Below are 54,952 nucleotides of genomic sequence, written 5' to 3' on the forward strand. Positions count from 1 at the left end.
TTTCAATTTCACTATATTCAATGGTAAATAAGCTTGCTCGTAATTTTTGATATAAATAATCCATATCTGCAAGCAAACGTTCCGAAATTGAATGGTTTCGTTTTCCTTGAATATCTACTCTAGCATCCATCAATTCCGCAAGCATTGTTCCACCAGGATCAATCGTTTTTAAAATATCCTTGATGGATTCAAACCATGCTGAATAATCTGATTCCTGTTCTTGTCTCCAACGGTCGAATTCTTCTTTTCTCGCATTCATCCAATCTGTAAAATCACCTTTATTTTCATTGATAAAAGCTGTCATATCAGCAATTAAATCTTCAATTGATTGCCAATAAGAACCCATTTCTCCTTCTGTTTTTGAAACAGCATTGATGACAAAATAAGAGAAGTCTTGAGTTGTTCCAATCAAGTCTTCTCCTTTAAATATAATGAAATTGGCTGTTTGTCGATGCAGACACTGCATGGAATAGTTATCAAAAATATAGTTGATTTTCCCTTTTTTAGCATCCACAATTTTTGTTTCTAATTGAACTGAATATTTTTTGCCAACAACTGATTCAAAATATACCTTACAGTCTGATAAATCATATGGAAGACCATTTTCTACAATTGTAGCTTCCATAACTTCAGTGTTCTTATTGCCTTGTCGAACTTGAATCATCCCCACATAATTATATGGTTCTGTTGTACTTAAAACGACATTCCATTTACTCATAGAATCACCACCTTAAAATTGGATATAATTTCTTGGATTCTCAAAATCAACAACTGGCTGTGGCCAATAATTTTTCATAATTTGAAAATGTAGATGTTCTCCTGTAGAAGGACCTGTTGTTCCCATCAAGCCAATTTGAGCGCCTTTCTGAACCTTTTGTCCAACAGAAACATCAATACGAGACAAATGAGCATAACCTGTCCACTTCCCATTATTATGTTTAATAACCACGTAATTACCATACCAGTCATAATAATTAGCACCAGCCTGAACAACTTCCCCATCTAATGCTGCAAAAATAGGTGTATTAGGATTTCCATTTACAAGATCAATTCCATTATGGAATTCTTGGCCACCATTTATTGGACTAGTTCTCCATCCACATTCTGAAGTAACTGTCACTGGTTTTTGAATTGGGCAAATGAAATTCCCTCCAGGTTCTGGACTAGTTAATCCATATAATTTGTTATACCAAGATTGGGCATAATTTTGGCGTTCTGGATGTGCAGAAGCTGGGCGTTCGAAGTTCATTTCAAAAGCATATGCTGCACTTTTGGCGTCATTGATCGATTTAAATCCTGATACTGTGGTTGGATTTACTTTTCCGAGCCATTGACCGTTTAACATACACCAATCTAATAATTTTACTTGGGCTTCAATGCTTCGATAATCTTCTTGAATCCCTGCGGTGTTCATCAAACGCTGAACATACTCTCGTCCGTTCCAAGTTGGTGATCCAACTAACGGATAAGCAGAACCATCCCATTGAACAATCCCATAAGCTGGACCACCAAGTTGTTCTGTATCAGGGTTCATGCTTGCTCCGACTTCACCCTGAATATTTCCTAGAATACCTGCGGATGCATATTCAGAATAACCACGAGCTTTCAGCATTGTCCAAATTTTCCATGCTCTTTTTTCAGCTTCCGTCGTCAATTGAGGAGGGATGGTTCCAGGATCACTTCCTCCACTATTGTTCCCTGTGATTTCTTTTCCTTTGACTGTGAGTTTTCCTTGTACATCTAAGTCTCCAAAATAAATTGCTTTCCCATTTCCCAATAAAACTAACCCTTTACCGACTTTAGGAGAAATCAAAATATATTTGCCGTCTCCATTTGTACGAATAACTAAAGAATTATCTTCAATAGGTGTGGGAGTAGAAGCTCCAGGAAAAGGATTACCAGCAGAATCAGTTGTTCCAATCGTTCCAATTGAACTATTAGAATTCCAAAACTCCATTCCTTTTTTAGTTAACTCCATTATTTTCTTTTTGTTATTCCAAATTTGAAGTAGTCCATTAACTAATTTCAATACATCTCCAGTTTTATTAAAAGAGTTTTGAAAGATATCTGCCTTTATTAATCCTGTTTGAATAAAATTAGCATTGAATATACTATCCAATGTCCAAGCAGAATTAAAAGGACCATTCCAACCATTTTTAGAAAAGGCAATTCCATTTTTGTTCATTCTTAATACTTCTTTTGCCTTGTTTAAATCAGGGCTATCCATTATAAAAATATTTGAAGGTTTTTCTTTTGGCCATAAAACTACATAACCGCCTGCATTTCCTTGACCTGCAATCATAGAGGACACATAATCATTAAAACTACTCATATAATTATTCGTAGCATAATCTTTTAATTTATCTTGAATAGTTACAGCTTGTTGTTGATAAAAAGCAACTTGAGTATCACCAGCTTCCAATTTCAAAACCTTTTCAGATAATGAATCATATTGAACACCGCTAACTTTCGATTCAAAATATAGTTTATATTTTCGATGATATATTTTAAACGTATCAAATAACCCATAATTTCTTATCTTAGCGAATTCTTTTCCTTCTTCTGTGTCCGTTAATTTATCGAACTCAACGGTAATAGAAATCTTCGGTTTATCACAGCCTGGATTAATTATTTTGAAATAATTCTTAGCTATTTTATTTAAACTATTAACATCTTTAACTCCCTGTTCTTCTGTGAATTGAACGTGTTCTGTATATACATCAGGATAATTATTAATATATTCGCTATCTACTGGCGAGCCATAAATTCGGCTAGTTGTACCTGTATCACTTTGAGGATCAGCATAAGGAATAATTCTTGTTTTCACGCCTGTCCAATCTAACTTAACTTTTAATCCAGATAAATCTTTTCCATATCGGATTGTTCCAATATTGTCACGGCCTCTTCGTTTTAATAAAGATAGCTTAAATGGCTCACGTTTAATTTCTCCGCCCCAATACTGCAGTAAAGATCCTTGTTCGCCAGCAATACAATTTAAAACATTTCTTGCTTCAAAAGTTGTGCTTGATACAGTTATAATATCAGAATATAAGCGTATATCTGATTTTTTATCCATATTGTTTTCAATAATTGCCATTGCTTCTCGACCAGTTTTAGAGTCCACTTCCGCAAGAGTGACTACCCGTCTTCCAAGTCGATTTGTACGACTCTGAGCATAAATAGTTACTGTATTTAAAAAAGTATCTATATCTTTATCATCAATAAAAAAGATATGATACTCTTCTTGATCGTTTGGCTTTGCTTTTATTTGATAGTCATTTTCAAAATATTCATCAAATCTAGTTCCTAAAGGATAATCCAACTCTAATTCATATTTTCCATTAGCTACTTCATATATTTCACATCTTGTACAATCCTTTAAAATTCCTAAGCCATTCGTTGAGAAATCTGTTTCAGTAGGACTATATATTCTTGGTTTCATACTTTTCTCCACCACCTAGGCATTATTTCAAATGAATGAATATTTTTCGTCCATTTAATTTCATTTTTTCCAGGATATAAAAATGGAAAATCTAAAAATAAGGTGACCTGATCCTGATGTTCTAAATTACCATCTAATTTTCGATAAGCCTCTTCTAATTTAGAATCTATAAATAATTCTCTGTCCAACGATTTCAAATCATATTTATCCTTATTAATATAAAAAGAAGCATCTCCAGAACCACTCAATTTAATAAGCGGTTTTGAAGAATACTTCTCTGGGTTATAAATTTCAAAAGTTTCTGTTTGTCGAATAGTAAATCTACCATTGTAATTTTCCTTAAATGGTCGAATACTCACTGTAAATTCAAAAGGGACAATATTTCCTGTTTTTCTTGTTCCTTTAAATTCAGGTCCTTCTATTACTACAGCTTGATAAATATATTGTTCATCATAGTAAAGAATAAAATCACTATAAGACGACATATCTAACCATTCAGTGATTCGATCTTCCCACTCCTGCACCATATCAATTGAAGGTGCTTTATAGTAACACTCAATCTTTCTAGTCACATTTTTGTAATAGCCTTTATCAATAATGATAGAATCATTTCCTTCTCGCTCTCTCAATTCAATTACTCGACTAGCTGAAACAGAAGCAGGCCTGTTTTGAATATACACATTAAATTCAGAAGAATAATGTTGATTAATAAAAAATTGTCCTCTCTTAAGTTGCATATAATGTTCCTCCTACTGCACCAGCATCTCGTTTCATTTGTCTTGTCAATTCTGTTTTAATTTTTGTAGTAATCTTTCGAACCATTGAATCAGGTAAATCTCCATAAACATTTAAATGTAAATGAATTTCTTTTGTTTCACTAGCAGATATATTTTGCTTTGTTTGTGTAATTGGTAGGTGACTTATTCCATTTACTACAGGTTGAACAGACGGTGTTTTTACTAAATTTGTCATGGTTTGATCTAACTTACTTTGCTCTTTATCAATACCAACGATAATACCTTGAACAATATTTTTACCAACCATATCACGCATCCATCTTGATGGAGAATGAATATCTAAAGCTCCTTTAATCCAATTTTTGATATTACCTGCAATACCTTTGATAGTATCTTTCAAAGCATTCCACTTTTCTTTTACACCATTTATAAGTCCATCAATGATGTTCTTGCCAATTTCAAATAAATTGACTTCCCTTAACGAATTAAAGATTTCTTTTACCCGATTAATAGCATTTGAAACACCATTTTTTAGATTTGTCCATGCATTTTCAGCAGAATTAACAATTCCAGTAACAATATTCCAGAAAGAGTCCTTAATGTTATTCCATGTATTAATCATGGTATTTTTTATAGAAATCCACGTATTGTATGCCGTATCTTTAATATTTTTCCAAGTATCTTTGAAAAACTGTTTAATATTATTCCAAGTAGTAATGGCATTATATTTTAAATCGATCCAAGTTTGAATAATAGAAAACTTCAATTCAATCCATTTCTGAATTGCAAAATATTTTATATCAATCCAAAGATTAATAAAAAAATACTTTATGTTTAACCAAATCGATTTAGCTTGATTTACCACTTCATTCCAAATATTTATCAATGTAAGCTTGAACCCTGTCCAAATATTGAGTGCAGCAAAATAAATATTTGTAAAATAACTTACAAATATATTCTTTATAGATTCCCAAATATTTATGGCACTTTCTTTAATATTATTCCAAACAGCAATCATATTATTTTTTGTTTCTTCCCATCCACCAGAAATCATGGAGGTAATAAACAAAACCGGCGCAAGTATAACATTTTTTAAAATCTCAAAGACGTTTTTACCAATCTCAACTAAATTATTCCATAAGGTCTCTAGATAAAAAGTAACATGTAAAAATGCATTCTTTATACCTGTAATCAATGGACCAGCAACTGACATAATAGAGTCTTTGATTCCATTCCATTTTTCTCTGGCTGAATCTTTTATACTTTGCCAAGTATCAGAAAACCATTTCTTCATATTAGACCATGCATTTTTTACACTATCGACTGCATTTCTTGAAGTCTCTACTGTTTTATCAAATAAACCTGTGGCCCCATCCTTAATACCTTTCCAGGTGTTAGAAAACCATTCCTTTGTTCCTGACCAAACATCTTTGACACCCTCAACTGCATTTGATGCCATTTCTTTAGCAGAATTCCAAGTATCAATTCCCCAGTCCTTTATATTTTTTAATACACCAATTACGGAATCTTTCACATCATTCCAAATAGATATAACCTTGTTTCTAAACTCTTCATTGGTTGCCATAAAGTAACCAAAAACAGCTATTGCACCAACGACTGCACCAATAATTAAAACAAATGGATTAGCAGCAGCTATTGCCCCCATAATCTTTAATGAATTTCCAACGCCAATTATGGCATTCTTAAAATTATTGAAGCTTTTTATTATTGCTGGTATACCTTTAAGTTGAAACATTAACGCTCCAAAAGCGGTAGCTGCAGGAACAAGAAAGGGCATCATGAATTTCAAAGCAGAACCAAATTTTTGAATTTCGTTAAATAAATTACTTAAAAATGATACTGCTGTAGGAATATTTGCAGCAATTACTTTTAAGAACGATTCCATTGAACTGCCCACTTTATCAATAATTCCCTTAAATCCACCTAAATCTGAATCTACTAATGCTTTATTTAATCCTTCTATTACTTCACCAACACCACGTGTAACGGCTGTTTTTGCATTTTGTATAGAGGTTTTAATTCCCTTAGTAGAATCTTTAGCGATTTGACTTAATGATTTAAGTCCTCCGCCACCTTTGGTATCCATTTCTATTAATTGATTTTGGAATTCTTCAACAGAAATCTTACCTTGAGATAAACCTTCTTTCAGATCTCCCATTGTAATTCCCATCTTTTTAGCAATGGCAGAAAGAGTAGGTCCAAGTTGAGCGTTGATCATTGAGTTCCAAGTTTGTGCGTCTACTTTTCCGTTTGAGAAACTTTGAGATAATTGAATAACAGCTTCATTAACTTGATCAGTTGAACCACCGAAACCAAGAATTCCATCATTTAAAGCTTTAAATATTTGAGTTGAACGAGTTAAATCACCTGTAGAAGAAGCAAGAAGTTGAACATGACTTATCGCATCATTCAAAGCAGTAGGAAGTCCTTGAATACCTTGAGATAAAAGCCCATTCTTTCCGATATTCTTCATAATTTCTGAATTACTAAATCCCATATTTTGGAAATTTCGTAGAGCGTTATTCATCGTATCTACTCGATCAACCGCTCCACTTATGGAACCCTTGATTAGATCAAAGCCAGCTCCTACGATTCTAGTTACTCCGCTAGCTAGAAAACTTCCAGCAAATATTTTCCAAATACTACCTAATGAACTGCCACTATTTCTACTTTTTCTTTCGATTGTTTCATCAAAAGAGTTCAACTTTTTGACAGCATTATTCATACCGGCAGTAAAACCAGATTCATCTAGTATCATCTTCAGAATTAGGTCATCGTTATTCAAAGTATCACCTCCTAAAATTGGGTGAAGTTATCGTAGTACTCAACATCCTCATGCTCTTTTACTGCATCTCGAAAAGCAAAAAGACGCATTAACTCGTCAAAGTCAGTACGTTCAATTTCTGGTAACGTCCAACCTGCTTCGAGTAATTGCGTCTTTAAATCTAATTCTCGATAAGTAATCGAATGTTTAAAAAAAGGATATTTGAGAGCTTCGCTTACTTTTTTTTCGTTTCTGTATAAGTTTCATCAAAGCCTGCAGTAACAGATTTTAATAACTTACCTGTCAACGAAGCAATTTCTCGAGCATCGATCCCTTGACGATAATCTTCACCAGTAAACTGTCCTTCAAACAAAGTATCTGCAATAAATGAATAAGCTCGACTTAATGCTTCTGATACTGATTTTCCATCTACAGCATTTTGCATTCCCTCCATTACTTCTGCTGCTTCTTCTACGACTGGGCCTGGTAGAAATTCAGCAGATTTAAATTGTACTTGCTCATATTTACCTTCTTCATCTTTTTTCGTTAATTTAATCGTTGTTTGATATTTTGACATTATTCTGTACCTCCTGAAAGTTCTGCTTCTTCAATTGGAATTGCTACTTTTGTAAACCAATTTTCGATCATTGCTTTATCCACGCCTTCATCATCTTCATCAACTGAATACATATATCCAAGTCCTGGTACATCTACAAATGAACCCTTCCAAGTTGGATGAGTAAAACTTACTTTACTTCCTTCAATCGTTGATGTTTCATCTGAATCTAGAGCAAACTGTCCTTTATAAAAGACCGTATAACGGTATTTCCCATTCGATTTTTTACGTCTATATGCAAACGCACCATCTTGCGCAATATCTTCTCCAGAACGCAAGGCACCACCTTTAACAATTTTCCCTCCAGTAATTGTAGATAAAACTTTATGAGTATATCCATTTGCTTCTAGTTCAACTTCTGCACCACCAAAAGCTGTAAATTGATCTTGAACCACTGAATCCCCATAATCTTGTGTTGTTTCATAATTAGCTGTTGGTTTGATACTTACTGCTGTTCCCATTGGCAACGCAGTATCATATACCGGAAAATTCCCTGTCTCATCTTTCAAAGGAAACCAAGTAGGTTTTTCGACAGAAATAATTCCGGTTTTACTTCTTTTTTCTCCCATTTATCTTTCACTCCATTCAATATATTGTGGAAATTCTAATGTAAAACGAATATGTTGAACACCATCTGTTTCATCAGGTAAATAGGCTTTTGGAAATAATATTTGCTCATCGATTGTAATCGTATTAAAAAAAGTCCCACAACGTGAGACTAATTCATTAATTAAATTTCTATTAGGTTTATTATCAATCAATGCAATATCAATTAAGAAAGAAACATTTTGAATATCAATTCCTACATTTTCAGTTCCAGATTCCATTACTGATAAAACGAAATAAAAATCTTTAGTTGACTGCATAACTGAATCAAGATATATTGTCCCATCAGGATAGATTTCTTTTAATTTTCTACTGATTGCAGCAATGATTTTATCTTTCATGTCATTTTCCTTTCTTAATAATCTTTATAGACATCTGCTTGAATCTTCTAGGAATATAAGTCATATTTGCTAAGTTCGTTGCACGAGTTAACATGAATTTCCCTTTAACAAAGCCACCATTTTTAGTCCTACGACCTTCTTCTACATATTTAAAATAATGTTCATTGTTTATAACTGCTCCAACAATTCGACCGCTTGATAGCTTTCTAGCTTTTACTACTCGATATCCTCTCCTTAAATTACCTGATTTTACAGGAGTTAATGGTTTAGCTAAACTAACAACTTTATTCATTGAATCGTTAACGAAGGATATTCCTTCTTTTTGAGCAAGTTCAGTCATATTTTTAAAGTTTTCAATGATTTTTTCTGCATTAGATTTATATTTGAGATCACCCATTTTTCTCACTTCCTATCAAATTCACTTCACAATGACTAGGATAGTAAAAAGGCTTAGTAGCAAATAAAGAAAAAATTAAGCCACTAGCCTTTTGAGTTATTGTTATTCGATCTCCTTTTTTTAGTTTAATCTTAGGATGAACAAATAATTTATATGTGTCAGTCGAAACGTTTACCATCTCTCCATCTTCTATGACTGCTAGTCCATTGATTTGACCTTGTGAAAGAGCGCAAGAGATAGGATTATCATATACTTTTTTGTAATCTTGAATAGTAATATTTGTATTAGAATTTTCAATGTCCGTTAGTCTTTCGATAATACAACTATCTTCATAAGTAGTTTCTAAAATATCTGCTTCATTCATTAAAAAAACTCCAATCCTCCACAACCAATAACTCTTCGTATCAAATCACCATATCCTAGAAGCAACTCACTAACAGCATTTGTTGTTGAAGCATAACTAATCGTTGTATCACCACGTCTAACTGAAGATACTGTTTTTTCTGATTCATATTTTATTATTTTATACAACACTTCACTGATCACGCTTTTTAACTTTTCCCATGAAATATCATTTTTACAAGTGTTGTATGATTCAATTTCTAGTAAAATTATTTCTAATAAATTAGTTATGCGTTCTTCACTCAAATCTGGAAATTCTTCTTTTGTAGATTCAATAATTTCCATTTTTAGTGATTCATCCATCAGATCACGTCCTAAATTCTATTAACATCAATTGCTTCTTCCAAAATTGCAATTGCTTCTTTATCATCTATAGAAATATTAAATTCGTTATTTGAATCTGCTGTGATAAATCTGCGAGTTTTTGGATGAACAAACCCAACAAAATTTTTAGTTTTACCTACTCTATATTTCACGACTTCATCTTTTTTTACCACTGTAATTCCTCCTATCAAAAAAGGGAGTACTAACTCCCTTATTCAGACTTTAAATTTAAAATTGCCCCAGAATTTGAAGCATTGTATTCAAGAGAGTATTCACCTACAAGACCGATACGTCTTGAATCAGTTGTTTTTGCAAGTTCTTCTGCTCTCCATTCACGTAATGGACGTAGTTTCACATAATTAGTATCGATTGCGGCAATTGTTCCTTTTGGCAATGATGGTTCTAGTAAAGCAATACCTGTACCGTAATTAGACACGATATTTCCAATTTGCAATCCAAAAGTTACTCTTTCCCCGAACTGAACAATTTTTGTTGATTTTCCATCTAACTCATCAGTCATTAACTCCTGCATATCTGGAGAAATCAAGCATAGTTTTTCTCCCATATAACCTTTTTCATACATCAATTTGAATAAAGTATCGATATCTTTTCTTGTTACTGCACCCGCAGTGGCTGTTTCTGCCTTATTTGCTGAATTGATCAAGTTCAAAATCCCATTCATTCGACGACCTTTAGAACCATTTTCATCAGCTTTTACACCAGTAATCAATTTTCGGTTCAAATCAATTTTCATTTCCATACCACGTAGTGCTACTTGATTAGTTAATTCATTTCCGACTCCATTCACATTAATAGCATCTAATGTACCAGATACAGAGGTTGATTTTCTAAAAATTTCAGTATAGTTGTTAAACCAAGTTCGACCTGATTCAGCATCTGGATATTCTCCGCCCTCAAGCTTTTCAGAAGAATCATCGTTGTTGATATCATATTCACGCCATTTAATTTCTGTCGAGTTTGCTGGCTCTGTTTTTCCAGCACCAAGTAAATAGCTTAAAAAAGGTGTATTTGGTACTTGCATAGCATTAATCGCTGGTGAAATATCCAAATACTCTAAATTATTTAAAGATGTTTTTTTCATAATTTTTCACTCTCCTAGTTAAATTGTTGAAGAATTTGTCCTAATTGTTCTTCTGGATTTGTAAATGTTTCATTATTCTGCTGAACTTGGTTATTCGATTGTTGAGTTCCACCAAATGCAGACTTCATTTGTAATTCTTTTAATGCATCTGCATGTTTCTCATTGATTGCATTCAAAACACTTGTAAAACCTTCAACAGCATTCTTAGTGAAATCTGTATCCGTACTAACAAGATTATTTAGCATAAATTGAGAAATAGACTCTTTTAACTCTCCATCTAGTTCTAATCCAGCAATTTGTTCTGCAACAAATGCTTTATTATCACTTGTCACACGCAACGCTTTTTCTGCTTCAAATTCAGCTTGTAGTTTTTCCAGTTGAATTTGCTCAGGTGACTTGTTTTTCTTAGATTCCTCATATTCCTTGATGGTATCCTGTTTAATTTTATCTAAGTTATTTTGTTTCCAAGCTTCCAATTGTTTGTCGGCAACACTTTGAGATTGTGACTGAATAAATTTTTGAGCTTCTTCATTGGATTCCACAAAAGATTTGAAGTCATCCAAAGAAAACTTTTGATCGTCACCTTCGGCAAAGTATTGCAAATTCATTGGCATTAATGATTTGTGTTTCATGCTCATTCTCCTTTCGCCCCACGATTCGTTTTCACGCCCCGCATTGCTTTGAGTTTTAATAGTTGCGCCCCACCATTCAACCAAGCCCAGTATTGCGCTAGTTTAACGTCATTTCGGACAAAATAAAAAAGCCTAATTACTAGACTTTCCTTCTTTGTAGTCAGTTCTAACAACAACACATCCCATCTTTTCATACCAATTAACTGTTTCTTTTAAATTTGGTAATGTATGAGATAATAATTGAATCGTTAAATTAACGGTATTCTTATCAACTGGAGTATTATCTTGATAATTAACAGTTTGATCGCCAATAACCACGTAGGCATAATTGCCATTCCAATGATCTCTCAAGCCATTAGGATGGTTCTCAGACTCAATAGCTGTTTTGTAGGCTTCTGCAATATCAGCATTTACATTAATTGTTAGTACTGCTTCAAAAAAATCTTTCATTCTACTTCCTCCGTTTCAAATTAATTCCAAAAGAATCATGTGCAAACTCATCTAATAAATCGCCAAATAAACGGTCATATTCTTCATCAATATCCTTTCCTAATTTTGATAAATTAGGAACATCCGTACATCTACAACGACTATGGAAAGGTGCTCGATTTTCACCTATGACAGCATCTTTCAGTTTATAGGGATTCTTACTTGCCTTTCCTCCACAAATCCGGCAAACTCTCTCATCTTTTGCAGTCAATACGTTGTATTCCTCAATACCTGTTTCTAAATATGATTTTTCAATACCATCTTGTGCAAATTTTGCATACTCCGTTCGAACGAGATTTTCTATCGCTTTGTTATACTTTGATTCTTCTAACTTAAACATGTCACAAATTTCTGAGTCTAATCTCATGATATTTAATGCGTGTATAACGCCTTCTCCACTAGCAACACTTTTTACAATAGCATTAGAGAGTTTCTGTTCAAGCGATGAAATATTTCCCCAAAGTCTTCTTGAAAATGTCTTTCCTGACCATGGATAGTTCAAATAATGTTTAATTTCATTTTCTGGTAAATAATTTGGTATATCAACGTTTAAAAGTTGAACAAAAACATTAGCATTAGAAGAATATGTTCTTTGAAGAATTTCCTCTAAGCGATCAGAAAAATATTGATTCACATCTGCATCCATCGCATATTCTGCAAGAATTTTAAATACATCTGATCGTATTTGTAATAAGCGATTGACTTTTGCATAGTCAAATGGTGGAAAAAATTCATCGATAAACTCTTTGTATTTTGCATCATACATTTTTAATGACTTATAATTTTTTTCCACATATTCACGATATTTTTTCTGATTACTTGTACTATAAAACTCCATCATTTCTGGATAAGTGATATTGTGTAAGTCAGCTTGTGATAATAGTTTTGCTTGTATCTCTTTCAGTGCTTCAGGAAATACACTAGTTAATTTTTTAAGTGTCTGATTTTCTTGTTTGAACCTTGCTTGATCCTCCAGTTCTCGACGTTTGGTCCAATACTTCGTTTCTATCGTCACTATTGCCACCTCCGCCAAAATTGTATTCACTATCTGGATAAGCACTTCCACTTTCCAATTCCATCATTTCATTTTCATAATCAACATCTGTTACAAATGGAATTTGGCTCTGAATAGTTCGTTTGGATACGTATGGTGCAAGTTTAGGTAAAGCTTCAGCTAAATAACTTAAATCAGTTGGCAAAGATCTAGAGAAAGTAAAAATAATTTTTTCAGGCTCAATTTCTACTTTGTCATGAAACTTAAGAAAAGCAGCAATTGTTTCTGCACACTCTTTCAGTCCTTCCCTGAAATATTGTTCTTTAGTGTTTGTTTTTGCTTCTAAACTAATAATCTGCCATTTACGTGCTTCTCCAGAGCTATTTGATTTAAACACCTCATCATTAAAATCGATTGCTTTACAAATGGTATAGAATTGTTTTTTTAATAAATCCATATGATATTCATTGAAATCTTTTGCTAAATTTTTTGTGACATATTCCGCTTTTGCCGCGGGGTCTTTTAAGTTGATAATTCCTAGCTGATTCATCATTTCTTTAGCAGTGTCCTTGTCCATTGTTGTGCCAGTAACAAGCATATAAGCAAGCTTAAATTGTTCAATTTCATTTTGTTGATCAGATAGAGCACGATCAATTGCATCTCCAATTTCCTCAGCTACTTCAAAATCACAATAACGATTCGTATTATTTTTAAATTCTGCCAAGGTAATCGTCCCCAAAGGGTTATCGGTCTCATCAATTTTTTTGAACGTTCCGCTTGTAACAAAATTCAAATCACCATAGCAAGCATATGTCAGAATTTTATTTCTTGTCATAACTTTCATTTCTTGAAAAAATTTTTTCTGGTAAGAGTCATACTTTTCTTTGATATAGATTCCGGCATTTCCATATCTTTCTGCTCTCCAAGGTTCAATATTACTTGCTCTTAACTTCCAATCATCATCTTCTTCCACAGGCTCTAACAATCGGAAAGCTACTCCACAAGCTCCTTGAAAAGTTGCAGTTTCAGAATCAAGCATTGCGAATCTCATGGAATCAAGATTGCTTGTTAATTTGTTAAAAGCTTCTGGAACTGTTGGAAGTTCTATATCATTTTTTAAGAATTTATCTTTTAATCTTTGAATGAGTGTTCTTTTTTGTTCCGATACATCGTAATCCCATTTGATAGGTATACCAGTAAAATGATTGACTGCTTGGTCTACGACAATTGAATACATACCAGCATGAAGTTTATTATTAACTTTTACAATATCAGTGTTAGGCTTTGGTCTATTATCTATTTCATTCTTTTCGCTAGTATAAGCTAGATATTTTCTTTCGCGATCAGCAAAAAATGGTTTCATATCTTCTATAAAACCATTTGGATCAAACATTTCATCTTCAATTTGTGTTGCATATTTAACACGTAGCTTCTTATATCTCTCTAAAGATAATACTGTACTAATCAAAAGCTCACCTCCTAAAATTGAATAAATTGATAGTGACTTGGTGGCTCATAAAACGCTAAAGCCAGTGCGTCGGCAATATCAGGACTACCAATATTTCGCTTTTTCATATCATCTTTACTTTCTAAACGAATACGACTTCTACTTGTCATTTTGAATTTGCGAGTACTTAATTCTTTGATTAACGAACTATCAGAAGGTAATTCAATAACAGGCTGTTCTCCGTTAAGATTTGCTGTCATATTTTCTTCTAACATTTCCTTGATATTTCCCCATAGTTGAGTACCTAAATTATCGTAAAAATCGTCTTCTGATGTTGAACCGTTATTCACTCCAAACACCTCAAAAGGATAATGCTTGTCTTCTATCAGTTCTTTTAGGCGGTCGGTTACACCACCTCCGACACCAGTATCATCGACTTTAATCATCACTTTATCAATAATCGGATATTGACTCATTAGATTCTTGGCCATGTTGATGACATATCCTGTTGTTTCCATGGTGCTACGTTTTGAATATTTCTCATACTCCAATGCCCTGGTAGCAATTCTAGGAAAGAGAATCGTAGAATCATCACCATATCGAGCTACGTCGACACCAATATGAGCAACCTTTGTTTTATTGACTAAAGAATCACTAATTTGTTTTTCTGTAGCCAATTCAACCGTTTCAAGACTGATAAATGAATCCAACGCACCTTTCGGAAATTCTCCAAAAATACGGACACGAGCAACATCACTTTCTTTTCCATATTTTTTAAGAATCATTTCTATATTGTCTTTGTTTGTACGTTTACTATCATAGCTTGATACTTTATGAACTCTGTATTTATCACGGTCTGAATTGTGGGAATCGTAAAAAACACCTTCAATATTATTGGGGTTTCCACACATCAACAGCTTATTATCAAAACCTGATAGCGTACCAAGAATAGCTTCCATAATTGGATCAGACACACCAGAAGCTTCATCTACCACAATCAACATATGGTCCTCGTGAAAACCTTGCATATTTTCTGGTTTAGTCGCTGTTCTAGCCGTAGCAAACCAACGCTCTGAATCACCAACCATATAAATTTTGGTCTTTGTCCACTTCAGTAAGTTTTTGATCAAGCTATCATTTAACCATTTAGCTACCTCTGCCCAAAGTACATCGTAAAGTTGCTTCATTGTCGGAGCTGTTGCTATTACTTTAGCGTAGGGTCGACACGTTAAGAACCAAAGTATTGCTCCTGCTTCTAATGCTGTTTTTCCAACTCCTTGACCAGAACGAACAGAAACCTTTGAAAATTCAGCTAAATCATTTAAAACATTTTCTTGCCATTCATCAGGATTCAAATGCAAAATATCTTGGCAAAAAGCTACTGGTTTATCATAGTAATAATCAATGGCAGAACCAATATCAGCAAAAGGAATAAATTCATTATTCATTTTCTTTCACCGCCCGTTTGTTTGCGGCATTTAAAACTGCCTGTTTCCATTCCTCTATTTCTTCACCTGAATTATTTCCGCCAATTTCATTTGTCTCAGCTTGAATCTTATCAGTCTGAGCTTTAATTAAATCAGTTCTGTATTCATTCATATAAAGTTCATTCATTTGCTTGATAGCTTTAGCTAACTGGTTGCTAATCCGAGTCAATGAATCTTCAATTGAAAGAATATCATCAATTTTGCGATGTGTTTTTCTGCTAATCTGCACATCTTGCATAATCTCACGCTTGATTTCTAGCTTTTTACCATTTTTTTCAATCGGAGTTTTAATCTTTCTTAGCTGCTGCAATCGTTCGACTTCTTCATCATTTAGTCCAGCTTCAGCTTGTTGGATTCTCTTCATCATACGAAATTGCCTTATTTTAAGTAGTCGTATTTCTTCAGACAAAACAAAAGAAGGATCATCATTCAGACTAGAATAGATGTCCTTCTCTTCCTCACTTAGTGTCTCAAAAAATATAGTTTCATACTCGCCTGTTTTCAAAGCGTTTTTATTACCCACTGGCGGAGAAGCTCGGCTATTTCCTTTGTTCCCTTTAGCGTTTTGATTACCAAGTGGAGCACCGCCTTGATTGGTAACGTTACTTTTGCCATTGGTAACGTTACTTTTCAATTCAGCACTCCATTTGTCTTGCGATTTCCATTTTCTAACCTGAGAATCTGAAACATTTAATTCAGATGCAATTTCTTTTAACTGCTTTTCTCCGTTAGATTCCAACCAAATTTTCTTGGCTTCATCACGTCTTGGATCACGTTGTCTTGCCATTCAATACACACCACCTCACATTCTGTTTAGGTTGAGTTTTGTTTTTCATTATAATGAATCTATGGTTAACGATTTATATTTTTTTACATTCTGATCATACATTTTTATCAAACTATTTACTTCAGCAATCTGCGTGTCACTTAAAATATTTTCTTTTTTACCAGGATCTTTAAATCCGTATCTGTTTACCGCATCGTTTATAGATTTTAACAACCATTTTGAATACTCTGTAACTCTTATTAATTCAAATTGAAAATGTTCATTCAAATATTTTAGTTCATCAGATTTCAAATAGCTGAGATGATAAATGCTATAGTGTATTTTCTTTTTTATTTTATCTAAACTGTCATTTTCATTAACAGCATCCTGCACAGGTATTAAGTAGGTTTGTTTAACCATTTGAGTAAATTTTTTTATTTTCCACCATTTTCCTATTGTCTTCCATAACCATACAAACGCTGAGGGAGCAATCCCCAATATAAAACCTAGAAATACGTCAGAAGTAAAAAATTGTATAAGACTATGCACTATATATTCTCCTTTATTCTTTTTAATTAAGTATATCAAGAGTCATATACATAGCGCTAAACATTTTCAATATCTTTCAACATTAGATCTGCCTCAATTAATATCTTTAAATCGGAAACTTTGTCTAACTTGATTTGTCCTGAGTGGAGGTTTTTAAGCCATTTCCCTAAAGCTACTCGAATAATTTTCTTATATTCTTCGATTGATTCTGCTTTCTCCATAGCTTTTTCAATCTCATAATCTAAATCAAAGTTTTCATTTTCCATTGTGTAAGCCCCCCGCATTTGATAAAATGCTAAAAGACACAGAGGGTGTCGAAAATCCACGCGTGGGAATTCTCTGTGTCTTCGGGGTGCTTTGGTGCTTCGTTGAAGTAGTCGAGTGTTAGCTGCACTCGGCTTCTTTTAATTTAATTTTACTGCTTCTTTACCTGTGAATTCTTCCCAACGATCAATAATTACATCGACATATCGTGGATCTAATTCCATTAGAAAAGCTTTTTTAGATAATTGCTCACAAGTAATAAGGGTAGAACCTGATCCTCCAAAACCATCATAAACGGTTTTAGCCCAAAGATTGTCTTTTAAAGCTATAGAGATCAATTTTATTGGTTTCATTGTTGGATGGAATGTATTCTTCTCTCTGGGAACTTCCCAAATATCCCCTCTAATGGTTTTCTCTCCTCCAAAATCTCCAAAATACCAAATCAATTCATGTTGCTTGAAATACTTATCCAAATGTTGAGCAGGATTTACCTTGTCCCAAACAATCAAAGCTTTTGGCGATACTTCTATATTTTCCATTGCTTTTTTAAATAAATGGCAATATTTCCAGCTACAACAGACATACATTGCTTTACAGACTAATAGCGATTTTTCTAAGAAAGAAATAAAATCTTGATCATCCATCGAATCGTTTTTAATTTTTCTTTTGTCGTTAATTCCTTGATAATCAATATTGTAAGGTGGATCGGTAAATAATAAATCCATAACTTCTCCATCTAATAACTTGTTTACATCAGCCTCATTAGTACTATCTCCACACATTAAGCGATGATTTCCTAATTGATAAATGTCTCCAACTTTAGATTTCGGTTCATCTGGAAGAATGACTTCGTATTCGTCTTGTAACACATCAGTCTCCAGATCTAATTGCATATCATATTGATTAATTATTTCTTGTATCTCACTTTCATCAAATCCTGTTAATTCTAATGAGAGCGCCTCTAAATCTATTAGAAGCTCTGCTAATTTGTCATCATCCCATATTCCTGAAATCTTATTTAAAGCCAAATTAAGAGCTTTTTCCTTATCAAGGGGTAAATCAACCACTGATACCTCTATCTCTTCACATATGCCTAAATCTTTAGCCACAGCAACACGCTGATGACCCCCGACGAGGTTTCCTGTTCGTTTGTTAAAAATAGGTGGTTCAACAAAGCCAAATGCTAGAATTGATTTTTTTAACTTCTCGTATTCTTCCATACCAGGTTCTAAATCAATTCTAGGATTGTAATCTGCTGGCTTTAAATCTGATAACTTCATAATTTGAATTTCCATGTTTACGATCCTTCCTTGATGATAAAATAAATAGACCACTCAATAGATGAGTGATCTAATATGTAATAGCAACCTACACACAGACAAGTCTAATAGTTCCTGCGCCTACCCTCTTCCTCAATATCTCGGTTGCTAAAAGTCACTGTCAAGGAGTCGAGTCTTGCATGATACCTATATTTATATTCCTATCTTAACTGGCATCCTTTTCCATCGCAGTGACATTTGATGTTGTGAAACCATTTACATCCGTTATATAATAAAGAAAGGAGGTGAGTCATGTGCCTTATTATATTATTGATACTATACCTACAAAAAAGAAGATTTATTTATTACACGAAACGGAATGTCCAGTAGCACCAAAACAAAATCGTTCTGTAGAAATTGGCTATTATACAGATTGTTATTCGGCTCTTAGGTACATACGAGTCAAAAATCCAATTTCAAAATTCTCAGGATGTAAATATTGTTGTCGTTCTTGCCATAATAAAAATATCTAATATATGCTATTCAATTATTTTATAATAATTATTACTATTTAATAATCCATCTCTTGATATAATTTTATCTATCAGCGAGTGGTCAGCTGAAATAAATTATAAGGAGGCAGTTATATGGAAATGTATCCAGTATCATCTAGCAATTTAGTTGCTGTAGGTTACGATCCAACTACACAAGAGCTAACAATCCAATTCCGTAGTGGAGTATACACTTATATGGGCGTACCCCAGCATATTTATGATGGTCTATTAGCATCCCCGTCAAAAGGAAGCTATCACCATAAATATATTAAAAATTATCCATTCCGCCACGGATATTAGTTCCATTCGGGTGTTGGCTCTGACCAGTCAACGCTCGTTTGTTCAATTTTATTAATAGTAATCTCAATTTTTGCGTGAGGATTAGCGTTTTTCTTTAATATCTCTGAAATTTCTAACGCTAACTTGACAATTTCTTTATCCATTCGTTTTCCCTCCAATACATAAATTAATAGACAGCAACGGTTGAAAATTTAGCAGGAGTTCTCACACTCATTTAATTATTTCGTCACTGTCTATCATAAGAAGAAGTTTAAAACAATGAGGGAGATTTCCTCCCTTACATTTTATTTTGTCGAATTCCTGTTTCCTAATCTTTCGACACTATCATAATATCACGTTAAATCGTATAATTTGTGCCAAATCTACGCCAAAAAGGCCCAATTTGCGCCAAAAACGCCATTTACGCCAAAATTATCGATAAGCAACTACTCCAAAAACATCTGCAAATTCTAGTAAAGCTTCTGATTTCATTCGATTAAATGTTCGAGTAGCTACACCTAAATTATCTGCAATTTCATCATTTGTCATAGAATCTCGTACACAATACGTATAGTACAGAGTTTGTCTACTAATTAAACCTAGTCTGCTTAGAGCATATTCAATTGATTTCAATTTCTCTTTTGATTCCATATTCTGGATAATGGCATCCTCTAATAAATTTCCTTTACTTGGTGCCTTAGGCATATTATCGATAAATGGAGAACGAATATCAATTGGACTTCGATCTGCTTTTCTTTGTAAGCTTCTATATTGTCTTAAAATAGCTCTTGCATTTTCTTTGGTTTGTTTTATGTCAGCTTCTTTAATCATTACAAATCACTCCAAGATATGTTATAATGAAAAAGAACTTTGTTACAATTCACCATACTATGTAGAGACAGCCAATTACTGGCTGTCTATTTTTTATAAAAATTTTTTTATTAATTATAATTTTTTATAAAAAATAAAAATATTAACATCTGTTATCATATAAATGAACATTGTTTTTTATCTTATACATTTAGGAGGAAACTATGCCATTTATCGTTTATTTTTTTATGACATTTGTTATCATTTATATTCCTGTACCAACAATTATTTTTTTATTTTTTAGATTTACAGAGCAGCTTACTGGAATTGTAATTATATATAAATTGCTTCTTTTAATTTTATTAATACTTGATATCAAATTAGGATATAACTTATTCTATAATCAAAAAATTAAAAAACGAAGTTACCTTCTTTTTCTCTTTCTCAATACAATAGAAGAACTAATGCACATTTACTTCTTCTTTACGTATCATAATGTTTTTCTCTTTATTTTATGCATTGCCCAAGTACTCTTATTGAACTGTGCTTTTTTATTTCCTTTATCTAAAAGTTTTCGCAAATTTTTATTTTAATAAAAAATATAATGAATTTAGACAGCTGAAAAATGACTGTCTATTTTTTATGTTCTAAATATCAACTCCATAAGTGGTCATCCGTTTAAACTAATCTGTGTAATTGTCCTTTACTTCTAAAACATCATATAAGTCTCTACTCTTACTAACTGTTCATTATTTTCATTAATGATAATCGGTATTAATTCCATTTTGTTGCTCTCCTTTCTTCAAATGCTTTGCATTAGCCGTTCCATTCTGAACAGCCTTTTGTTCCAAACGGCGTTTTTTCTTCTTGATTTTTGATTTTGTTTTACCCATTTTTATCTCCTAATAACTTTGTAGCTATACAAATAATTTCGTTAATAAATAGCGTAATAACACCCATACATTGAAATCTAACCCTACCGTTTCTGTCTAACATTGTGACTTTCGGACCGAACAACGTAATAATGAACAATACCCATTCTAGTTTCGTCATTTCTTATTCCCCTCTTGAATACTTACTAACATAACAATAAAAAGTACAATAAATATAAAAGGATAAATCATTCCGCTTCCCCCTCAGCACAAAACGCATTTCTTATAAATATTGTATTCAGTTCTTGTTTTTTTATTTTTGCTACTCTATGTTTTCTGTTATTCATTATGATTCCTCCTTATCCACCCCATCTTGCGCAAAGAATTCTTCACTACAAAACACATCAGCAAAGTATTCGCCATTCTTGTAAATATTAAGAAAATATTTGTGACTCGGTTCTCTATACTCATTGATATTAGCTATTTCTGCTACAAACACATCATCAGTCTTGCTAGCTAGATTGAATCTATCTTTTACTTTCATTCTTCTATCACCTCTTCCACTGGCTCACTAAACTTCGGTATCATTTGCTGTCCTCCAAATCACTCGACTTCACGAATACACCATCTACCATTTTTCCTGCGCGACCTTTGATTTCGTTGTACGCTTGATTCAAACACTCGTATAAGTCCATGTCGTTTTGCATTGCTAGGATGATCAAAGTAACCACTACATCACCAATCCCATCTCTCAAAACATCCTTCTCTTTTCTAGCCAACGCTGAAGCAACCTCGCCGACTTCTTCGATCGTTTTAAGCATTTGCTTGCTAGAATCAGCTTTATCCAATCCCTTATCTTTTGCCCACTGTTCTACTTTTATAATTAATTCATCCATTGTTTTTCCTCCTAAAAAATCATCTGCCAAAGAAGAACACCTAGTTTGGTTACTCCTGCTAATACAATCATTGCCATTGCTAAAACAAGTCCACATCCTAAAAAGTTAGCTGCGGCATCTATAATATATTTAAAATTTTTCACTCCGCTACCCTCATTTCTGAAAAAGGAACAATAGTTTTTCCAATACGCACAATCACTAAATGATCATCATCTGGATGAGTAGTCTTAATGATTACCATTGCTGAGTTGTCATAAACATGTTTTATATATCCCGAAAACGGATATAACCATGGTGTCTCACGTTTTGAATTGCAACAAAAACATTCAACCTCTTGGCCAACTTCTGGAATGGATTTCTTTTTTCTGCTCATGCTTATTCACCTCGTCCAAAAATACGACGTTCTTTTTCTTCGGCTTTATTCAAATCAAGGTAAATCCCTTTTCCGCCCTCAAGGTATTCTGGTTTAACGTAATAAGTTTTATTTTCAATATCCCACTGGCACATCTTGGCTAAAATGCTAAGGAATCTGCCATTTTTAATACTAGGATTTTTACTAGTTTTATTTTTGGGCTTATAAAACTTAACTGCTCCGTTACTTGTTTTAACTGCTGGAGCAATTGCGATCATTTTTGTTTTATCATTCAAATAAACTAAAGCATACTCCGAAAATTTTAGACATTCTGCCGCTGCTTTACTAAAATTTATTCCATATTTTGAAATAGTAACTTCTGGCTCTCTTTCCTGAGAATTCAACGAAATCAATTTAAAATCATCTGTTAGTTTCATAGAGTTAACTCCTTACTGTTTTTTCATCCAAGACTGATTGGATTTTTTCCACTCTTTACTAATGCTTTGTTGATACCTTTAATATATTCATCAAAAGTTAAATGTAACCATCTTTTTTCACGATACAACCGAGGATAGAGCTGAAAAATGAAATACGGACGCATATAATAAACAAATCGCTCTTTTGCTTGTTCCTCTGGCATTTGATTTACTTTTTCATCTCTAATCCCTCTGTAAGCTAGCCGCAAATCATTCTTAGCTGAACCAGTTGTCGTAATTTCATCTAAATGATCAATAATCGCTAGATAATCCATCATTCATACGCCTCCTTCAAAATGGAACGTCCTCATACCCTCGTTCTTTTTGCTTGTTATAGCCTTCTGGATCATCAAGCCATTTAGGAATAGGCTCTTTGCGTATTTGATTATTTTTAGGTGATTTTGAGTAATGACCTTGCAAATACTTTTTCACTTTCTCAACGGTGTCTAGTTGCTTATTTTCCCAGCTTTTTAGCACTTTATCGAGATAGTTATAATTTTTAGCGCCATTCTTCAACATTTCATCAATCGCCATGATGACAATTTCATCTTGCCCTTGAAAATCATTTACCCAAAAACAAATAGACTCTAAGACCATTGGTGCTTCTTCTGGATTCACTTGATTTAGCCAATAGCTTGTTGCACTAGTTTCTGAATAAAGTTCTACACTAGATGCAGAAGAAGATACTTTTGTTTTATTTAATTTACTTTCATTTACTTTACTTTGGGGATTAATGTCATCATTAACTCTTTCGTCTTGTGTATTATTGTTTACATTAATTACGTACTTAGTTGGTTTTGGTGATTTCCGTCTTTTTGTTGCTTCAAAGTATGTGGCTTGGATATTCTCGCTCGTAAGCACCTCGACCGAGTCAAACAGTTTTTTATCAAAAAATCCCCATATGACTAAGCGGTTCACTATTTGATTGAGCATTTCCTTACTTACTCCAGGCAGGCGTTTTAAAAGAGTAGCTTGCGTTAAATCATTCCACAGAATGAAATATCCTTTTTTGTATATCGCACAAAGCAGTTTGATTACCGCAATTTCTCCTTTGAGTCCAAATTCCCCAGCAATAGCCTCTATTTTTTCATCTTCGAAAACATCTACATCAAGAGGAAAATAATCAAGACCATTTTTTGTAGGTCTTGCCACACTATCGCCTCCTTAGATAAGCGAGAGAATTTTCTCTCGCTATAGTGGTGAATTCATTGAATCGAATAATACTGTTTGTTGATCAAAAGGGAAGGTCATCATCTGAAATCCCTACTTCTTTCCCATCAAAAGGAGGATTCATATCATCAAATAATTCTTCCTGTTTCTTCTCTTCTTTTGACATCAAGGAAGAAACTTTGTCACTTAAACGTCTGATCAAATCTTTTCCAGTCACTTCATTAATTGGTTTAAGATCATCAATTCCATAAGCTTTGATTACTTCTTCTTGTGAAAGATTATTTGCCTTAGCGATCACATCTGCTAAAGCACGAATCTCATCTATTTGCTCGTTCGTTACAAGAGGTATTGAGGATTGTTGTTCTAGACGATCATTTAAAAGCATGGCTGATGCTTTTTTCATAGCCTCTTGTTTCGCATTTTTCGCTAACCATTCTATATACGAACGATCTTCTTTCACTATTTCTCCAAGAGTGCATCCTTTATATTTACCAAACGTTACCTTCATTGCTAACGCATCTTGTTTATTCATTGTTTCCATTTGTTCTCGCTCTGAAAAATCTTGTAAATCTTCCATATCTTGTGTGAATACTTCAGACAAACTAGCAATCGTTAATGTGGCATCTATTTGTGCCCTTTTCTTAGCCATTTTTAAACATGTATTAGCCAAAGTAAACGGATCTTGTTTGATATATTTTTTTTCTTTAGTATTACAATGCCCCATTCCTTCGGTTATTTTCATTCCCTCTTTTGATAGTGTGCATTTGATTGTATAAGCAAAAAATCCGTTGTCATAATCTTGAATTCGCTCGATTTCTTCATATTCACTTGTTACTCCAAACAACATTTGTATTTTTTCCGCACCAGGTTTCAATAAAGTTGGTTTATTCGTTCCAGGTATCACACCAAAATCTTGTCCACTCTTCAAGTTATTTTGGACAACATTTTGAAAATTAGCGATGGCTTGGAGTTGTTTCGTAACTTTATCTAAATCAGCTCCCATAACCATGTCCATAGCGCTATTCTTTTGTATTGCTACTTCATTATTCAATTTAACTTTTCACCTTCACTTTCACTTCTGGCTCTTTGATATCAACTGTTAGATTCGGAATATAACAACCATTCTCATCTATTACTCGAAGATCATCCGTTAGTTGAAACACACCGTCAGCAATCAACTTCTTGATGTCTAGTTGCTTTGGTTTGTATTCAGTTGATTTTTTGACTAATTCAGGATGTTCGTTTCGAAGGTATTGAATAAACTGTTCTTTCTCTTCTTTTACTTTGGATGGTTGTAATTTAAATTGCGATGGCTTACGCAAATCTACAGGCTTCATCGTCAAAACAAAGCTTTTGGTTTCGACTAGTTCTGCATTTCCCATCAATTGTCTTTGGATAGCTACTGCTTCATCAATTTCTTTCTGTAAATCTGCACATACACGATTCTTTCTTTCCGTTATCTGTGCAATTTCAATATCGTATTGATTAAGCCTATGCTTCTTCGCTTGTTCTAATTCCTCGATTTTTTTCGTAATCCATTCCAAATCATGTCCTTCAAAATGACTCATCTTCGTCCTCCTCATCAATTGGCGCCTCATATTGAGGAACTCCCCAACTTTCACTCGTTAAATAGCTGTCTAGATTTGCTAACTCGTTCATGTTTCCCCTCTTTTCTGCTTGCTAACACGCAAAGCACAAGCATGGTAATTGCGAATAACAAGCCAAAGATTACGTAACTTTTCGCTACAATCACTAACGTGAAAAATAAAATAATGAGTAAATCAATTGTTTTTTCATTCATCATTGAAATTCTCCCTTGAAAATTCGAGTCATTACGTTAGCAAGATCTTCTGCATTATCAATAACAAAAGTGTGATTAGTCGAATCTTCTTCAATCACTCCAAACTGTTTCTTTAGTTTTGTACATTCAGCACAATCACAAGATGTTTTTACCACTTCATCTCTAGCCCATTTATATTGCTCAAGTACACCAGCAATAACCAATTTTGCTGGTCCAGCTTCTGCTTTGATAGCCTCTCCCTGTTCATCTACTGCAGTAACAGCTAAACCAATGTGTTCTGCGTGACAAATTGTCATTAATTCTTCAATAAGATTTTCAATTTTTTTGTTCATATGTTATAATCCTCTCGATATAATTTTTGTTTTGTGACTCATTGCTTTAGACGGCTGAGTCACTTTTTTTGTATCTATTTTTCATGTGTGATAAACTTCCGTTTAGATATAGTCACTTGCCTACATTAGCGGAAACTAATGTGGGCTTTTTATTTCCTGCCACTTCTTCTGACGTTCACGCCATTGATTACCTAACAACTCAGGTCTCACATCTTTGTGATATTCCTGATTTAACTCTTGCATCAATCGTTGATGCTCTTGTAATGTCATTCGATTCCTTCCTTAATCTTTTATCTTCACCACCTCCAAGAAGAGGAGTTGCCCATGCAAGTAGGTATATGTGCTGTTTATTTTGTAGTTTTTGAAGGAAATCGCAACTCCTCTTTTCGGAAGTGGTGAGTGTAGAATGAGTTTAAATAGTTAAATTTCAAAAGTTTCTTTTAAAAATCGTTGTAATTCAGATCGTTCAATTCGAATATCTTGTTCGCTCCATTGCTGAATTTTTAAACCTTTTGAAATCCAACCGCTTAATTTATCATCTCCAATTTTCAATATTTCTTTTACTTGAGACTTATTCGGGTAAGGTGGTAATTCAACAGTTTTAGTCAACAAGCTAGATCGCTTTTCGATTTCTTTTAAAACAATAAAAGTAATATTACTTGCTAATTCGTTTTGAACTACTTCATCTGGAATGTTAAGTTGCATAGGTTACACCTCCTACATTGTTGATTTTTGTTCATTTCTTTTGCTAAAATTTTCTTATCAGTGAGTGGTCCACTTAAATAAATAATATTGGAGGTAATCCACATAGGAACACAATATTTTCAGAAAGTTTGTACTAATGGTCACCAAATAAGTGATCGGTCCACTATCAATTCAGATCCTCACCCTGAAGAATATTGCGAAGAATGCGGAAGCAAAGTTATCACCACCTGTCCGACTTGTAGGATACCTATACTAGGGCACAAAACTATTGATGGAGTTATTACTCTTGGTTATATAACACCAGTTCCCAAATATTGTCGTCATTGCTCAAATCCTTACCCGTGGACTTCACTCATCTTAGAAAGTGCTGTTGAGCTTCTTTCTTTAGATGAGGATTTACCTGATAGCGATAAACTTCTTATAAAAACCGCTATTCCAGATCTCTTGGTTGACACTCCTAAAACCAAGTTAGCAGAAGCTAAATTTAAAAAAGGTTTTTCTAACGCCTCAAAACTAGTTAAGGATTCGCTCTACAATCTTCTTGTAGATGTATTATCAGAATCAGTTAAAAAAACTATTTTTCCAAATTAGCTTTTCCACACCAACAACAAAAATTTGAGTCTTTTCTTATAACACGGTTACACCAAGAACATTTAGTGTAATCGTGTTTTCTTTTCAGATACTTCAAATAACCTTTTCTCCTAATAGTTTTTTTAATTCTTGGTTTAAAACGACTAAACATTTATTACACTCCCTCCTCACGCTGGTTGTTTAACATCGTTAGTAAAAAGATACTCCAACTCATATTCCGGAAAGAAAGTTTTCTTGAGTTTCACTGCTTCATCAAAACTAAACTGTGTTTTTCCTTCAATTTTGTCAGAAATAGTAGCATACCTTTTATAACCTAATGCACTAGCAACTTGAGTTCGAGTAATATTCTTTTCTGTTAAAGCTTTTTCTAAATTCTTCAGCATTCTTTTCCCTCCCCACTTATACTCAATTGCGTATTTAAAGAGTAAAAAAATTTATATAATTAACTCTGAAATTAGATTAACACGCAATTGCGTATTTAGTCAATACGAAAATGCGTTTTTTTTGCTTTTTTGTCATTTACATACGAAAATGCGTATGTTAATATTTCTTTAGGAGGTGATAAGATGAACAGAGAAGAATTCATTAAACAACTCATTATTAGTAAATATGGAACTATTAAAAATTTTTCTGAATTTGTAAATGTGCCGTATACTACTATTCGTTCTATTCTAGAAAGAGGCATAGGTAAAGCTGGAATAGATAATGTCATTAAGATTTGTAAAGGCCTTGAAATATCTCCCGAACAACTATCAAATGATTTTACTCTCAATGAACATATATCAAATACTCTTTCTACAATGTATTTACTAAACGATTATCACCAACAAAAAGTCTATGACTTTGCTAGACATGAATTGGAAGATCAAAATAGATCTAATGTGATTCAAGACAATTTTGGAAGAGCCGTTGATGAAGATGAAAAACAGGAAGTTTCATATGTCGGTCTACTGTCTGCAGGTCATGGTTATCCTAATTACGATAAAGAACGTCCACTAGGTACAGTTACAATGAGAAAATCTCAAATTCCGTCTTATTATGATCTTGCTTTTATGGTAGACGGAAATAGTATGTGTCCCACATTTGAAAATGGGGAAATAGTTTTTATTAAACAAACAACAGAAGTTTTAAACGGACAATTTGGAGCTATAGAAATAAATGGCGAAGCATTTTTGAAAAAAATGTATGTAGAAAATCAAAGATTACGTTTAGTATCTTTAAATTGTGAATATAATGAAAATGGAAATCGCTTGTATCCAGATTTCTACGCAGATGAATATGATGACCTTTATGTTATTGGCAGAGTGATTGTGTGATAACGAAACCACCTGACCAATTCGGTTAGGTGGTTTTTATAAATAAAAAAGCCCGTGCTACTAACACGGACTACATAACCGAAATTCCTCGGCTGTTCAACTACAGACAAATAATAGCATATCATTCTTTTGATTTATTCTATATTTTGTTTTAAAAGAATGATAAAGGAGGAAATTTTATGTTGAAAAGTTTTGGAAAAGGTATGTTTGGCTGTTTTGGGGTATTTATTGGATTTATTATATTATGTATTATAGGTTTCACTTTTTTAGGAAATAGTTCTGATTCAAACACTTCAAAAAGCGTAGGGGAAACAAATCCAAACAATTCTTCAGATAATACTTTATCTAAAGAATATCATGTAGGAGATACTGTTAGTTACAAAGGATATGAAATTAAAGTAAATAATGTGAGCTTTAGCAATGGTAATGAATATGAAACTCCTGATACAGGCAAACAATATGTAATTATAAATGTTACTATTACCAATAACACCGACCAAAAACAAAGCTATAATCCATATAATTTTAAATTAAATGCTAATGGTAATGCAACAGATGTAGATGAAATTGTTACTGATGGTATTGCCACTGATCGGCTTAATTCTGGAGACTTAGACAATGGTGCATCTGTTACTGGTAACCTAGTAGGACAAGCAGACCCTAATGCAAAATTGAAACTTCAATATGAAACATCGTTTTGGAACAATGAAACTGTAGATATTTCGTTAAACTAGTAAAGGCCTTCGGGCTTTTCTTTTTCAATCAATAAGAACATACATTCGAAAGGAGAAAAACATGCAATATCAAGAATTCAGTGAATGGTTAGAAAATAATTCTCATTCAAAACATATCTTTTTAATAAAATGGAAAAACTATCAAATATCAAAAAATAGTAAACGAACTGGAAAAACAAAAAAATGGGACGATGATAAAATCATTCGCATTGGTGAAGAAGAGTGGAAAAAAATTGTAATGAATACCTATCAAAAACTTAAATCTCATTTAGGAACCCCAAAATACAACGGATACCAAGAATGGAGTGATTTCATCGAAACAAATGAAATTCTAGAATCATTTGATAATAGTATTTTAGAAATAGAATTGGAATAGGAGTTGAATTTTATGGCAATGATTAAACAATACCAAAAGAAAAATGGTAAAAAAGCGTGGTACTTCAAGACATATCTTGGTATTGATCCATTAACTGGAAAGAAGAGATATACAACTAAAAGAGGATTCAAAACACAAAAAGAAGCGAAAATCGCACTAGCTAGATTAGAAGTTTTAGCTACAGATAAAAAACTAGTAAAAGATAATAACTACACTTTTACACAAGTAAAAGATATGTGGATTGAACAATATAAACCAACAGTCAGAGAAAGTACTTACTTACGTGTTAAGTTTTTGTTTGATAAAAACATTTCAACTTTTTTTGGAAATAAAAAAATACAAAGCTATAACATAGCTTACTGTCAAGAAGCTATCAACAAATGGAAAGAACAATATTCTACCTATAAAGCTTTAAAATGTTATACATCTGCAGTTTTTGATTATGCAAAAAAAATGAACCTAATTAACGAAAATCCTATGAAAGCAGTAACTTTTTCAAAAGGAGAACGCAAACAAAAAAAGAATAAATTAAAATATTTTGAAAAAGAAGAATTACAAGATTTTCTGGAATGCTGTGAAAAAGACAAATTTCCTATAACTTATCCTCTATTCAGAGTTCTAGCTTTTACAGGAATACGAAAAGGTGAAGCATTAGCATTAACCTGGAACGATGTAGATTTTTTTAATAAAACACTTAAAATCAATAAAACTATCACAAAAAATTCAGATAATAAATTTATTTCTACACCACCAAAAACAAACACATCTATTAGAAATATTTCGCTAGATGACGAGACACTAAATATTTTGAAGTCATGGAAAACTCAGCAAAAACGTTATTTACTTGCCCATGGTCAACATGCTAAAACAAAGAATCAAATAATTTTTTCTTCTAAAAACAATAATTATATAGATATAACTCGACCTAATATTATTTTATCTAGAATATGCAAAAAACATAATTTCAATGATATTACCATACATGGCTTCCGTCATACACATTGTAGCTTATTATTTGAAGCTGGTTTATCTATCAAAGAAGTTCAAGAAAGGTTAGGACATTCAGATATTCATACAACAATGAACATATACACTCATGTGACTAAAAAACAAAAAGAAAGGTCTGCTGATAAGTTTGCAGCTTATTTAAATTTTTAAAAAGTATGGTCAAAAGTATGGTCAAAAAAATAAAAAAAGACTAAAAACCTTAAATATCAAGGTTTTTAGCCAATTAAAAATCAATAAAATTATTTAACAGTTACAGATGCGCCAACTTCTTCAAGTTTAGCTTTCAATTCGTCAGCTTCTTCTTTAGATACGCCTTCTTTAACTGGTGCAGGAGCGCCATCAACTACAGCTTTAGCTTCTTTCAAGCCTAAGCCAGTTGCTTCACGAACTGCTTTGATAACTTTAACTTTTTGGTCTCCAGCTGCAGTTAATTCTACAGTGAATTCTGTTTGTTCTTCAGCAGCAGCAGCGCCACCAGCAGCAGCTACAGCTACAGGAGCAGCAGCAGATACGCCAAATTCTTCTTCAATAGCTTTAACTAGGTCGTTAAGTTCTAGGATAGTTGCTTCTTTTAACTCAGCAACGATGTTTTCAATGTTCAATGCCATTATAATTTCCTCCGTTTAAATGTTCTTTTTTATTTAATACTTTATGCGGCAATTAAGCTGCATCTCCATCTTCTTTGTCTGCCACTGCTTTGACAGCGTAAGCCACGTTGCGGACTGGCGCTTGTAGTACAGATAGCAACATAGATAGAAGTCCTTCGCGATTTGGCAATTTTGCCAATGCTGTGATTTCTTCCAATGAAGATACTTTACCTTCGATGATACCGCCTTTGATTTCTAATGCTTTTGCTTCTTTAGCAAATTCGTCCATGATTTTCGCTGGTGCAACTACATCTTCGTTACTGAATGCAACGGCTGTAGGTCCAGTGAATACTTCGTCCATGCCTTCAAGGCCAGCTTTTTTAGCTGCACGTGAAAGAATTGAGTTTTTGATAACTTTCATTTCTACGTTAGCATCACGAAGTTGTTTACGTAAACGTGTTACTTCATCAACTGTTAATCCGCGGTAGTCAACGACTACTACTGATGCAGCTGCTGTAAATTTTTCGCTTACTTCATCAACGATTGCTGCTTTTTTTGCGATAATTGCTTCACTCATTTTTGAGTTTCACCTCCTGAATTTTGATGGAAGAGTTTTTTGAACTGAAAAGGCAAATCACTTGTATAGTTTCTTTGCTCAACCAGTATTGTTTATCATCTATTCTCTTCGTTCATAGTGATTCTACTCGCTTTGCTCGAAAGGAAACTCCTTTCGCTTTGCTCAACCAGTATTGTTCATCATCTCTTCACTTCGTTCATAGTGATTCACAATAAAAAACTCTATGCCACCGCAGACATAGAGGGACTATTGAATATATTCAATAAACGTCCTCGGTAGGAAATTAAGGCTTGGAGCCACCTACTGTCTTCGGTACAAGTTAATTATTAACCTCAACTAGCTTAGCATGCTAAACTAGTTGAGTCAAGAATTATTTTTCAGTTGGATCAATCAACGTTCTAATATTTGATTAGAAAGAAGCTTGGTCAACATGGATACCAGGTCCAAATGTTGTTGTGATCGTTACATTTTTCATGTATTGACCTTTAGCTGCTGATGGTTTAGCTTTTAGCAATACATCATGGATTGTTGCAAAGTTTTCAACTAATTTTTCATCATCAAATGAAACTTTTCCGATTGGTACATGGATGTTTCCAGCTTTGTCTACACGGTAAGTTACTTTACCAGCTTTCACTTCGTTTACTGCTTTTGTTACATCCATTGTAACTGTACCAGTTTTAGGGTTTGGCATTAAGCCTTTTGGTCCTAATACACGTCCTAGACGACCTACAGTAGCCATCATATCAGGTGTTGCAACAACTACGTCAAAGTCAAACCATCCGTTTTGGATTTTTTGAACCATGTCGTCGTCACCTACGAAATCTGCACCAGCTGCTTCAGCTTCTTTTGCTTTGTCTCCTTTAGCAAAAACTAAAACAGTTTGTGTTTTACCAGTTCCGTTTGGTAATACAACAGCACCACGGATTTGTTGGTCTGCTTTTTTAGGGTCTACGTTCAAACGGTATGCAACTTCAACTGTTGCATCAAATTTTGCAATGTTTGTTTCTTTTGCTAAAGCTACTGCTTCGGCAACAGGATAAACTTTACTTGAATCAACTTTTTTTAATGCATCTTGCATTTTTTTGCTCTTTTTAGCCATTTTGGTTCCTCCTTGATTGTGGTTATAACGGTTGTACCTCCCACGTGTTCTATATCTTTCAATATAGAGCCAACTGAGAAGCTGCTGTCTTAGGGTGTAGAGATTATTCTACAGTGATCCCCATGCTTCGTGCAGTTCCTTCAACCATGCGCATTGCTGCTTCAACGTTAGCTGCGTTTAGGTCTTCCATTTTTAATTCAGCGATTTCTCTTACTTGATCGCTAGAAACTTTCGCAACTTTATTTTTGTTTGGTTCACCTGAACCTTTTTCGATTTTAGCTGCTTTTTTCAATAGAACAGCAGCTGGCGGTGTTTTTGTAACGAATGTGAATGAACGGTCTTCGTATACAGAAATAACAACCGGAATGATCAAACCTGCTTGATCAGCTGTACGAGCGTTGAATTCTTTTGTGAATCCCATGATATTGATACCCGCTTGACCTAGTGCAGGACCTACTGGTGGAGCTGGAGTTGCTTTCCCTGCAGGAATTTGCAATTTAACGATTTTTTCTACTTTCTTTGCCACGAGACATACCTCCTTAAGTCCGTGATGTGGTTAATTGGAGATGCATATTTCTCCTCCCACGTTTTATCTGATCTGAAAAAATCCAGACAAATAATGTGCAAAACAATGCACACTGGTACAGTATAGCAAATTTATTTGTTTTTTCAAGATTTTTTTCTGCTATTTTTACATTTTGCTTGAATAAACGCTAAATTTATTCTAAAAAAACAACAATTTTACGTTCCTATTTCTTCTTTTATGTTACACTTGCGCTAGCATGGTTCAACAGATGAAAACAAACAATAACGCGGTTTTTTAGACCCTTGTACAAAGATTCCTACATAATAAAATGAGGTGGAGAAAATGAAAGATTTAAGGTATAGAAGTGTCTTTGATATTATTGGACCTGTGATGATTGGTCCAAGTAGCTCCCACACAGCTGGAGCAGCTAGAATTGGGAAGATCGTACGCAGTATATTTGGCGAGCAACCTGATTCTGTAGATATTTATCTATATGAATCATTTGCAAAAACCTATCGGGGGCACGGAACAGACATTGCATTAGTTGGCGGTCTATTAGGAATGGAACCTGATGATGAACGTTTAGCTGATTCTTTGAAATTGGCATATGAAGCTGGCATGGAAGTCTTGTTTGTTCCTAAGAGTGAAAAAGCCGAACATCCAAACTCTGTAAAGATGCTTCTAAAAAAAGGAACACGAAAGCTTTCAGTTACTGGCATTTCGATTGGCGGTGGCAATATCCAGATTTCTGAATTGAATGGATTCAAAATTTCTTTAAGCATGGGAACACCTACCTTGATCGTTGTCCACCAGGATGTTCCAGGGATGATCGCTAAAGTGACTGGTATACTTTCTGAAACCAATACGAATATCGGTACTATGACAGTGACACGGGAATCAAAAGGCGAAAGTGCCATCATGATCATTGAAGTAGATAATCCTCAAGTTGAAGAAACAGTAAGAAGACTCAAACAGCTGCCAAATATCGACAGCGTAAACTATTTCGATTAAGGAGCTGAAAAAATGTTTTTATCGATTGAAGAATTAGTAGACCAAGCGAAAGCTTATTCAAGTGTAGCAGAATTGATGATTGCAGTTGAAATGGAAATGAGCGGCCGTTCCCGTAGTCAGATCATTGCGATTATGGAAAAAAATCTTTCAGTAATGGAACAATCAATCAACGAGGGAAAAGAAGGTGTCACCTCCGTCACAGGGATTACCGGTGGCGATGCAAAAAAATTAGATGATTATTTGATCGAGGCAGATTTTTTGAGCGGAGAAACGATCTTAAAGGCTGTACGCAACGCTGTAGCTGTTAACGAAGTCAATGCAAAAATGGGATTGATTTGTGCTACACCGACTGCTGGAAGTGCGGGGGTTGTTCCTGGTGTGTTAATGGCTGTCCGAGATCGGCTTGGTTTGTCACATGAACAGCAATTGGAATTTTTGTTTACTGCTGGCGCTTTCGGGTTAGTAATCGCGAACAACGCTTCTATTAGCGGCGCAGAAGGGGGTTGTCAAGCAGAAGTTGGTTCTGCAAGTGCAATGGCGGCGGCAGCTTTGGTTTGCGCAAAAAACGGGACTCCTCATCAAGCAGCTCAAGCAGTAGCCATCACATTGAAAAATATGATGGGACTGATTTGCGATCCTGTTGCAGGTTTAGTTGAAGTACCTTGTGTCAAACGTAATGCTTTAGGGTCTTCTCAAGCTTTCATCTCTGCTGATATGGCATTAGCGGGTATCGAAAGTGTCATTCCACCGGATGAAGTCGTTGCTGCGATGTATCAAGTCGGACGTCAAATGCCATCGATTTTCAAAGAGACAGCAGAAGGCGGCTTAGCTGTTACGCCAACTGCTAAGCGACTTACAGAAGAGATTTTAAATAAGAGGCCGTAAAAAAGCTGCCTAGTTTCGAACATTAAGAGATTAGTTACTTCCATCACAAAAAAAACGAAGAGAAGCACAGTTAGGCCTCTCTTCGTTTTTTTATTAATCCATCAATTTCGTATTTTTTACTTCATCAATCGTTTTTGTTCCTGCAAGTTGCATCGTGATCGACAATTCTTTGTTCAGGTGTTCAAAAACAGAAGTTACTCCTTCTGCCCCACCTAGATTCAATCCATAGATCACTGGTCGGCCAATCGCAACTAAATCAGCACCACTTGCCAAAGCCTTAAAGACATGTTCTCCTCGACGGACGCCAGAGTCGAAAATCACTGGCACACGTTTATTGACTACTTCGGCAATTTTTGGCAATACTTCAAAGGAAGCAGGACCTCCGTCTAATTGTCGACCCCCATGATTAGATACCCAGATACCATCTGCCCCTGCAGAGATAGCGATGGCTGCATCTTCTGGCGATTGTATTCCTTTTACGATGACTGGAAGATTGGTGATTTCTTTGATTGTTTTGATGTCATCTGGTGTCAAGCCTTGTTTTGCGGCTGCATAAATTTCTGCAATTCCTTTTCCTTCGCCATTCCCACTTGCACTTTGTTCGCTATAAGCAGCTAAATTAGGCATTGGTAATGGAAATTGGAATTGATTGATCACATCTTCTTCACGGTAACCACCGAGCGTTGAATCTGCCGTTAAAATGATGGCTTTAGCCCCTGCTTCTACTGCTTTGTTCAAAATGAACTCATTGAATCCATCATCTTTACTCATATATAATTGGAAAAACTGCGGTGCGCCTGGCGCTGCATTTGCTGCATCTTTGATTGTCGTATTTGCATAAGTGCTGATGGAAAAGATTGATCCAGCAGCAGCTACCCCTTTAGCTGTATCAGCTTCCCCTTTTTCATGTGCCAATCCTTGGGCCGCTGATGGCGCTTGGATAATCGGTGTGTCTAATTCAATTCCAAAAACAGATGTACTCAAATCTGCTGAGTCGATTCCGCGTAATATCCGTGGCATGATTTTTTTTGTATTAAAAGAAGTCGTATTTTCTTTCATCGTCCACTCATCTTCAGAACCACCGCGAATATAGCCAAAAGCTCCTGCTTCCATTCGCTCTTTTACACGACCTTCTAGTGAGGCAATGTTTACAATATCGATTGGATGTTCTTCATTACTTGTATGATAAGTCATAGTAGATCCTTCTTTCATCTTCTTGATTACATATAAATCATACTATCCTTACAAAAAGTAAGCAAATATTTACTCTCGGATCCTTTTCTTGCTATTCGTTCCAAACAAATCGACTAACAAGCTGATCTACTTCTTGGTTTTCATGAAGCATACTATGAGCGGCATTTTCGCCTTTTACTATTTTTTCTTCTACTTCATTTCCGTGTTGTTTCAACAACGCATAGACAGCTAATGCACTGTTTAACGGTACTGTCCCATCACTCAAGTCTGCTTCATCTAATTGTCCGGCAATCAGGAAAAATCGAGTAGTTGTAGGCATATTTCCGATCATTTGCTGATAATCTTGATAGCGGCTAGAAACAACAGCAGGCCCCTTTGCTAACTCCTCTGTCAGAGATTGTCCACTGTCATCGACAAAATCATTAAAAGGTGCACCAATTGCCGTAAATGTCTGAACTTGCGGCAATGACGTATCCTGTCCATATGTTCCTAAATAGCGTAATGCACTAACTCCTCCCATGGAATGCCCCACTATGTTGACTTTGTCTATGCCCTCGTTTTCTTTCAGATACAAAAGACAAGATTTGATCCATTCTGCTTGGTTCCACTCATTGTTTTTATTATCTTCAAACAATACTTGGACCATCGGATTGTCTGCTTTTTCAGACAAGTCCCCTTCTGCTTGTATTTGTCCATCTGCTCCTACTATTAAAACCAATTCTTTTACTGCTTTTTGATTTTTTTCCAAACGTTGCAACATCCCTTTAAAGGAATTTTCTGTCCCACTGTAGCCATGGAAAAAAAGTGTTGGAATAGTGGTTTTTTCTATCACTTTACTGGATTCTACCGTTTTTTCTTTATCAGAAACTACAGTAGTCTTCGTCTTCGTCGTCTGGCAACCACTTATCGCAAACAAGCTGATAAGTACTAAAGCTGCTGTAGCCGCATGTTTGCATACATTTTGGATTCGATTTGTCATTCGCCTCTTCCTTTCCATATAGAAAAAAGAAAGACTTGAAAGGTCAATCGTATGATCGACATTTCAAGTCTCTTTATTAATCGATTTTATCAACTTGATCGAAATCAAGTTCTGTACTTGTTTCACGACCAAACATATCGATGTTGACTTTCAATTTTTCTTTTTCTCCGTCAACTTCTGTTACTTGTCCTTCTAATCCAGCAAATGCGCCTTCGATGATTTTCACAACTTCGCCAACTTCTACTTCTAGATCATTTTGTCGTAGACTCATTCCGATAGAACGCAAGATATGATTGACTTCTTCTGGAAGTAGTGGTGCTGGTTTGCTTCCAGCTCCGTGTGAACCAACGAATCCTGTCACGCCTGGTGTGTTACGGACAACATACCAGGAAGCGTCTGTCATGATCATTTCAACAAGAACATATCCTGGAAATGTTTTATGAACGATTTCTTTTTCTTTCCCATTTTTGACTTCTGTTTCTTTTTCTTCAGGAACAACGACACGGAAAATAAAGTCGGCCATTTTCATACTTTGCGCACGAGATTCGATATTTGCTTTTACTTTGTTTTCATATCCTGAATATGTATGCAAGACATACCAGTTTTTTTCAAAAGATTCCATTGAAGGCTCCTCATTTCATTGTAAAATAAAAAAACCTCAGTACACCCGAAGTTTTTCTTTCGCTTCATTATAGCACTAAAAGCACGTTGTGGCTAGCGAGTTATTTTAAGATCCAGCCAAATAAACTTTGAATTGCTGTATCCATTACGTAAAACATCAACCCGAAAAGAATAGAAGTTTCGATAACTACCAACGTATCTTTACGAAGTTGTTTTCTGCTTGGCCAAGTTACTTGTTTGATTTCATCTTTTACGCTTTTTAGAAATTTCATGAGACATCCTCCTCTGCTGTTTATTTCGTTTCTTTATGTAATGTATATTGATTACAATATTTACAAAATTTGTTGATTTCTAAACGTTCGCCGCTTTTTCCTTCACTGACTGATTTTGTGTAGTTACGAGACCCACAAACGGAACAAGCGAGTGCTGCTTTTTTCTTTGCCATTTACTTCTGCCCCCTTGCTGAGAATCAGACTTATACTTAATAACAGTATCACGTAACTTTTTACTTGTCAATTTGTGAAATAAACTATCTATTGTTTTGGATAAAATTATGATATGATTAATTTGAAATTAAGCTAAAATGAGACAATTGGAGGTATAGCGATGCTATTAAAAACACTTGTATATAAGAAAAAAGATCTGACAACCGTTACAGAGACTAGTACATTAGAAGAAGCATTAAAAATTTTAGAAACTTCCGGATACCGTTGTGTGCCAATCTTAGATTCTTCAGGTAATATTTTCCGTGGAAATATTTACAAAATGCACATCTATCGTCATAAAGCAAACGGCGGTGATATGACGCTTCCTGTCACTCATCTTTTGAAAAATGCCACAAAGTTCATTTATCTGGATACTTCTTTCTTCAAAGTATTCTTTACGATCAAAGAGCTTCCTTACATTGCTGTCCTTGACAGTGAAAATCATTTTTATGGTATTTTGACACATAGCACATTACTTAATATGCTCTCTCAATCTTGGAGCGTAGAACAAGGAAGCTATGTGCTGACAATTGCTTCTACAGGAAAGCAAGGAGATCTGGCTGCTATCGCAAAAATCATTTCAAAACACAGTAGCATTGCCAGCTGCATTACTCTTGATATCGAAAAAGACGAATACATCCGACGTACGTTGATTACGCTGCCGGCAAACACTGAACCGAAAGTATGTGAAACGATCGTCAACCACTTAGAGAAAAAGAATTATAAAGTGGTAGAAATCGAAAATTTGCAAAACCAAGAAGCATAATAAAAACGACAAAAGAAATACAGCTCAGCTGCTTTCTTTTGTCGTTTTTTTACAATTAGACACGCTTTTCAAAATCAAGCGAACGATCTAAATAATACATCAATGGTGCTGAAACAGCCATGATGATGAACTCGCTTAATGCAAGTGTGCCATAGGTTGTCCAAAATGCTTGGCCACCTGTCGGAACTAGCATATAAGCAATCAATCCCATGCTGATAGTAAAGAAGATCGTGTTCAATACTAAACGCACCTTTACATTTGTCACTTTGTTTTGCAATAAAGCTGTCAGACCTAAAGAAAGCAATGTTTGGCCACCACCAAAAACCACATCCATGATACCAAATCCAAAGAAAGCATTATAGACGATGACCCCGCCCAAAACTCCCCAAAGTAATTTACGGTTAAAGACAACTAAATGATTCAAACTTTCTGAAATACGAAACTGGATCGGCCCTGAGGATACAGGCGCAACTAAAATAGTTAACGCTAGATAAAGAGCCATGATGATACCATTTACAACGATTACGGATAACCGTTGTCTGCTTTTCGTTTTTTGCATTTTCTCTCCTCGTTTCTCCTAGTTTTTTTAACGCGGGATGGTTGATGAACCGCGATTATGTGAAACAAACAATAATTATAACAGACTTTTCATTTATTTCAATCTGTCTTATCTACTTTTGAAAAAAGTAAATAAACAAAAATGTAAACGCTTGCTAAAAGTCTCAAAATATGGTATAAGATAAGTATAAGGGGTCATAAGAATTCCCAGTAAAGCAGACGAAGTAGGTTCTGCACGAACAGAATTGTTGTGAAACTTAAATAAATAAAAAAGGATGTGGGAATTTGAGCAACCTCTTACTAGAGAATAGTCTAGCAAGCAGCTGAAGGTCTAAGTGGACATACCGAACCTTGGAACTTCTCCTTACGTAAGTAATGGATGATGCGCTTGCTAGGCTTTTTTGTGTTTTTCGGTCTCCAGGCCTTTTTCATTCTCCTAGTCTTCTGCTATAATAACCAAGAATTAATTTTGTAACAGGTGTTTTTTTGTAAAAAACAAGTTTCTTTCATTCCAAAAATAGAAAAAGCTTGCTAATTATTGGTTAACCAGCAAACAGGATGATTAAAATATCTTGTTTTATTGAATAGCAGGAGGAAAATATGAAATTCCATTATCATTTATTGATCAATCCATCGGCAGGCAGTGGAAACGGCCATAAAGTAGCAGAAAAAATCTTGCCGGTATTAAAAAATAAACATGTCGACTATACCCTTCATTACAGTGAATACAAAGGACATGATGCGGAGATTGCTGAAATTCTGGCAAAAGAAACATTAGTACCTTGGACAGAAGAACAGGAAACAATCGAAACTTTTCCTCTTTTGATCATCGTAGGAGGAGACGGTACCTTGCATCAGGTACTTGATACTTTCTATCAGATGGAAGTTGAATTTCCTGTTGCTTATATTCCCGCAGGCTCTGGAAATGATTTTGCTCGAGGAGCGGGACTTTCCAAGAATCCTAAAAAAGCACTTCAGCTGATTTTAGCAGCTCAATCACCAGATAAAATCCATATAATGGCTTATGAAGAAAAAATAAGTGAAAAAAAAGGAATAGCTGTTAATAATTTCGGTATTGGATTAGATGCGGCTATCGTCCACGCGACAAATCATTCTTCTACAAAAGAGCGATTGAACAAATACAACTTAGGTTCTTTTTCGTATTTGTTCTCTATTCTCCGGACTTTATTTACTCAAAAAGGATTTCCAATTCTAGTGGATGCAGGAGGAAAGCAGTTAAGTTTTTCAAATGCATTTTTATGTACAGCAACGAAGCATCCTTTTTTTGGAGGAGGAATCGCAATTGCTCCAACTGCAGATGCGTCTAAACCAGTCATTGATTTTGTCGTGGTCGAACGAATCAATATTTTTAAAATCATATGGCTTATCCTTTTACTTATGCAGAAAAAACAATTGAAATCAAAATATTTCCATCACTACACAACAAACAGATTACGAATCGTTTCAACAACGCCGCAATATGGTCAAGAAGATGGAGAAGATGTCGCTCCTCGTCCTTTTGATCTGCAGTTTTCTACAAAAAATCAGTTATTTTTCAAGTAGTTTCGAGTATGAAGAAAAATTTTGTGGAAATGGCTGTTCACATTTTTGCATAAATTTGACTTCATACCGAGAAACTGTCTTTTGAACACCGTTTACCCAGACGGCATGAGCCTACAACTTCACTCCAAGTCACCAAGAATAATTTCAAAAAGCGGATGAGGCACAAGTCGTGTCACATCCGCTTTTTAAGTGATCAATATTGCCAATAAATAGCGCATACGTATCGTCAGATTCTTTTATAATGTATAAGGTGTAATGTTTTCCATACCAATCATTGGATCTACTAATTTCTGATTAATCGCTTCTGCAGTAAGAACGAACTCCTTAGGAACAGCAGGTTCTATCTCTTCTTTCTTTTCCTCTACAACCGACGAAGAAAACAGATCTGGTTCCACTGTTTCCATTACTTGGTTTTTCGATTCATTCGTTCCACTGTCGTCTTTTATAGTTAACTTTTCTTTTATGTCCTGCGACTCTTTCGTATAGGTCCCATCTTCAAATGGATCATTTCCAATCAAAGAATCTTCATAAGCTGCTAGTTTTGTCCGCAGAGTGATAGTCATTTCTTCATTATCGATGATTCTTGATTTCAGCGTAGTCATTCGGCTTGCCGATTCATTTGCTACACAAGTGGCATACGCTTGCTCTTCCCCTAACAAAATCAACAGTTCCTTACTCCGAGTAACCGCCGTGTAGAGTAGATTACGCTGAAGCATGCGCTGATATTGATGGACCATGGGCAAAATGACCATTTTGAATTCACTGCCCTGTGATTTATGGATCGAGCAACAATAAGAAAGAGTAATTTTATTCCACTCGTTTCTTTTATAAGTGACCTCATTTGCATCAAACTGGATAACTAATTCATCCACTTTATCTTCCGAATCTTTTGCCAAGATAATCCCAGTGATTTCTCCCATATCTCCATTGAATACATTCAATTCAGGAGTATTGACTAACTGGAGTACTTTGTCTCCTATCCGATAAACGGTGTCGTTCCAATGCACTTCCTTTTTCCCAGGTCTCCCTGGATTGAATATCTCTTGCATCATTTTATTTAACGCGTCGATCCCTGCAGGTCCCCGATACATTGGTGCTAATACTTGGATATCTTGTGCACGGAATCCCTTATTTTTCGCTTTTTCCACAATTTTAGAAATCAAGGGTTCAATTTGATAAGCGTCGCTTCGGAAATAGGAACGATCTTTTTGATTCTTTGTGAAATCTTTTGGTAGACGTCCTTCTTTGATTTCATGGGCAAGAGGAATAATACTAGAACCATCACCTTGTCGATAAATCTGATTGAGTTCCATTTTAGGAATTTGTTCGATTTCCAAAAGGTCATGTAACACTTGTCCAGGACCGACAGAAGGAAGCTGATCTTTATCTCCTACTAGGATAACCTGCATATTCGTCGGAATCGCTTTGAATAATGTGTTAGCCAGCCATGTATCGACCATAGACATCTCATCAACGATCAAAAGTCCGCCTTCTAATTCTTTCGTGCTGACTGAAGGTGTTTTTTCCCGTCCATTCAGCCCAAGTAAACGATGGATTGTACTGGCAGGCAGACCTGTTGTCTCGTTCATTCGTTTAGCTGCCCGGCCAGTTGGTGCTGCAAGCAGAATAGGAAAAATTTCTTGGGTATATTTTGACGGATCCAATTCCAGACCATTCAACTCTGCAAAAAGATTGACGATCCCATTGATCACAGTAGTTTTCCCCGTACCTGGTCCTCCTGTTAAAATAAATAGAGGGGAACGGATGGCTTCAGCGATTGCTTGTTCTTGCGAGGGTCCATACTGTATACCGAATATTTTTTCGATACGCCGAATATTTTTCTGCACTTCTTTTTCAGGATAATGGATTTCTTTTTTACGGCTGAGCAGACGCTGGATGGAATTGCCGATTCCCCATTCAGAAAAATACAAACTGTTTTCGTAAAGATTCGTTTCTTCTTGCTGGATTTTTCCTTCTTCAACAAGCTGGATAATCACAGTAGCAACCTGATCAGGCAGAATTTCGATTGGACGACTTGTTTCTAAAATACGGATGGTTTGCTGAAGCAATGTTTCCGCCGGTACGTATGTATCTCCTGTTTGAACAGCATGCTGAAAAATCTGATGCAAGATGGCTGCTCGGATTCTTCTAGGTGAATCTGCTGCAATACCGATTTGTTCGGCTAGATTATCTGCACGTTTGAACCCGATTCCTTCTATGTCTTCGACTAGCTGATACGGATTTTCTTCGATGATATCCAAAGACTCGTTCTTATAGGTCTGATAAATACTGAAGGCTAACTGACTACCGAATCCATAACGATTCAATCCCATGATTACTTGATCCATCCCGTGATTTAGACGAATGGTCTCAGCAAGCATTTCTCTTTTTGGCTTCGTTAAACCAGCGATTTGTTTTAATACCGAAGGATCAGCAATGATTTTTTCGATAGCATCTTCTCCCAGCAACTCGACGATTTTCTCTGCTGTTTTCTTACCGATTCCAGGGAATTTTTCGCTGGAAAGATAAGCTACGATCCCATTCGCAGTTGTTGGTTTTTCTTGCTCATATCTTTCGACTTTAAGCTGTCTTCCGTATTTAGGGTGATCCACTAGTTCTCCATAAAAACGATAGGTCTCATTTTCTTGGATATCGCCAAAGCTTCCGGTGACTACAATCTCTTTTTCACGGTAATCAGCTGTGGTTTCGCTGATGTGTACCAAAAGCACTTTGTAAAAATTACTAGGATTTTGAAAAAAAATCGCGGCAACTGTACCAACGAAATAAGGCATTTCTTCTGGCTGCATCGGAAGCCGCCTCCTTCTTCTATAGTAAAGGTTCTGGTGCTGTTTCAGTTCCTAAAAAATCTGTTTGGTTCCATACTTTCAGTTCATACGGCAATAATTTGCAAGGCTCTTCAGTCTCTAAAATCGTCAGGCTGCTATTGAACAAACCGCCCATTTCCCGCAACTCACTTAGCTCTTTCCCTGTCATCCATTGAATGGCAGCAGTTAATGAGGCCCCATGACCTACGAATAAAAGAGGTCCGTTTTTATGTTGAGCAACCGCATCCGCTACAACAGTTTCAATACGTGTGATTGCTGATTCAATCGTTTCTCCATGAAAAGGAGAAGGATCATATAGATCTAAGTGATTACGCAAATTCGGCAGATTATCTGGGTATTTCTGATACATTTCATCGATTGATTGTCCTTCTAAAGTACCTAGCCCTAGTTCTCGCAGTTTATCTGTATAAAAAATCTCTACCGGACGAGCAAGCTCTTTATTGATACCTTCTGCTGTATCGCGTGCTCGTTTTGCTGTACTGGAATAAATTGCTTTAAAAGGAACATATTTTACTTTTTTCCCAAATGCTTTGATTTCTTCATAACTTTGAGGCAAAAGCGGAGAATCGCCATTGCTCCCTTGAAAACGTCTTTCCTGATTCCATTGTGTCTTCCCATGTCGGGTAAAATATAGTTCCATACGCAGCAAACTCCTGTCTTACTTTTATTTTACTCTATAATAAACTGTCTAATCCAGCTTGTCATTTTCATAATGGTGCGTTAATTCTAAATTAGGGAATCCTTGCTGACGAAGTGCTTCGTACACAATCATTGCAGCTGTATTCGATAAATTCAATGAACGAACATGCTCATCATTCATAGGGATGCGCAAACACTTTTCCTCGTTTTCACGCATAAACGCTTCTGGCAAGCCAGTTGTTTCCTTTCCAAATAAAAAGAAGTGCTCTTCTCCATCAGCAAAATTTTCTTCACTGTATACCTTATGGGCAAATTTTGAGATCAAGTGTAGTTTACGATCACCTAAAAATGCTAAAAAAGCTTCTAAATCACTGTGATAAGTAATATTTACATCATTCCAATAATCTAACCCTGCTCGTTTCAGATGTTTGTCATCCGTTGAAAAACCTAGGGGCTCAATTAAATGAAGCGGCGTATTCGTGGCCGCACACGTACGGGCAATATTTCCGGTGTTTGCAGGTATTAACGGCTCGAATAAAACGATATGATTCATCAGGATCATTCCTCTCATATTTATGTTCGTTTCTATTTTCTGACAATTTGATTTTTGCATAAAAAAAAACGTATCAACTCGGTGTCAGTCACTGCGAGTCGTTACGTTAGTGAAGCTCTTCTCACTAACTTTTATCAGAACAGGAACCTGATAAAAACCAATGAAAAAACAACTTGTTGCTACTATAACACCCTCAACTTACTTTTGCAACCTCTACTCTTTAAAAACTACTAGAAAACCGTTTTCTCTTAGTTCCTTTTAATAATTCTATGTCAATTGTAATCTTATTCAAAGGATTCTTGTACAAGTCTGCTTTGATTTCCTCCTCCACTTGCCACTCTAAGGGCGACATTGCTAAAAGATCTTTTCGATTTTCTTCTGGTATCTCAAATTCATAGGTCACACGCTGACGTTCAGTTAGTTTCATCGATTCAGTAAACTTTGCGACTACACGATCATTGGAATAGCTTTGTTTTTCAGGTTGATTCGGATAAAAAGCCTGACGCAGTTCTTTTAAATAATTTTCTTGCGGCACTACCTTCAGCACCTCTCCATCTTCTGACAGTACACGTTGAAATTCTTGGTAATGAGAAGGCGAAAAGATATTTAAGATCGTGTTAAATGTCTGATCAGCAAATGGCAAATTGGTCAAATCCGCTACACACCAAAATGCCTCGACAGATTGTTCCGTAGCTGCATAGACCCCTTCTTTTGAAATATCAAATCCAACAGCAGTTTGAATCTTTTTCAATTTTGAAAGTTCATTCAAGAAGCTTCCTTCTCCACAGCCGACATCTAATAGCGAGACTTCATCAGGCAAATGCTGTGCGATAGTCTCAATAACAGGCTGATACATGCCTGATTGGATCATTCTACGCCTTGGAACGAACATTTCTTGATCGTATTCTGTTTTAACTGCGTGGGATAAAAAGTAAAGTGTTCCTTTTTTGGACAGATCAAAACGGTGATTATTTTTGCATATCAAGCCATTATCAGACTTTTCTGCCTCTGCTTGGCAAACTGGACAGCGGAACAGCTGATGTTTTTCTGCCAAAAACTGGCGTCCTCGGTCAATTTTTTTTAACATAGTTCCCCCTCATTTCTGTTTTATCTTACCGTTAGATGCTCACTTTGGCAACTGGTAAAAATATGATACAATGCCTACAAGAAAGTGAAAGACAAAGGAGAAGATCAGATGATCAAAGAATTTTGTGCTGAAAACTACACATCTATTCCTCTGGCAATTGCCAGAGGAGCTAACCGAATCGAATTATGTGACAACTTAGCGGTCGGCGGAACGACCCCAAGTACTGGTGTGATCGAAGAAACATTAAGTTACGCAGGGGAAAAAAATATCCCTGTAATGACGATTATCCGTCCTAGAGGGGGCGATTTTGTCTATAACGATATCGAATTGAAAATTATGCATACTGATTTGATTGAAGCAAAGAAATTAGGGACGGATGGCGTAGTTTTTGGTTGTCTTACTCCCTCAGGATGGCTAGACGAAGAAGCATTGGAACTATTGATCGAAACCGCAGAAGGCGTACAGATCACCTTCCATATGGCTTTTGACAGTATTCCTGAAGAACGGCAATTTGAAGCAATCGATTGGCTAGCAGCGCACGGTGTTGACCGTATCTTGACGCATGGAGGCCCTGCTGATCAAACGATTGAAGAACATTTCCCACGGCTCAAAGAATTGATTGACTATGCAGATGGCCGTTTGATCATTTTGCCCGGTGGTGGCGTAACAGCAGCGAATGCAGTACATGTAGCTAAAGAATTAAACGTGAGTGAAGTCCACGGAACTAAAATCGTTGAACTTCAGCCATAATCTTATAAACAAAAAAACATTGGCAACAAGTATACTGCTTGTTGCCAATGTTTTTGCTTTTTACATAAAATACCCCATAAATAAAGAGGCAATATTGAAATAAATCAGTACACTTGTCAAATCACTCAAGGTCGTGATAAATGGACCGCTTGCTACCGCTGGATCAAATCCTAGACGATCCATCAGCATCGGAATCAAACTACCTGCAAGATTCGCCACTGTTATCGCAAACAACATGGCCATCCCTATCACAAACCCTAAGATAAAATTATGTTTCCAAAAGCCCACGATCAGAAAAATCGTAATCCCTGTAACAGCTCCTGTTACGACGCCGGTCAAGACTTCAGCCAAAACAAGTCGGACAAACCCGTGATCTTTGTCATCAGAGATTGCAAGTCGACGGACAGCCACAGCCAGCGACTGGGTTCCAGCATTACCAGCTGTTCCTGTGATCAGCGAAATGAAGACCGCTAAAATGCTCGCTTCACTTACCAAGTCTTCATAATGGCTGATTAAGGAAGCAGTAGACATACCTAAAAACAACAGAGTGATTAGCCAAGGCAAACGTCGAGATGCTGCCTTTACTGGATTTTCATTGATTTCTTCCACATTGACCCCGGCAAGTCCTGAATAATCGCTGGCAGCTTCATCATCAATAACGTCAATGATGTCATCAACTGTGACGATTCCCAACAAATGATCATCATAATCGGTGACAGGAAGAGCTAAGAAGTCATAATCCCTGAATGTTTGTGCCACATCTTCTTGGTCGTCGCCTACATGAACTGAAAGCACCCGCTCGCTCATCAGATCAGAAATCATAGCATCATCATCATTCACGATTAGGTCGCGTAGAGAAATAACCCCCACTAGTTGACCTTCTTGATTAACGACATAGATGTAATAGATTGTTTCAGCAACATCTGCTTCATTCTTCAACACATACATCGCAGAGCGAACGGTTTGATTTGCTACGATCGAAACAAATTCAGTAGTCATGATTGCACCAGCTGTTTCGTCTTCGTAATGGAGCAATTCCTTGATTTCACTGGCATCGTCTGCAGACATCAAACTTAAATATTTAGCAATTTGCTTTTTATCTAACGTATTAAGCAAATCGACAGCATTATCTGTATACATCTCAGAAAGCATATCCGCTGCATAGCTAGGACGCATCTCATCCAGATATTCTTTCATATGTTCGTTGTCTTCTTCAATCACATCGAACATATCCGCTAATTCTTTAGGCGACAGATAGGAATAGATCAGCTGCCTGTTCTCTTCTGTAAGAGATTGGTAGAACTGCCCCTGCTCATAGATATGCATCTCTAAAAAACTGTTTCTGAATGCCTGAATATTATTTTCCCTTAAATCTTGAGTCAACTGGGCAAATCTTTCCTCTAATTCTTGATTTTCATCCAAACCAATCTCACCTCGCCTTATTCTTCAAACCGTCTCACAACTGCCTCCATGTCTGCGGCTAAAGGCTGCTTGAACTCCAGCAGCTCTTCTGTAAATGGGTGGTAAAAACGCAGATCATAACAATGAAGGGCTTGTCTTTTTATTCCCAGATCCATTCGTCCGCTATACATATCATCACCGAGCAGTGCACAGCCAATGGCGGAAAAATGAACTCTTATTTGATGTGTCCTTCCTGTATGCAACTGGATATCAACTAACGCGATTTCTGCTAGTCGCTTCTCTATCCAGTACTCCGTCTGTGCAGAACGTCCTTCATCAGAGACCATTCGCTTCAGTAGCGAAGAATAATCTCGGGCAATCGGCAAATCGATATGTCCATGTGCCGATAAATTTGAAAGCATTCCACTGACTAATGCCTGATATTTTTTTACAAACTTCTTTTCACGAAGTTGCGTGTCTAATTTCGCGTGCGCAAACCCATGCTTGGCAAAAAGCATCAAGCCAGACGTATCACGGTCTAGTCGTGTAACTACATGGATTACTTGGTTTTCGTACCCTTGTTTTTTGTAATAAGCCTTTACACGATTAGCCATTGTCCCATTTGGATGGTATTGGGCAGGAATGGACGAAACGCCTGCTGGTTTGTTTACTACCAGAACATGTTCATCTTCATACACGATATCGATCGGCGTTTCGTCCAAAAGTACGGTTTCATGTTCTCCTTCAGCAGGAATCACAATGGTTACCTTATCATCCTTGGCTAGAGAAAACAAGACATTTTCTACTTGATCATTGACTTTGATTTGACCGCCTTGAAATTTTATTTTCGCTAACAGACCTTTTGAGATCCCTTTTTCTTTTAAAAAATATTTTACCTGCTGAGAATGATCTTTCTCATAATCCCATGTAAACTGCATATTAATCCTCACCAATAAAGGCATCTTTCACGCGATGCCAAAAATGCATATGTCGATAAGAAGCAAAATGGATCCGTTCTTCTGCTATTCGATAATAAATAGAACGGATATCTGCTTTTGCGACATTCAATTGATCAACCGTTACAAGATAATCTTCTGTATTTTCCAATTTTATTTCCAACCACTCATCATGGGCAATCACGATTGGAGAACCCAAAGTACGAAACACTCGATTATTCAGCGAAGCAATCTCAGCCAATTGAAAGGCATTGATACTAGGATGGATCACTGCACCGCCGACACTTTTATTATAGGCAGTCGAACCAGTGGGTGTAGAAATTGTCAATCCATCTCCTCTGAAACTTTCAAACAATTCATTTTTAATGTATACATCGGCTACCATCGTACGATTGGCCCGTTTAATCGTTGATTCATTTAGTGCTAAAAAATGCTGATCAGGCGTTTCATCCAAATAACTGATCCGAACATCCAGCAAGGGATAGCTGACACTTTGTTCCCGATTTGTTCGCAAGCTGTCTACTAGTTCTTCCAGCTCGTAATCTCGCCAATCAGTATAAAACCCTAAATGACCTGTATGCACGCCTAAGAAACGCACGTCATTCAGACAATGACTGTAGTGATGAAATGCCGATAATAATGTGCCATCTCCACCAATTGAGATGACCAATTCTGGTTCATGATCATCTCGCTGGATCCCAGCTTGTTCTAATAGTGTGTTCAAACGCTCAGCCACTTCTATGGTCTTTGCTTCTTTATTGTGAACGATCGCTACTTTCATCCCCTGCCTCCTCTCTTTCGCTTTCTTTCTTCAAAAGCGTTCGATAGTAGACATCATCTGATTTTCCTCTTCCATGGGAGAACAATCGCTGTGCTTCTTGGATTTCTTCACGGATACTGGACATCTCTTCATCCAGTTGATACGCAGCTTCTGCCGCACGCTGAAGTCGTTCGCTCATTTCTTCTGGAAAAACGCCTTGATATTTATAATTCAGCGAATGCTCGATCGTTGCCCAGAAATTCATCGCAAGGGTCCGTATTTGGATTTCCGCCAAAATTTTCTTCTCACCACTGATCAGCTGTACAGGATACTCGATCACCAGATGATACGAACGGTAGCCACTTGCTTTCTTATTAGTGATGTAATCCCGTTCTTGAAGAACTTTCATGTCTTTTCTTTTACGGATAATCTCAACAACTTGATGGATATCTTCTACAAACTGACACATGATCCTTAAGCCGGCAATATCAGACATTTCTTCTTCTAAGCGTCCCATCGGAATATGACGTAACTGTGACTTTGTTACGATACTGTCAACTGGTTTGACTCTCCCAGTGACAAATTCAATTGGAACATGACGATTTTGTTCACGAAACTGTTTACGGATTCCCCGCAGTTTCACTTTCAATTCTGATACAGTTTGTTCATATGGTGCTAAAAATGCTTCCCAATCTCGTTCCATAGCTGATACCTCTACTTCATTAACATTCATTGTTTATTCTACCATATATGCAAAGTTTTTTCGTACTCTTGATTTATGCATTGACCAAAAAAAGAAAATTAGGCAAAATAGACAAAAAGGAGTCGATCAAATGACGCAAATGCTTGAAATCGAATATAAATCTATGCTGACAAAGCAAGAGTACGAGATATTCATCGCTCACTATCAATTAAGAGATAATGATTTCCATGTACAGACTAATATTTACTTCGATACCGTTGATGAACAGCTGAAGAAACAAAATTGTGGTTTACGGATCCGTTTCGTTGGTCATCAAGCTGAATATACATTAAAAACACCTGCTGAGGAAGGGCGTCTCGAAACGACGGATACCTTTATAACAGAAGAAGCAGAAGCATTCATCTTTCAAAAACGTTTGCCTCGCTCGGGCGCAGTTTTTCAAAAACTTTCTGATTTGAATATCGATCCTGCTTCATTGATCCAAACAGGAAAGCTTACAACAAAACGGGCTGAGTTTCCCATTGAAGAAGGACTTTTAGCTATCGATGAAAGCTGGGGAGACAATCTTCACGATTTTGAACTAGAACTAGAGGTAGGGGGGGATGCATCTGCGGGAAAAATGGCTTTTATAAATTTTTTAAAACGTTTTTCTTTGCCTTATCGTCCTGCTAAGAACAAGATCCAACGTATGCTTGAGGCTAAAAATTAGAAACCTTTCATTTTCACAAGGCACTTGAGTTCATTTTTTTACTTTTTTCTGTTAAGTTATAGGATGTGAAAGAATCTAGTCACTAGTTGTATAGAATCTATTTTGGGGGAGATTCATATGATCGAAATCTATTTATTTGTTAATCCTTTAGGGGAATATTGTTTCGAAATGGAGCAAAAGTTATTACAATTTATTGAAGAAGAGTACGGAACACCATCAAAAGAAAAGATGCAATTTCGCTTTCTTCCTTTGGTCAATTTGCAGACAATTGGGGATGTCATGCAACAAAAAGGAATTTCTCAAAACAATCTTGAGAAACGTAACCACTTATTCTCAATGACTTATTCTGCCGCATTAGACTGCAAAGCGGCTCAATTCCAAGGAAAGAAAAAAGGCCGCCGTTTTTTGATCAAACTGCAAGAAGCAGTCGGCTGCAATAACATACCATATTCTCACGCACTTGCTGAATCGATATTTGAAGAGATTGGCGGCGATTTGAATATGTTTAAAGAAGATCGGCAATCTGACTTTGTTAAAGAAGTATTCTTTTCCGATCAAAAAATTGCTCGAGAAATGGGCATCACGAAACATCCTTCCGCAGTCGTTTACAATTACGCTTGCGATCGTGATTTTGGTGTTTTAGTAGAAGTAGAAGGCACAAGCAGCCTTTGGAGAATCAAAGAGCTGTGTAAAACAACAGATAACTCGTATCAAGTTTTTAATGGTGAACATTTACATACAAATGATTCTCAGTTCCATTCACGAACTAGCCATTTACACTTGCTTTCTAATTAAAAAAATACGTCGACTCCCTTACAAGAGAGCCGACGTATTTTTTTCGTTTCTATTCGAAAAAATCAAAAATCTTATAAACGATCAATCAATTCTTCTAATTCATTTAGTCGTTGTTCAAACATCGACATTGCATCTTCGATATACGCAGCCTGTGTCATATCTACTCCTGCTTTTTTCATCACTTCAACAGGATAATCACTGTTACCAGCTTTTAGATAAGCCAAATAGTTCTCTAGCGCATCTGGTTCTTGACTAAGTATTCTTTTCGCCAACGCTGAAGCAGCAGAAAAACCAGTCGAGTATTGGAAGACATAGTAATTATAGTAAAAATGCGGGATCCGTGACCATTCAAATTTGATTTCTGGATCTTCTTCGACTGCCGGACCATAATATTTTGCATTCAATTTACCATAACTATCACTTAGATATTCACTAGTCAATGGCACACCTTTTTCATCTTCCGTATGCATGAAGTGCTCGAATTCAGCAAATTGTGTCTGGCGGAAAACTGTTCCTTTAAATCCATCCAAGTAATGGTTGAGCACATAAGCTCGGACGCGAGGGTCTTTTTCTGTTTCCAATAAATATTCTGTTAGGATATTTTCGTTCGTTGTCGAAGCAATTTCTGCTAAAAAGATGGAGTAGTCACCGTATACATAAGGCTGGTTCGACCGTGTGAAATAACTGTGGACACTATGTCCCATTTCGTGGACAAGCGTAAACAACTGATCCAATGTATCATGCCAATTCAATAAAATATATGGATTTGTGTCATAGCTTCCCGAAGAATAGGCACCACTTCGTTTTCCTTTATTTTCGACAACATCGATCCAACGTTCAGAGAATGCTTTTTCTACAATAGTCATGTACTCTTCGCCCATTGGCTTCAGTGCTTCCAAAGCTTTCTCTTTTGCTTCTTCATACGTAAAGGTGATTGGAGCTTCTCCTAAGACCGGTGTATAAAGATCGTACATGTGCAGTTTTTCCACTTCTAATAAACGTTTCCGTAATTCCATATATCGATGCAGCAAAGGCAAATGCTTATTTACTACATCTACCAAAGTGTCGTATACACTTTCAGGAATATGATTATTGCTCAAAGATGCTTCTCTGGCAGAGCTGTAATTACGAACTTTTGCTTTAAAATTATGTCCTTTTATATGCGTACTTAAAGTAGAAGCAAACGTATTTCTAAATTGTTCATAAACACTGTACAACCCTTTAAATGCGGCTTCGCGAACACTTCGATCCGTGCTTTCTAGCAACTGACCGTACACGCCATGAGATAATTGGACTTTTTCACCATTCTCTCCTTCGATCGTTGGGAAAACTAAATCTGCATTATTCAAAACAGCAAATGTATCACTTGAAGCCTCAAAGATTTCACCTGCTCCTGCAAGAAGCGATTCCTGCTCGGCAGATAAAACATGGGCACGATTATCTACTATTTGCTGGATATAGTGACGATAGACTTCTAACTTCGGTTCTTCTTTGAAATATTGCCAAATCCGTTCATCTGATAACTGCAATATTTCTGGTTCAAACCAGGAAACAGCTTCACTAACCTTTGAAAACAAACTACTTGCTCTTGCATAAAGCGCTTGATATTCTGTATTCCCAGTATCTTGATCGTTTTTAAGGTGCGCATAGACATAAATGATTTCAGTTTGGCGATAAACACTCAACACAAATTCAATCGCATCAAGAAATTGAGAAGCGCCTTGATCAAGTGTTCCTTTGTATTTTTCAGATTTTTTTAACTTTTCTGATAATTCTAGATATTTCTCATCAAATTCTTGGTCGCTTGAAAAGATCTTGGTCAAGTCCCAAGTTAAATTTTCAGGCAATTCTTCGCGTTTTGGCAACTGCTTTACTTCCATGAAATCCACTCCTTTTTATCCCTTTGTCTCTGTCTATCAAAATAGATCATTGTCTAACATCCACATGTTACAGCATCTGATTTTTCTACTACTAATCTATGTGTCTGCTTC

Annotated in this window: 70 protein-coding genes, 1 riboswitch and 1 other annotated feature (1 of these 72 running past the window's edge); of the genes, 13 read left to right on the top strand and 57 right to left on the bottom strand. The window is 35.7% G+C overall.

The features are described from left to right. The 21 genes from IGJ53_RS11975 to IGJ53_RS12075 form a co-directional block, all read right to left on the bottom strand. A protein-coding gene (locus tag IGJ53_RS11975; protein WP_438750307.1) for a phage baseplate upper protein crosses the window boundary here: on the bottom strand, window positions 1–718 show its 5' portion. The gene continues 164 nt to the left of window position 1, outside the view; 718 of the gene's 882 nt are visible here — the first part of the coding sequence; it begins with the start codon at window positions 716–718; the stop codon falls past the left edge of the window. Window positions 719–730: 12 nt separating this feature from the next. Beyond that, window positions 731–3,442, bottom strand: a complete 2,712-nt coding sequence (locus IGJ53_RS11980; RefSeq protein ID WP_438750309.1) for a phage tail spike protein — start codon at window positions 3,440–3,442, stop codon at window positions 731–733. Further along, complete coding sequence (locus IGJ53_RS11985) at window positions 3,439–4,179, bottom strand: tail protein (RefSeq protein WP_002349898.1); 741 nt, start codon at window positions 4,177–4,179, stop codon at window positions 3,439–3,441. Before IGJ53_RS11985 ends, IGJ53_RS11980 begins: the two co-directional genes overlap by 4 nt. After that, window positions 4,169–6,958 carry a phage tail protein gene (locus IGJ53_RS11990; protein WP_438750537.1) on the bottom strand — a complete coding sequence of 930 codons (2,790 nt, stop codon included), beginning with the start codon at window positions 6,956–6,958 and terminating at the stop codon, window positions 4,169–4,171. Before IGJ53_RS11990 ends, IGJ53_RS11985 begins: the two co-directional genes overlap by 11 nt. Before the next feature lie 241 nt (window positions 6,959–7,199). After that, window positions 7,200–7,541 carry a phage tail assembly chaperone G gene (gene gpG, locus IGJ53_RS11995; protein ID WP_104807054.1) on the bottom strand — a complete coding sequence of 114 codons (342 nt, stop codon included), beginning with the start codon at window positions 7,539–7,541 and terminating at the stop codon, window positions 7,200–7,202. Then, on the bottom strand, window positions 7,541–8,149 hold the full coding sequence (locus IGJ53_RS12000) for a major tail protein (protein WP_438750312.1): 609 nt from the start codon (window positions 8,147–8,149) through the stop codon (window positions 7,541–7,543). The genes gpG and IGJ53_RS12000 overlap by 1 nt, the downstream gene beginning before the upstream one ends. Further along, window positions 8,150–8,527 carry a phage tail terminator family protein gene (locus IGJ53_RS12005; protein ID WP_438750314.1) on the bottom strand — a complete coding sequence of 126 codons (378 nt, stop codon included), beginning with the start codon at window positions 8,525–8,527 and terminating at the stop codon, window positions 8,150–8,152. A gap of 1 nt (window position 8,528) precedes the next feature. Then, the gene (locus tag IGJ53_RS12010) at window positions 8,529–8,924 is read right to left on the bottom strand and encodes an HK97 gp10 family phage protein (protein ID WP_005874759.1); all 396 of its coding nucleotides are present in this window, start codon (window positions 8,922–8,924) and stop codon (window positions 8,529–8,531) included. Further along, entirely contained in the window at window positions 8,917–9,288 is a 372-nt protein-coding gene (locus IGJ53_RS12015; RefSeq protein ID WP_438750316.1) for a hypothetical protein, read from the bottom strand. The genes IGJ53_RS12010 and IGJ53_RS12015 overlap by 8 nt, the downstream gene beginning before the upstream one ends. Further along, complete coding sequence (locus tag IGJ53_RS12020) at window positions 9,288–9,629, bottom strand: hypothetical protein (RefSeq protein ID WP_438750318.1); 342 nt, start codon at window positions 9,627–9,629, stop codon at window positions 9,288–9,290. The genes IGJ53_RS12015 and IGJ53_RS12020 overlap by 1 nt, the downstream gene beginning before the upstream one ends. A gap of 11 nt (window positions 9,630–9,640) precedes the next feature. Further along, window positions 9,641–9,841 (bottom strand): hypothetical protein, encoded by a 201-nt coding sequence (locus IGJ53_RS12025; protein ID WP_438750320.1) that lies wholly within the window; start codon window positions 9,839–9,841, stop codon window positions 9,641–9,643. A 20-nt stretch (window positions 9,842–9,861) separates the two neighbouring features. Further along, entirely contained in the window at window positions 9,862–10,752 is an 891-nt protein-coding gene (locus tag IGJ53_RS12030) for an SU10 major capsid protein (protein ID WP_002312521.1), read from the bottom strand. Window positions 10,753–10,766: 14 nt separating this feature from the next. Continuing rightward, complete coding sequence (locus IGJ53_RS12035; RefSeq protein ID WP_438750539.1) at window positions 10,767–11,390, bottom strand: DUF4355 domain-containing protein; 624 nt, start codon at window positions 11,388–11,390, stop codon at window positions 10,767–10,769. A gap of 126 nt (window positions 11,391–11,516) precedes the next feature. Next, the gene (locus IGJ53_RS12040; RefSeq protein ID WP_104807056.1) at window positions 11,517–11,834 is read right to left on the bottom strand and encodes a hypothetical protein; all 318 of its coding nucleotides are present in this window, start codon (window positions 11,832–11,834) and stop codon (window positions 11,517–11,519) included. 1 nt (window position 11,835) lies between these two features. Then, window positions 11,836–12,888 (bottom strand): minor capsid protein, encoded by a 1,053-nt coding sequence (locus IGJ53_RS12045; protein WP_438750323.1) that lies wholly within the window; start codon window positions 12,886–12,888, stop codon window positions 11,836–11,838. Further along, the gene (locus tag IGJ53_RS12050) at window positions 12,806–14,335 is read right to left on the bottom strand and encodes a phage portal protein (RefSeq protein ID WP_438750325.1); all 1,530 of its coding nucleotides are present in this window, start codon (window positions 14,333–14,335) and stop codon (window positions 12,806–12,808) included. The genes IGJ53_RS12045 and IGJ53_RS12050 overlap by 83 nt, the downstream gene beginning before the upstream one ends. A gap of 11 nt (window positions 14,336–14,346) precedes the next feature. Continuing rightward, a complete protein-coding gene (locus IGJ53_RS12055; RefSeq protein WP_438750327.1) occupies window positions 14,347–15,762 on the bottom strand; it encodes a phage terminase large subunit in 1,416 nt (471 codons plus the stop codon). Next, window positions 15,755–16,588, bottom strand: a complete 834-nt coding sequence (gene terS / locus IGJ53_RS12060) for a phage terminase small subunit (RefSeq protein ID WP_438750330.1) — start codon at window positions 16,586–16,588, stop codon at window positions 15,755–15,757. The genes IGJ53_RS12055 and terS overlap by 8 nt, the downstream gene beginning before the upstream one ends. 48 nt (window positions 16,589–16,636) lie before the next feature. Further along, window positions 16,637–17,116 carry a hypothetical protein gene (locus tag IGJ53_RS12065; RefSeq protein WP_438750332.1) on the bottom strand — a complete coding sequence of 160 codons (480 nt, stop codon included), beginning with the start codon at window positions 17,114–17,116 and terminating at the stop codon, window positions 16,637–16,639. A gap of 56 nt (window positions 17,117–17,172) precedes the next feature. Beyond that, window positions 17,173–17,382, bottom strand: coding sequence for a hypothetical protein (locus IGJ53_RS12070; protein ID WP_438750334.1), 210 nt, complete (start codon window positions 17,380–17,382; stop codon window positions 17,173–17,175). Window positions 17,383–17,520: 138 nt separating this feature from the next. Then, on the bottom strand, window positions 17,521–18,675 hold the full coding sequence (locus IGJ53_RS12075; protein WP_438750336.1) for a site-specific DNA-methyltransferase: 1,155 nt from the start codon (window positions 18,673–18,675) through the stop codon (window positions 17,521–17,523). Between the two features lie 611 nt (window positions 18,676–19,286). Between IGJ53_RS12075 and IGJ53_RS12080 the strand changes: the two genes are divergently transcribed. Further along, complete coding sequence (locus IGJ53_RS12080; RefSeq protein WP_438750338.1) at window positions 19,287–19,493, top strand: KTSC domain-containing protein; 207 nt, start codon at window positions 19,287–19,289, stop codon at window positions 19,491–19,493. On the opposite strand, the gene IGJ53_RS12085 is transcribed toward IGJ53_RS12080, so the two are convergent. The 16 genes from IGJ53_RS12085 to IGJ53_RS12160 all read right to left on the bottom strand — a co-directional run bounded on the left by IGJ53_RS12085 (window position 19,490) and on the right by IGJ53_RS12160 (window position 26,886). After that, the gene (locus tag IGJ53_RS12085) at window positions 19,490–19,636 is read right to left on the bottom strand and encodes a hypothetical protein (RefSeq protein WP_438750341.1); all 147 of its coding nucleotides are present in this window, start codon (window positions 19,634–19,636) and stop codon (window positions 19,490–19,492) included. The two genes, IGJ53_RS12080 and IGJ53_RS12085, sit on opposite strands and share 4 nt — an antisense overlap. Window positions 19,637–19,904: 268 nt before the next feature. Next, entirely contained in the window at window positions 19,905–20,303 is a 399-nt protein-coding gene (locus tag IGJ53_RS12090) for an ArpU family phage packaging/lysis transcriptional regulator (protein WP_438750343.1), read from the bottom strand. 737 nt (window positions 20,304–21,040) lie between these two features. Next, entirely contained in the window at window positions 21,041–21,175 is a 135-nt protein-coding gene (locus tag IGJ53_RS12095; protein WP_135982433.1) for a hypothetical protein, read from the bottom strand. A 325-nt stretch (window positions 21,176–21,500) separates the two neighbouring features. Next, entirely contained in the window at window positions 21,501–21,698 is a 198-nt protein-coding gene (locus IGJ53_RS12100) for a hypothetical protein (RefSeq protein ID WP_438750345.1), read from the bottom strand. Window positions 21,699–21,738: 40 nt separating this feature from the next. Continuing rightward, a complete protein-coding gene (locus IGJ53_RS12105) occupies window positions 21,739–22,050 on the bottom strand; it encodes a MazG-like family protein (RefSeq protein ID WP_438750347.1) in 312 nt (103 codons plus the stop codon). An 11-nt stretch (window positions 22,051–22,061) separates the two neighbouring features. After that, window positions 22,062–22,193: a hypothetical protein gene (locus IGJ53_RS12110; RefSeq protein ID WP_274600887.1), complete on the bottom strand. Its 132-nt coding sequence runs from the start codon at window positions 22,191–22,193 to the stop codon at window positions 22,062–22,064. Continuing rightward, window positions 22,190–22,423: a hypothetical protein gene (locus IGJ53_RS12115; protein ID WP_438750350.1), complete on the bottom strand. Its 234-nt coding sequence runs from the start codon at window positions 22,421–22,423 to the stop codon at window positions 22,190–22,192. Before IGJ53_RS12115 ends, IGJ53_RS12110 begins: the two co-directional genes overlap by 4 nt. 2 nt (window positions 22,424–22,425) lie before the next feature. After that, on the bottom strand, window positions 22,426–22,839 hold the full coding sequence (locus tag IGJ53_RS12120) for a hypothetical protein (protein WP_438750352.1): 414 nt from the start codon (window positions 22,837–22,839) through the stop codon (window positions 22,426–22,428). A gap of 23 nt (window positions 22,840–22,862) precedes the next feature. Beyond that, window positions 22,863–23,156 (bottom strand): hypothetical protein, encoded by a 294-nt coding sequence (locus IGJ53_RS12125; RefSeq protein ID WP_259741975.1) that lies wholly within the window; start codon window positions 23,154–23,156, stop codon window positions 22,863–22,865. A 13-nt stretch (window positions 23,157–23,169) separates the two neighbouring features. Next, complete coding sequence (locus tag IGJ53_RS12130) at window positions 23,170–24,030, bottom strand: Lin1244/Lin1753 domain-containing protein (RefSeq protein ID WP_438750355.1); 861 nt, start codon at window positions 24,028–24,030, stop codon at window positions 23,170–23,172. An 82-nt stretch (window positions 24,031–24,112) separates the two neighbouring features. Then, a complete protein-coding gene (locus IGJ53_RS12135; protein ID WP_259741977.1) occupies window positions 24,113–25,099 on the bottom strand; it encodes a hypothetical protein in 987 nt (328 codons plus the stop codon). Between the two features lies 1 nt (window position 25,100). Next, window positions 25,101–25,616, bottom strand: coding sequence for a hypothetical protein (locus IGJ53_RS12140; RefSeq protein WP_438750357.1), 516 nt, complete (start codon window positions 25,614–25,616; stop codon window positions 25,101–25,103). A gap of 50 nt (window positions 25,617–25,666) precedes the next feature. After that, window positions 25,667–25,852, bottom strand: coding sequence for a hypothetical protein (locus IGJ53_RS12145; protein ID WP_259741979.1), 186 nt, complete (start codon window positions 25,850–25,852; stop codon window positions 25,667–25,669). Further along, window positions 25,849–26,181, bottom strand: coding sequence for a hypothetical protein (locus IGJ53_RS12150; RefSeq protein WP_438750359.1), 333 nt, complete (start codon window positions 26,179–26,181; stop codon window positions 25,849–25,851). Before IGJ53_RS12150 ends, IGJ53_RS12145 begins: the two co-directional genes overlap by 4 nt. 135 nt (window positions 26,182–26,316) lie before the next feature. Next, window positions 26,317–26,451 (bottom strand): hypothetical protein, encoded by a 135-nt coding sequence (locus tag IGJ53_RS12155; protein ID WP_438750361.1) that lies wholly within the window; start codon window positions 26,449–26,451, stop codon window positions 26,317–26,319. Between the two features lie 150 nt (window positions 26,452–26,601). Continuing rightward, window positions 26,602–26,886 (bottom strand): hypothetical protein, encoded by a 285-nt coding sequence (locus IGJ53_RS12160; RefSeq protein ID WP_201064592.1) that lies wholly within the window; start codon window positions 26,884–26,886, stop codon window positions 26,602–26,604. Between the two features lie 87 nt (window positions 26,887–26,973). Here IGJ53_RS12160 and IGJ53_RS12165 point away from each other — a divergent pair, with 87 nt between their 5' ends. Beyond that, window positions 26,974–27,477 carry a DUF2321 domain-containing protein gene (locus IGJ53_RS12165; RefSeq protein ID WP_270217521.1) on the top strand — a complete coding sequence of 168 codons (504 nt, stop codon included), beginning with the start codon at window positions 26,974–26,976 and terminating at the stop codon, window positions 27,475–27,477. Window positions 27,478–27,644: 167 nt separating this feature from the next. On the opposite strand, the gene IGJ53_RS12170 is transcribed toward IGJ53_RS12165, so the two are convergent. Continuing rightward, window positions 27,645–27,860: a helix-turn-helix domain-containing protein gene (locus IGJ53_RS12170; protein WP_010719536.1), complete on the bottom strand. Its 216-nt coding sequence runs from the start codon at window positions 27,858–27,860 to the stop codon at window positions 27,645–27,647. Between the two features lie 183 nt (window positions 27,861–28,043). On the opposite strand from IGJ53_RS12170, the gene IGJ53_RS12175 reads away from it, so the two are divergent. The 4 genes from IGJ53_RS12175 to IGJ53_RS12190 all read left to right on the top strand — a co-directional run bounded on the left by IGJ53_RS12175 (window position 28,044) and on the right by IGJ53_RS12190 (window position 31,061). Continuing rightward, window positions 28,044–28,793 (top strand): LexA family transcriptional regulator, encoded by a 750-nt coding sequence (locus IGJ53_RS12175; RefSeq protein ID WP_438750364.1) that lies wholly within the window; start codon window positions 28,044–28,046, stop codon window positions 28,791–28,793. A gap of 179 nt (window positions 28,794–28,972) precedes the next feature. Beyond that, complete coding sequence (locus tag IGJ53_RS12180) at window positions 28,973–29,527, top strand: DUF4352 domain-containing protein (RefSeq protein ID WP_438750366.1); 555 nt, start codon at window positions 28,973–28,975, stop codon at window positions 29,525–29,527. A 61-nt stretch (window positions 29,528–29,588) separates the two neighbouring features. Next, window positions 29,589–29,903 (top strand): hypothetical protein, encoded by a 315-nt coding sequence (locus IGJ53_RS12185; protein ID WP_201064607.1) that lies wholly within the window; start codon window positions 29,589–29,591, stop codon window positions 29,901–29,903. Window positions 29,904–29,915: 12 nt separating this feature from the next. Further along, window positions 29,916–31,061, top strand: a complete 1,146-nt coding sequence (locus IGJ53_RS12190) for a tyrosine-type recombinase/integrase (protein ID WP_438750368.1) — start codon at window positions 29,916–29,918, stop codon at window positions 31,059–31,061. An 89-nt stretch (window positions 31,062–31,150) separates the two neighbouring features. On the opposite strand, the gene rplL is transcribed toward IGJ53_RS12190, so the two are convergent. The 4 genes from rplL to rplK all read right to left on the bottom strand — a co-directional run bounded on the left by rplL (window position 31,151) and on the right by rplK (window position 33,700). Further along, window positions 31,151–31,519: a 50S ribosomal protein L7/L12 gene (gene rplL, locus IGJ53_RS12195; protein ID WP_002291633.1), complete on the bottom strand. Its 369-nt coding sequence runs from the start codon at window positions 31,517–31,519 to the stop codon at window positions 31,151–31,153. A gap of 52 nt (window positions 31,520–31,571) precedes the next feature. Next, window positions 31,572–32,075: a 50S ribosomal protein L10 gene (gene rplJ, locus IGJ53_RS12200; RefSeq protein ID WP_002291634.1), complete on the bottom strand. Its 504-nt coding sequence runs from the start codon at window positions 32,073–32,075 to the stop codon at window positions 31,572–31,574. A 203-nt stretch (window positions 32,076–32,278) separates the two neighbouring features. Next, window positions 32,279–32,406: a sequence feature (ribosomal protein L10 leader region), on the bottom strand. 78 nt (window positions 32,407–32,484) lie between these two features. Further along, window positions 32,485–33,174 (bottom strand): 50S ribosomal protein L1, encoded by a 690-nt coding sequence (rplA, locus tag IGJ53_RS12205; RefSeq protein WP_002291636.1) that lies wholly within the window; start codon window positions 33,172–33,174, stop codon window positions 32,485–32,487. Between the two features lie 103 nt (window positions 33,175–33,277). Beyond that, window positions 33,278–33,700, bottom strand: a complete 423-nt coding sequence (gene rplK / locus IGJ53_RS12210) for a 50S ribosomal protein L11 (RefSeq protein WP_002291638.1) — start codon at window positions 33,698–33,700, stop codon at window positions 33,278–33,280. A 342-nt stretch (window positions 33,701–34,042) separates the two neighbouring features. Here rplK and sdaAB point away from each other — a divergent pair, with 342 nt between their 5' ends. Together sdaAB and sdaAA are read left to right on the top strand one after the other, a co-directional pair. Then, window positions 34,043–34,711 (top strand): L-serine ammonia-lyase, iron-sulfur-dependent subunit beta, encoded by a 669-nt coding sequence (gene sdaAB, locus IGJ53_RS12215; RefSeq protein WP_010732884.1) that lies wholly within the window; start codon window positions 34,043–34,045, stop codon window positions 34,709–34,711. 12 nt (window positions 34,712–34,723) lie between these two features. Then, window positions 34,724–35,596 (top strand): L-serine ammonia-lyase, iron-sulfur-dependent, subunit alpha, encoded by an 873-nt coding sequence (gene sdaAA / locus IGJ53_RS12220; protein WP_259741989.1) that lies wholly within the window; start codon window positions 34,724–34,726, stop codon window positions 35,594–35,596. Between the two features lie 93 nt (window positions 35,597–35,689). On the opposite strand, the gene IGJ53_RS12225 is transcribed toward sdaAA, so the two are convergent. The 5 genes from IGJ53_RS12225 to rpmG all read right to left on the bottom strand — a co-directional run bounded on the left by IGJ53_RS12225 (window position 35,690) and on the right by rpmG (window position 38,835). After that, entirely contained in the window at window positions 35,690–36,790 is a 1,101-nt protein-coding gene (locus IGJ53_RS12225; RefSeq protein ID WP_438750371.1) for a lactate oxidase, read from the bottom strand. 91 nt (window positions 36,791–36,881) lie between these two features. Further along, the gene (locus IGJ53_RS12230) at window positions 36,882–37,787 is read right to left on the bottom strand and encodes an alpha/beta fold hydrolase (protein ID WP_259741991.1); all 906 of its coding nucleotides are present in this window, start codon (window positions 37,785–37,787) and stop codon (window positions 36,882–36,884) included. Window positions 37,788–37,845: 58 nt separating this feature from the next. Continuing rightward, window positions 37,846–38,391: a transcription termination/antitermination protein NusG gene (gene nusG / locus IGJ53_RS12235; RefSeq protein ID WP_002294580.1), complete on the bottom strand. Its 546-nt coding sequence runs from the start codon at window positions 38,389–38,391 to the stop codon at window positions 37,846–37,848. Between the two features lie 100 nt (window positions 38,392–38,491). Beyond that, complete coding sequence (gene secE / locus IGJ53_RS12240; RefSeq protein ID WP_002373121.1) at window positions 38,492–38,662, bottom strand: preprotein translocase subunit SecE; 171 nt, start codon at window positions 38,660–38,662, stop codon at window positions 38,492–38,494. 20 nt (window positions 38,663–38,682) lie between these two features. After that, a complete protein-coding gene (gene rpmG / locus IGJ53_RS12245; protein ID WP_002294578.1) occupies window positions 38,683–38,835 on the bottom strand; it encodes a 50S ribosomal protein L33 in 153 nt (50 codons plus the stop codon). A gap of 161 nt (window positions 38,836–38,996) precedes the next feature. Here rpmG and cbpA point away from each other — a divergent pair, with 161 nt between their 5' ends. Then, window positions 38,997–39,641: a cyclic di-AMP binding protein CbpA gene (cbpA, locus tag IGJ53_RS12250; RefSeq protein WP_002315667.1), complete on the top strand. Its 645-nt coding sequence runs from the start codon at window positions 38,997–38,999 to the stop codon at window positions 39,639–39,641. Between the two features lie 55 nt (window positions 39,642–39,696). Here cbpA and IGJ53_RS12255 read toward each other — a convergent pair whose 3' ends face one another. Continuing rightward, complete coding sequence (locus tag IGJ53_RS12255) at window positions 39,697–40,200, bottom strand: QueT transporter family protein (RefSeq protein WP_010732881.1); 504 nt, start codon at window positions 40,198–40,200, stop codon at window positions 39,697–39,699. Between the two features lie 12 nt (window positions 40,201–40,212). Then, window positions 40,213–40,259: riboswitch (PreQ1 riboswitch) on the bottom strand. Window positions 40,260–40,799: 540 nt separating this feature from the next. Between IGJ53_RS12255 and IGJ53_RS12260 the strand changes: the two genes are divergently transcribed. Further along, window positions 40,800–41,762: a diacylglycerol/lipid kinase family protein gene (locus IGJ53_RS12260; protein ID WP_010732880.1), complete on the top strand. Its 963-nt coding sequence runs from the start codon at window positions 40,800–40,802 to the stop codon at window positions 41,760–41,762. 236 nt (window positions 41,763–41,998) lie between these two features. On the opposite strand, the gene recD2 is transcribed toward IGJ53_RS12260, so the two are convergent. The 4 genes from recD2 to IGJ53_RS12280 all read right to left on the bottom strand — a co-directional run bounded on the left by recD2 (window position 41,999) and on the right by IGJ53_RS12280 (window position 46,887). Continuing rightward, on the bottom strand, window positions 41,999–44,569 hold the full coding sequence (gene recD2 / locus IGJ53_RS12265; RefSeq protein WP_010732879.1) for an SF1B family DNA helicase RecD2: 2,571 nt from the start codon (window positions 44,567–44,569) through the stop codon (window positions 41,999–42,001). 19 nt (window positions 44,570–44,588) lie between these two features. Next, on the bottom strand, window positions 44,589–45,248 hold the full coding sequence (locus tag IGJ53_RS12270; protein WP_010732878.1) for a histidine phosphatase family protein: 660 nt from the start codon (window positions 45,246–45,248) through the stop codon (window positions 44,589–44,591). A 48-nt stretch (window positions 45,249–45,296) separates the two neighbouring features. Next, entirely contained in the window at window positions 45,297–45,800 is a 504-nt protein-coding gene (gene trmL, locus IGJ53_RS12275; protein WP_002328916.1) for a tRNA (uridine(34)/cytosine(34)/5-carboxymethylaminomethyluridine(34)-2'-O)-methyltransferase TrmL, read from the bottom strand. 220 nt (window positions 45,801–46,020) lie between these two features. Next, window positions 46,021–46,887: a methyltransferase domain-containing protein gene (locus IGJ53_RS12280; protein WP_098042026.1), complete on the bottom strand. Its 867-nt coding sequence runs from the start codon at window positions 46,885–46,887 to the stop codon at window positions 46,021–46,023. 108 nt (window positions 46,888–46,995) lie between these two features. Between IGJ53_RS12280 and IGJ53_RS12285 the strand changes: the two genes are divergently transcribed. Then, the gene (locus IGJ53_RS12285) at window positions 46,996–47,637 is read left to right on the top strand and encodes a copper homeostasis protein CutC (RefSeq protein ID WP_259741992.1); all 642 of its coding nucleotides are present in this window, start codon (window positions 46,996–46,998) and stop codon (window positions 47,635–47,637) included. A gap of 60 nt (window positions 47,638–47,697) precedes the next feature. Here the strand turns inward: IGJ53_RS12285 and mgtE are convergent, their stop codons facing one another. From mgtE to IGJ53_RS12305, 4 genes are read right to left on the bottom strand one after another with little or no spacing between them, the layout of a single operon-like run. Further along, entirely contained in the window at window positions 47,698–49,059 is a 1,362-nt protein-coding gene (gene mgtE / locus IGJ53_RS12290; protein WP_002315660.1) for a magnesium transporter, read from the bottom strand. Between the two features lie 17 nt (window positions 49,060–49,076). After that, window positions 49,077–49,976, bottom strand: a complete 900-nt coding sequence (locus IGJ53_RS12295; RefSeq protein ID WP_010732876.1) for an RluA family pseudouridine synthase — start codon at window positions 49,974–49,976, stop codon at window positions 49,077–49,079. A 1-nt stretch (window position 49,977) separates the two neighbouring features. Next, window positions 49,978–50,775, bottom strand: a complete 798-nt coding sequence (locus IGJ53_RS12300; RefSeq protein ID WP_002315658.1) for an NAD kinase — start codon at window positions 50,773–50,775, stop codon at window positions 49,978–49,980. Continuing rightward, a complete protein-coding gene (locus IGJ53_RS12305) occupies window positions 50,750–51,457 on the bottom strand; it encodes a GTP pyrophosphokinase (RefSeq protein WP_002309982.1) in 708 nt (235 codons plus the stop codon). Before IGJ53_RS12305 ends, IGJ53_RS12300 begins: the two co-directional genes overlap by 26 nt. Window positions 51,458–51,587: 130 nt before the next feature. Between IGJ53_RS12305 and IGJ53_RS12310 the strand changes: the two genes are divergently transcribed. Beyond that, on the top strand, window positions 51,588–52,166 hold the full coding sequence (locus IGJ53_RS12310; protein ID WP_259741993.1) for a CYTH domain-containing protein: 579 nt from the start codon (window positions 51,588–51,590) through the stop codon (window positions 52,164–52,166). 117 nt (window positions 52,167–52,283) lie between these two features. Then, window positions 52,284–52,961 carry a ClpXP adapter SpxH family protein gene (locus IGJ53_RS12315; protein ID WP_010732874.1) on the top strand — a complete coding sequence of 226 codons (678 nt, stop codon included), beginning with the start codon at window positions 52,284–52,286 and terminating at the stop codon, window positions 52,959–52,961. A gap of 71 nt (window positions 52,962–53,032) precedes the next feature. Here the strand turns inward: IGJ53_RS12315 and pepF are convergent, their stop codons facing one another. Next, window positions 53,033–54,841, bottom strand: a complete 1,809-nt coding sequence (pepF, locus tag IGJ53_RS12320; protein ID WP_086311457.1) for an oligoendopeptidase F — start codon at window positions 54,839–54,841, stop codon at window positions 53,033–53,035. Window positions 54,842–54,952: the final 111 nt, after the last annotated feature.

It is taken from the genome of Enterococcus sp. DIV1283b (assembly GCF_051710965.1).
GTDB lineage: Bacteria > Bacillota > Bacilli > Lactobacillales > Enterococcaceae > Enterococcus_B > Enterococcus_B lactis.

What these genes read in the sequence shown, in the direction of transcription:
- IGJ53_RS12000 (WP_438750312.1), bottom strand. Translation starts at nt 8,149, where the DNA reads ATGGGAGAAAAAAGAAGTAAAACCGGAATTATTTCTGTCGAAAAACCT.
- IGJ53_RS12115 (WP_438750350.1), bottom strand. Translation starts at nt 22,423, where the DNA reads ATGAGCAGAAAAAAGAAATCCATTCCAGAAGTTGGCCAAGAGGTTGAA.
- IGJ53_RS12080 (WP_438750338.1), top strand. Translation starts at nt 19,287, where the DNA reads ATGGAAATGTATCCAGTATCATCTAGCAATTTAGTTGCTGTAGGTTAC.
- IGJ53_RS12075 (WP_438750336.1), bottom strand. Translation starts at nt 18,675, where the DNA reads ATGGAAATTCAAATTATGAAGTTATCAGATTTAAAGCCAGCAGATTAC.
- IGJ53_RS12145 (WP_259741979.1), bottom strand. Translation starts at nt 25,852, where the DNA reads ATGATGAATGAAAAAACAATTGATTTACTCATTATTTTATTTTTCACG.
- IGJ53_RS12305 (WP_002309982.1), bottom strand. Translation starts at nt 51,457, where the DNA reads ATGGAACGAGATTGGGAAGCATTTTTAGCACCATATGAACAAACTGTA.
- IGJ53_RS12150 (WP_438750359.1), bottom strand. Translation starts at nt 26,181, where the DNA reads ATGAACAAAAAAATTGAAAATCTTATTGAAGAATTAATGACAATTTGT.
- IGJ53_RS12270 (WP_010732878.1), bottom strand. Translation starts at nt 45,248, where the DNA reads ATGGAACTATATTTTACCCGACATGGGAAGACACAATGGAATCAGGAA.
- IGJ53_RS12040 (WP_104807056.1), bottom strand. Translation starts at nt 11,834, where the DNA reads ATGAAAGATTTTTTTGAAGCAGTACTAACAATTAATGTAAATGCTGAT.
- rplA (WP_002291636.1), bottom strand. Translation starts at nt 33,174, where the DNA reads ATGGCTAAAAAGAGCAAAAAAATGCAAGATGCATTAAAAAAAGTTGAT.
- pepF (WP_086311457.1), bottom strand. Translation starts at nt 54,841, where the DNA reads ATGGAAGTAAAGCAGTTGCCAAAACGCGAAGAATTGCCTGAAAATTTA.
- recD2 (WP_010732879.1), bottom strand. Translation starts at nt 44,569, where the DNA reads ATGCAGCCAGAAGAAATGCCTTATTTCGTTGGTACAGTTGCCGCGATT.
- IGJ53_RS12095 (WP_135982433.1), bottom strand. Translation starts at nt 21,175, where the DNA reads ATGGGTAAAACAAAATCAAAAATCAAGAAGAAAAAACGCCGTTTGGAA.
- sdaAB (WP_010732884.1), top strand. Translation starts at nt 34,043, where the DNA reads ATGAAAGATTTAAGGTATAGAAGTGTCTTTGATATTATTGGACCTGTG.
- IGJ53_RS12085 (WP_438750341.1), bottom strand. Translation starts at nt 19,636, where the DNA reads ATGGATAAAGAAATTGTCAAGTTAGCGTTAGAAATTTCAGAGATATTA.
- IGJ53_RS12090 (WP_438750343.1), bottom strand. Translation starts at nt 20,303, where the DNA reads ATGATTAAAGAAGCTGACATAAAACAAACCAAAGAAAATGCAAGAGCT.
- IGJ53_RS12105 (WP_438750347.1), bottom strand. Translation starts at nt 22,050, where the DNA reads ATGGATGAATTAATTATAAAAGTAGAACAGTGGGCAAAAGATAAGGGA.
- nusG (WP_002294580.1), bottom strand. Translation starts at nt 38,391, where the DNA reads ATGGAATCTTTTGAAAAAAACTGGTATGTCTTGCATACATATTCAGGA.
- trmL (WP_002328916.1), bottom strand. Translation starts at nt 45,800, where the DNA reads ATGAATCATATCGTTTTATTCGAGCCGTTAATACCTGCAAACACCGGA.
- IGJ53_RS12185 (WP_201064607.1), top strand. Translation starts at nt 29,589, where the DNA reads ATGCAATATCAAGAATTCAGTGAATGGTTAGAAAATAATTCTCATTCA.
- IGJ53_RS12015 (WP_438750316.1), bottom strand. Translation starts at nt 9,288, where the DNA reads ATGAATGAAGCAGATATTTTAGAAACTACTTATGAAGATAGTTGTATT.
- IGJ53_RS12160 (WP_201064592.1), bottom strand. Translation starts at nt 26,886, where the DNA reads ATGCAACTTAACATTCCAGATGAAGTAGTTCAAAACGAATTAGCAAGT.
- cbpA (WP_002315667.1), top strand. Translation starts at nt 38,997, where the DNA reads ATGCTATTAAAAACACTTGTATATAAGAAAAAAGATCTGACAACCGTT.
- IGJ53_RS12315 (WP_010732874.1), top strand. Translation starts at nt 52,284, where the DNA reads ATGATCGAAATCTATTTATTTGTTAATCCTTTAGGGGAATATTGTTTC.
- IGJ53_RS12180 (WP_438750366.1), top strand. Translation starts at nt 28,973, where the DNA reads ATGTTGAAAAGTTTTGGAAAAGGTATGTTTGGCTGTTTTGGGGTATTT.
- IGJ53_RS12035 (WP_438750539.1), bottom strand. Translation starts at nt 11,390, where the DNA reads ATGAGCATGAAACACAAATCATTAATGCCAATGAATTTGCAATACTTT.
- IGJ53_RS12230 (WP_259741991.1), bottom strand. Translation starts at nt 37,787, where the DNA reads ATGGAAAGGAAGAGGCGAATGACAAATCGAATCCAAAATGTATGCAAA.
- IGJ53_RS12005 (WP_438750314.1), bottom strand. Translation starts at nt 8,527, where the DNA reads ATGAAAGATAAAATCATTGCTGCAATCAGTAGAAAATTAAAAGAAATC.
- IGJ53_RS11985 (WP_002349898.1), bottom strand. Translation starts at nt 4,179, where the DNA reads ATGCAACTTAAGAGAGGACAATTTTTTATTAATCAACATTATTCTTCT.
- IGJ53_RS11990 (WP_438750537.1), bottom strand. Translation starts at nt 6,958, where the DNA reads ATGATACTAGATGAATCTGGTTTTACTGCCGGTATGAATAATGCTGTC.
- secE (WP_002373121.1), bottom strand. Translation starts at nt 38,662, where the DNA reads ATGAAATTTCTAAAAAGCGTAAAAGATGAAATCAAACAAGTAACTTGG.
- IGJ53_RS12190 (WP_438750368.1), top strand. Translation starts at nt 29,916, where the DNA reads ATGGCAATGATTAAACAATACCAAAAGAAAAATGGTAAAAAAGCGTGG.
- IGJ53_RS12310 (WP_259741993.1), top strand. Translation starts at nt 51,588, where the DNA reads ATGACGCAAATGCTTGAAATCGAATATAAATCTATGCTGACAAAGCAA.
- IGJ53_RS12225 (WP_438750371.1), bottom strand. Translation starts at nt 36,790, where the DNA reads ATGACTTATCATACAAGTAATGAAGAACATCCAATCGATATTGTAAAC.
- IGJ53_RS12155 (WP_438750361.1), bottom strand. Translation starts at nt 26,451, where the DNA reads ATGACATTACAAGAGCATCAACGATTGATGCAAGAGTTAAATCAGGAA.
- IGJ53_RS12055 (WP_438750327.1), bottom strand. Translation starts at nt 15,762, where the DNA reads ATGAATAATGAATTTATTCCTTTTGCTGATATTGGTTCTGCCATTGAT.
- rpmG (WP_002294578.1), bottom strand. Translation starts at nt 38,835, where the DNA reads ATGGCAAAGAAAAAAGCAGCACTCGCTTGTTCCGTTTGTGGGTCTCGT.
- rplL (WP_002291633.1), bottom strand. Translation starts at nt 31,519, where the DNA reads ATGGCATTGAACATTGAAAACATCGTTGCTGAGTTAAAAGAAGCAACT.
- IGJ53_RS11980 (WP_438750309.1), bottom strand. Translation starts at nt 3,442, where the DNA reads ATGAAACCAAGAATATATAGTCCTACTGAAACAGATTTCTCAACGAAT.
- IGJ53_RS12170 (WP_010719536.1), bottom strand. Translation starts at nt 27,860, where the DNA reads ATGCTGAAGAATTTAGAAAAAGCTTTAACAGAAAAGAATATTACTCGA.
- IGJ53_RS12300 (WP_002315658.1), bottom strand. Translation starts at nt 50,775, where the DNA reads ATGAAAGTAGCGATCGTTCACAATAAAGAAGCAAAGACCATAGAAGTG.
- IGJ53_RS12140 (WP_438750357.1), bottom strand. Translation starts at nt 25,616, where the DNA reads ATGAGTCATTTTGAAGGACATGATTTGGAATGGATTACGAAAAAAATC.
- terS (WP_438750330.1), bottom strand. Translation starts at nt 16,588, where the DNA reads ATGGCAAGACAACGTGATCCAAGACGTGATGAAGCCAAGAAAATTTGG.
- IGJ53_RS12285 (WP_259741992.1), top strand. Translation starts at nt 46,996, where the DNA reads ATGATCAAAGAATTTTGTGCTGAAAACTACACATCTATTCCTCTGGCA.
- IGJ53_RS12260 (WP_010732880.1), top strand. Translation starts at nt 40,800, where the DNA reads ATGAAATTCCATTATCATTTATTGATCAATCCATCGGCAGGCAGTGGA.
- IGJ53_RS12070 (WP_438750334.1), bottom strand. Translation starts at nt 17,382, where the DNA reads ATGGAAAATGAAAACTTTGATTTAGATTATGAGATTGAAAAAGCTATG.
- IGJ53_RS12030 (WP_002312521.1), bottom strand. Translation starts at nt 10,752, where the DNA reads ATGAAAAAAACATCTTTAAATAATTTAGAGTATTTGGATATTTCACCA.
- rplJ (WP_002291634.1), bottom strand. Translation starts at nt 32,075, where the DNA reads ATGAGTGAAGCAATTATCGCAAAAAAAGCAGCAATCGTTGATGAAGTA.
- IGJ53_RS12020 (WP_438750318.1), bottom strand. Translation starts at nt 9,629, where the DNA reads ATGGATGAATCACTAAAAATGGAAATTATTGAATCTACAAAAGAAGAA.
- sdaAA (WP_259741989.1), top strand. Translation starts at nt 34,724, where the DNA reads ATGTTTTTATCGATTGAAGAATTAGTAGACCAAGCGAAAGCTTATTCA.
- IGJ53_RS12120 (WP_438750352.1), bottom strand. Translation starts at nt 22,839, where the DNA reads ATGAAACTAACAGATGATTTTAAATTGATTTCGTTGAATTCTCAGGAA.
- IGJ53_RS12100 (WP_438750345.1), bottom strand. Translation starts at nt 21,698, where the DNA reads ATGAAAGTAAAAGATAGATTCAATCTAGCTAGCAAGACTGATGATGTG.
- IGJ53_RS12255 (WP_010732881.1), bottom strand. Translation starts at nt 40,200, where the DNA reads ATGCAAAAAACGAAAAGCAGACAACGGTTATCCGTAATCGTTGTAAAT.
- IGJ53_RS12295 (WP_010732876.1), bottom strand. Translation starts at nt 49,976, where the DNA reads ATGCAGTTTACATGGGATTATGAGAAAGATCATTCTCAGCAGGTAAAA.
- IGJ53_RS12280 (WP_098042026.1), bottom strand. Translation starts at nt 46,887, where the DNA reads ATGTTAAAAAAAATTGACCGAGGACGCCAGTTTTTGGCAGAAAAACAT.
- gpG (WP_104807054.1), bottom strand. Translation starts at nt 7,541, where the DNA reads ATGTCAAAATATCAAACAACGATTAAATTAACGAAAAAAGATGAAGAA.
- IGJ53_RS12010 (WP_005874759.1), bottom strand. Translation starts at nt 8,924, where the DNA reads ATGGGTGATCTCAAATATAAATCTAATGCAGAAAAAATCATTGAAAAC.
- IGJ53_RS12125 (WP_259741975.1), bottom strand. Translation starts at nt 23,156, where the DNA reads ATGATGGATTATCTAGCGATTATTGATCATTTAGATGAAATTACGACA.
- IGJ53_RS12175 (WP_438750364.1), top strand. Translation starts at nt 28,044, where the DNA reads ATGAACAGAGAAGAATTCATTAAACAACTCATTATTAGTAAATATGGA.